The organism is Streptomyces sp. NPDC013457, assembly GCF_043089925.1.
Classification (GTDB): domain Bacteria; phylum Actinomycetota; class Actinomycetes; order Streptomycetales; family Streptomycetaceae; genus Streptomyces.
This window is the reverse complement of record NZ_JBICBL010000002.1, coordinates 594,608-651,683: the sequence shown is the minus strand read 5'-3', so window position 1 is coordinate 651,683 and position 57,076 is coordinate 594,608. Positions and strand designations below refer to the sequence as shown.

Annotated in this window: 49 protein-coding genes and 1 pseudogene (2 of these 50 cut by a window edge); 28 read left to right on the top strand and 22 right to left on the bottom strand. The window is 72.7% G+C overall.

Features of this window, described 5'->3' with window-relative positions:
• The 3 genes from ACF1G2_RS08440 to ACF1G2_RS08430 form a co-directional block, all read right to left on the bottom strand.
• Window positions 1-342 carry the 5' portion of a TerD family protein gene (locus ACF1G2_RS08440; RefSeq protein ID WP_352192241.1) on the bottom strand. The gene continues 234 nt to the left of window position 1, outside the view, so only the first 342 of its 576 coding nucleotides appear in the window; it begins with the start codon at window positions 340-342; its stop codon lies beyond the left edge, outside the window.
• A gap of 113 nt (window positions 343-455) precedes the next feature.
• Entirely contained in the window at window positions 456-914 is a 459-nt protein-coding gene (locus ACF1G2_RS08435) for a peroxiredoxin (protein ID WP_260226461.1), read from the bottom strand.
• A gap of 129 nt (window positions 915-1,043) precedes the next feature.
• Window positions 1,044-1,466, bottom strand: a complete 423-nt coding sequence (locus ACF1G2_RS08430; protein WP_352192242.1) for a DUF3052 domain-containing protein — start codon at window positions 1,464-1,466, stop codon at window positions 1,044-1,046.
• A 410-nt stretch (window positions 1,467-1,876) separates the two neighbouring features.
• On the opposite strand from ACF1G2_RS08430, the gene aceE reads away from it, so the two are divergent.
• Complete coding sequence (gene aceE, locus ACF1G2_RS08425) at window positions 1,877-4,609, top strand: pyruvate dehydrogenase (acetyl-transferring), homodimeric type (RefSeq protein ID WP_391797491.1); 2,733 nt, start codon at window positions 1,877-1,879, stop codon at window positions 4,607-4,609.
• Window positions 4,610-4,677: 68 nt separating this feature from the next.
• A complete protein-coding gene (locus tag ACF1G2_RS08420; RefSeq protein ID WP_391797598.1) occupies window positions 4,678-5,556 on the top strand; it encodes a potassium channel family protein in 879 nt (292 codons plus the stop codon).
• Here ACF1G2_RS08420 and ACF1G2_RS08415 read toward each other — a convergent pair.
• On the bottom strand, window positions 5,537-6,013 hold the full coding sequence (locus ACF1G2_RS08415; RefSeq protein WP_391797490.1) for a peptidase inhibitor family I36 protein: 477 nt from the start codon (window positions 6,011-6,013) through the stop codon (window positions 5,537-5,539). The genes ACF1G2_RS08420 and ACF1G2_RS08415 overlap by 20 nt on opposite strands.
• A gap of 179 nt (window positions 6,014-6,192) precedes the next feature.
• On the bottom strand, window positions 6,193-7,686 hold the full coding sequence (locus ACF1G2_RS08410; protein ID WP_391797597.1) for an MFS transporter: 1,494 nt from the start codon (window positions 7,684-7,686) through the stop codon (window positions 6,193-6,195).
• Between the two features lie 255 nt (window positions 7,687-7,941).
• On the opposite strand from ACF1G2_RS08410, the gene ACF1G2_RS08405 reads away from it, so the two are divergent.
• The 7 genes from ACF1G2_RS08405 (at window position 7,942) to ACF1G2_RS08375 (ending at window position 15,661) form a co-directional block, all read left to right on the top strand.
• Window positions 7,942-8,571, top strand: coding sequence for a TetR family transcriptional regulator (locus ACF1G2_RS08405; RefSeq protein ID WP_391797489.1), 630 nt, complete (start codon window positions 7,942-7,944; stop codon window positions 8,569-8,571).
• Between the two features lie 240 nt (window positions 8,572-8,811).
• Window positions 8,812-10,023 (top strand): alpha/beta hydrolase, encoded by a 1,212-nt coding sequence (locus ACF1G2_RS08400; RefSeq protein ID WP_391797488.1) that lies wholly within the window; start codon window positions 8,812-8,814, stop codon window positions 10,021-10,023.
• A gap of 65 nt (window positions 10,024-10,088) precedes the next feature.
• Complete coding sequence (locus tag ACF1G2_RS08395; protein WP_391797487.1) at window positions 10,089-11,120, top strand: DUF4429 domain-containing protein; 1,032 nt, start codon at window positions 10,089-10,091, stop codon at window positions 11,118-11,120.
• Between the two features lie 118 nt (window positions 11,121-11,238).
• Window positions 11,239-12,534, top strand: a complete 1,296-nt coding sequence (locus tag ACF1G2_RS08390) for a sensor histidine kinase (protein WP_391797486.1) — start codon at window positions 11,239-11,241, stop codon at window positions 12,532-12,534.
• Window positions 12,531-13,220, top strand: a complete 690-nt coding sequence (locus ACF1G2_RS08385; protein WP_391797485.1) for a response regulator — start codon at window positions 12,531-12,533, stop codon at window positions 13,218-13,220. Before ACF1G2_RS08390 ends, ACF1G2_RS08385 begins: the two co-directional genes overlap by 4 nt.
• A gap of 267 nt (window positions 13,221-13,487) precedes the next feature.
• Window positions 13,488-14,468: an alpha/beta hydrolase gene (locus tag ACF1G2_RS08380; RefSeq protein WP_391797484.1), complete on the top strand. Its 981-nt coding sequence runs from the start codon at window positions 13,488-13,490 to the stop codon at window positions 14,466-14,468.
• Window positions 14,465-15,661, top strand: coding sequence for an acyltransferase (locus ACF1G2_RS08375; protein WP_391797483.1), 1,197 nt, complete (start codon window positions 14,465-14,467; stop codon window positions 15,659-15,661). Before ACF1G2_RS08380 ends, ACF1G2_RS08375 begins: the two co-directional genes overlap by 4 nt.
• Before the next feature lie 306 nt (window positions 15,662-15,967).
• Here ACF1G2_RS08375 and ACF1G2_RS08370 read toward each other — a convergent pair whose 3' ends face one another.
• Window positions 15,968-16,984 carry an aldo/keto reductase gene (locus ACF1G2_RS08370; protein WP_391797482.1) on the bottom strand — a complete coding sequence of 339 codons (1,017 nt, stop codon included), beginning with the start codon at window positions 16,982-16,984 and terminating at the stop codon, window positions 15,968-15,970.
• Window positions 16,981-17,376, bottom strand: a complete 396-nt coding sequence (locus ACF1G2_RS08365) for a MerR family transcriptional regulator (RefSeq protein ID WP_391797481.1) — start codon at window positions 17,374-17,376, stop codon at window positions 16,981-16,983. The genes ACF1G2_RS08370 and ACF1G2_RS08365 overlap by 4 nt, the downstream gene beginning before the upstream one ends.
• A gap of 52 nt (window positions 17,377-17,428) precedes the next feature.
• Between ACF1G2_RS08365 and ACF1G2_RS08360 the strand changes: the two genes are divergently transcribed.
• Window positions 17,429-18,250 carry a serine hydrolase domain-containing protein gene (locus ACF1G2_RS08360; RefSeq protein WP_391797480.1) on the top strand — a complete coding sequence of 274 codons (822 nt, stop codon included), beginning with the start codon at window positions 17,429-17,431 and terminating at the stop codon, window positions 18,248-18,250.
• Window positions 18,251-18,346: 96 nt separating this feature from the next.
• Here ACF1G2_RS08360 and ACF1G2_RS08355 read toward each other — a convergent pair whose 3' ends face one another.
• From ACF1G2_RS08355 to ACF1G2_RS08335, 5 genes are all read right to left on the bottom strand, one after another.
• Window positions 18,347-19,090: a hypothetical protein gene (locus ACF1G2_RS08355; protein ID WP_391797479.1), complete on the bottom strand. Its 744-nt coding sequence runs from the start codon at window positions 19,088-19,090 to the stop codon at window positions 18,347-18,349.
• Window positions 19,087-20,535 carry a sensor histidine kinase gene (locus tag ACF1G2_RS08350; protein WP_391797478.1) on the bottom strand — a complete coding sequence of 483 codons (1,449 nt, stop codon included), beginning with the start codon at window positions 20,533-20,535 and terminating at the stop codon, window positions 19,087-19,089. The genes ACF1G2_RS08355 and ACF1G2_RS08350 overlap by 4 nt, the downstream gene beginning before the upstream one ends.
• Complete coding sequence (locus ACF1G2_RS08345; protein ID WP_391797477.1) at window positions 20,532-21,215, bottom strand: response regulator; 684 nt, start codon at window positions 21,213-21,215, stop codon at window positions 20,532-20,534. The genes ACF1G2_RS08350 and ACF1G2_RS08345 overlap by 4 nt, the downstream gene beginning before the upstream one ends.
• Window positions 21,216-21,279: 64 nt before the next feature.
• A complete protein-coding gene (gene murJ / locus ACF1G2_RS08340; protein ID WP_391797476.1) occupies window positions 21,280-22,983 on the bottom strand; it encodes a murein biosynthesis integral membrane protein MurJ in 1,704 nt (567 codons plus the stop codon).
• Window positions 22,980-24,152: a lipid II:glycine glycyltransferase FemX gene (locus ACF1G2_RS08335; protein ID WP_391797475.1), complete on the bottom strand. Its 1,173-nt coding sequence runs from the start codon at window positions 24,150-24,152 to the stop codon at window positions 22,980-22,982. The genes murJ and ACF1G2_RS08335 overlap by 4 nt, the downstream gene beginning before the upstream one ends.
• A gap of 190 nt (window positions 24,153-24,342) precedes the next feature.
• Between ACF1G2_RS08335 and ACF1G2_RS08330 the strand changes: the two genes are divergently transcribed.
• Entirely contained in the window at window positions 24,343-25,530 is a 1,188-nt protein-coding gene (locus ACF1G2_RS08330) for an Ig-like domain-containing protein (protein WP_391797474.1), read from the top strand.
• 69 nt (window positions 25,531-25,599) lie between these two features.
• Here the strand turns inward: ACF1G2_RS08330 and ACF1G2_RS08325 are convergent, their stop codons facing one another.
• Window positions 25,600-26,259, bottom strand: coding sequence for a pirin family protein (locus ACF1G2_RS08325; RefSeq protein WP_391797596.1), 660 nt, complete (start codon window positions 26,257-26,259; stop codon window positions 25,600-25,602).
• A gap of 120 nt (window positions 26,260-26,379) precedes the next feature.
• Between ACF1G2_RS08325 and fasR the strand changes: the two genes are divergently transcribed.
• The 5 genes from fasR (at window position 26,380) to fabF (ending at window position 31,293) form a co-directional block, all read left to right on the top strand.
• Window positions 26,380-27,549 (top strand): fatty acid biosynthesis transcriptional regulator FasR, encoded by a 1,170-nt coding sequence (gene fasR, locus ACF1G2_RS08320; protein ID WP_391797595.1) that lies wholly within the window; start codon window positions 26,380-26,382, stop codon window positions 27,547-27,549.
• Window positions 27,550-27,638: 89 nt separating this feature from the next.
• Window positions 27,639-28,556 (top strand): ACP S-malonyltransferase, encoded by a 918-nt coding sequence (locus ACF1G2_RS08315; RefSeq protein ID WP_352189290.1) that lies wholly within the window; start codon window positions 27,639-27,641, stop codon window positions 28,554-28,556.
• 17 nt (window positions 28,557-28,573) lie between these two features.
• Complete coding sequence (locus ACF1G2_RS08310; RefSeq protein WP_391797473.1) at window positions 28,574-29,644, top strand: ketoacyl-ACP synthase III; 1,071 nt, start codon at window positions 28,574-28,576, stop codon at window positions 29,642-29,644.
• A gap of 58 nt (window positions 29,645-29,702) precedes the next feature.
• Entirely contained in the window at window positions 29,703-29,951 is a 249-nt protein-coding gene (locus ACF1G2_RS08305) for an acyl carrier protein (protein ID WP_352189292.1), read from the top strand.
• 79 nt (window positions 29,952-30,030) lie between these two features.
• Entirely contained in the window at window positions 30,031-31,293 is a 1,263-nt protein-coding gene (fabF, locus tag ACF1G2_RS08300) for a beta-ketoacyl-ACP synthase II (protein ID WP_383169047.1), read from the top strand.
• A gap of 180 nt (window positions 31,294-31,473) precedes the next feature.
• On the opposite strand, the gene ACF1G2_RS08295 is transcribed toward fabF, so the two are convergent.
• The gene (locus tag ACF1G2_RS08295) at window positions 31,474-31,968 is read right to left on the bottom strand and encodes a DUF3145 domain-containing protein (protein WP_391797472.1); all 495 of its coding nucleotides are present in this window, start codon (window positions 31,966-31,968) and stop codon (window positions 31,474-31,476) included.
• A gap of 269 nt (window positions 31,969-32,237) precedes the next feature.
• Here ACF1G2_RS08295 and ACF1G2_RS08290 point away from each other — a divergent pair, with 269 nt between their 5' ends.
• A complete protein-coding gene (locus tag ACF1G2_RS08290; RefSeq protein WP_391797471.1) occupies window positions 32,238-33,128 on the top strand; it encodes an SGNH/GDSL hydrolase family protein in 891 nt (296 codons plus the stop codon).
• 11 nt (window positions 33,129-33,139) lie between these two features.
• Entirely contained in the window at window positions 33,140-34,075 is a 936-nt protein-coding gene (locus ACF1G2_RS08285) for an aldose epimerase family protein (RefSeq protein ID WP_391797470.1), read from the top strand.
• 73 nt (window positions 34,076-34,148) lie between these two features.
• On the opposite strand, the gene ACF1G2_RS08280 is transcribed toward ACF1G2_RS08285, so the two are convergent.
• Window positions 34,149-36,593 (bottom strand): glycoside hydrolase family 3 protein, encoded by a 2,445-nt coding sequence (locus ACF1G2_RS08280; protein ID WP_391797469.1) that lies wholly within the window; start codon window positions 36,591-36,593, stop codon window positions 34,149-34,151.
• Between the two features lie 159 nt (window positions 36,594-36,752).
• On the opposite strand from ACF1G2_RS08280, the gene ACF1G2_RS08275 reads away from it, so the two are divergent.
• From ACF1G2_RS08275 to ACF1G2_RS08265, 3 genes are all read left to right on the top strand, one after another.
• Window positions 36,753-37,322: a TetR/AcrR family transcriptional regulator gene (locus ACF1G2_RS08275; RefSeq protein WP_391797468.1), complete on the top strand. Its 570-nt coding sequence runs from the start codon at window positions 36,753-36,755 to the stop codon at window positions 37,320-37,322.
• Between the two features lie 104 nt (window positions 37,323-37,426).
• On the top strand, window positions 37,427-38,671 hold the full coding sequence (locus ACF1G2_RS08270; RefSeq protein WP_391797594.1) for a pyroglutamyl peptidase: 1,245 nt from the start codon (window positions 37,427-37,429) through the stop codon (window positions 38,669-38,671).
• 52 nt (window positions 38,672-38,723) lie between these two features.
• On the top strand, window positions 38,724-39,440 hold the full coding sequence (locus ACF1G2_RS08265) for a carbon-nitrogen hydrolase family protein (protein WP_391797467.1): 717 nt from the start codon (window positions 38,724-38,726) through the stop codon (window positions 39,438-39,440).
• Window positions 39,441-39,623: 183 nt separating this feature from the next.
• Here the strand turns inward: ACF1G2_RS08265 and ACF1G2_RS08260 are convergent, their stop codons facing one another.
• The 3 genes from ACF1G2_RS08260 to ACF1G2_RS08250 all read right to left on the bottom strand — a co-directional run bounded on the left by ACF1G2_RS08260 (window position 39,624) and on the right by ACF1G2_RS08250 (window position 42,034).
• Window positions 39,624-40,433: an EI24 domain-containing protein gene (locus ACF1G2_RS08260; RefSeq protein WP_391797466.1), complete on the bottom strand. Its 810-nt coding sequence runs from the start codon at window positions 40,431-40,433 to the stop codon at window positions 39,624-39,626.
• Window positions 40,434-40,528: 95 nt separating this feature from the next.
• On the bottom strand, window positions 40,529-40,951 hold the full coding sequence (locus tag ACF1G2_RS08255) for an organic hydroperoxide resistance protein (protein WP_352189301.1): 423 nt from the start codon (window positions 40,949-40,951) through the stop codon (window positions 40,529-40,531).
• Window positions 40,952-41,014: 63 nt separating this feature from the next.
• Window positions 41,015-42,034, bottom strand: coding sequence for an NADP-dependent oxidoreductase (locus ACF1G2_RS08250; RefSeq protein ID WP_391797465.1), 1,020 nt, complete (start codon window positions 42,032-42,034; stop codon window positions 41,015-41,017).
• Window positions 42,035-42,131: 97 nt separating this feature from the next.
• Here ACF1G2_RS08250 and ACF1G2_RS08245 point away from each other — a divergent pair, with 97 nt between their 5' ends.
• A complete protein-coding gene (locus ACF1G2_RS08245; protein ID WP_391797464.1) occupies window positions 42,132-42,563 on the top strand; it encodes a MarR family winged helix-turn-helix transcriptional regulator in 432 nt (143 codons plus the stop codon).
• Between the two features lie 104 nt (window positions 42,564-42,667).
• On the opposite strand, the gene ACF1G2_RS08240 is transcribed toward ACF1G2_RS08245, so the two are convergent.
• Window positions 42,668-43,510 carry a hypothetical protein gene (locus ACF1G2_RS08240; protein ID WP_391797463.1) on the bottom strand — a complete coding sequence of 281 codons (843 nt, stop codon included), beginning with the start codon at window positions 43,508-43,510 and terminating at the stop codon, window positions 42,668-42,670.
• A 122-nt stretch (window positions 43,511-43,632) separates the two neighbouring features.
• On the opposite strand from ACF1G2_RS08240, the gene ACF1G2_RS08235 reads away from it, so the two are divergent.
• From ACF1G2_RS08235 to ACF1G2_RS08210, 6 genes are all read left to right on the top strand, one after another.
• Window positions 43,633-44,184 (top strand): hypothetical protein, encoded by a 552-nt coding sequence (locus ACF1G2_RS08235; protein ID WP_391797462.1) that lies wholly within the window; start codon window positions 43,633-43,635, stop codon window positions 44,182-44,184.
• Between the two features lie 440 nt (window positions 44,185-44,624).
• Window positions 44,625-45,668: a rod shape-determining protein gene (locus ACF1G2_RS08230; protein ID WP_391797461.1), complete on the top strand. Its 1,044-nt coding sequence runs from the start codon at window positions 44,625-44,627 to the stop codon at window positions 45,666-45,668.
• A 36-nt stretch (window positions 45,669-45,704) separates the two neighbouring features.
• The gene (locus tag ACF1G2_RS08225; protein WP_391797460.1) at window positions 45,705-47,243 is read left to right on the top strand and encodes a GAF domain-containing protein; all 1,539 of its coding nucleotides are present in this window, start codon (window positions 45,705-45,707) and stop codon (window positions 47,241-47,243) included.
• Between the two features lie 146 nt (window positions 47,244-47,389).
• Window positions 47,390-48,577, top strand: coding sequence for an MFS transporter (locus ACF1G2_RS08220; protein ID WP_391797593.1), 1,188 nt, complete (start codon window positions 47,390-47,392; stop codon window positions 48,575-48,577).
• A gap of 49 nt (window positions 48,578-48,626) precedes the next feature.
• The gene (locus tag ACF1G2_RS08215) at window positions 48,627-50,192 is read left to right on the top strand and encodes an acyl-CoA synthetase (protein ID WP_391797459.1); all 1,566 of its coding nucleotides are present in this window, start codon (window positions 48,627-48,629) and stop codon (window positions 50,190-50,192) included.
• Window positions 50,185-51,582, top strand: a complete 1,398-nt coding sequence (locus ACF1G2_RS08210) for a carboxyl transferase domain-containing protein (RefSeq protein WP_391797458.1) — start codon at window positions 50,185-50,187, stop codon at window positions 51,580-51,582. Before ACF1G2_RS08215 ends, ACF1G2_RS08210 begins: the two co-directional genes overlap by 8 nt.
• Before the next feature lie 66 nt (window positions 51,583-51,648).
• On the opposite strand, the pseudogene ACF1G2_RS08205 reads toward ACF1G2_RS08210, so the two are convergent.
• From ACF1G2_RS08205 to ACF1G2_RS08195, 3 genes and pseudogenes are all read right to left on the bottom strand, one after another.
• Window positions 51,649-55,316, bottom strand: a pseudogene (locus ACF1G2_RS08205) (S8 family serine peptidase).
• A gap of 124 nt (window positions 55,317-55,440) precedes the next feature.
• A complete protein-coding gene (locus tag ACF1G2_RS08200; protein WP_391797457.1) occupies window positions 55,441-56,700 on the bottom strand; it encodes an MFS transporter in 1,260 nt (419 codons plus the stop codon).
• Window positions 56,697-57,076: the 3' portion of a GNAT family N-acetyltransferase gene (locus tag ACF1G2_RS08195; RefSeq protein WP_391797456.1), read on the bottom strand. Its footprint extends 67 nt past the window's final position; only the last 380 of its 447 coding nucleotides appear in the window; its start codon lies beyond the right edge, outside the window; its stop codon occupies window positions 56,697-56,699. Before ACF1G2_RS08195 ends, ACF1G2_RS08200 begins: the two co-directional genes overlap by 4 nt.

Genomic DNA, 57,076 nt, shown 5'->3' with positions numbered 1-57,076 from the left:
GGCGTCGTAGATCGACACCGGGAAGACGATCTTGGCGACATCGGCGGGCACCGTGGCCAGGCTGACCTTGACCTGCTCGTCGTCACCCTCGCCCTCACCGGTGAGGTTGTCACCGGTGTGCTCGACCGAGCCGTCGGCGCTCTTCAGGTTGTTGAAGAACACGAAGTCCTGGTCGTTGCGGACCTTGCCCTCCGCGCTGACCAGAATGGCGCTGGCGTCGAGGTCGAAGTCCGTCCCGGTGGTGGTACGGACGTCCCAGCCCAGACCGACGGTGACGGCGGTCAGGCCAGGGGCCTCCTTGGTCAGCGAGACGTTGCCGCCCTTGCTGAGGCTGACTCCCACGAGTCCCTCCATGTGGTTTCCAGGGGCAGCGCCCCCGTCGTGCGTTGGCATCGGATCAACGTCTGGATCCTAGTGAGGGGTTCCCGGCCTGGACAGACGATTCGCCCCGATGGTCAGAGAGTGTCGAGCGCCTTGAGGTAGTCGTTGAGGTCGCGGGCGTCCGGGAGGGCGTTGACGACGGTCCAGCGGACGACGCCCTCCTTGTCGATGATGAACGTGCCGCGCACCGCGCAGCCCTTGTCCTCGTCGAAGACCCCGTAGGCGCGGGAGGCCTCGCCGTGCTTCCAGAAGTCGGAGAGGAGCGGGTACTCCAGTCCCTCCTGGTCGGCGAAGACGCGCAGGGTGTGGATCGAGTCGTTGGAGACGGCGAGGAGCTGGGTGTCGTCGTTGACGAACTTCGGCAGGTTGTCGCGCAGCTCGCACAGCTCGCCGGTGCAGACGCCGGTGAAGGCGAAGGGGTAGAAGAGCAGGACCACGTTCTTCTCGCCCCGGTAGTCGGAGAGCCTCACGGTGCGGCCGTGGTTGTCCTTGAGCTCGAACTCCGGCGCCTTCGTGCCGACCTCGATCGCCATGGCGTACGTGTCCCTTCACTGGACCGAACAGGTGAAGGCCCAGCTTAGAACCCCGGCGGTCCCCGCGGTCCCCCCACGCACAGAGCCCCCGCCGGACGGGTCCGGCGGGGGCTCCTGCTGCTTGGGGGATCAGCGCTTGGGAGCGACGAGGCGGCTGCCCGCCCAGTCCTTCGCCACGCTGATGCTCTTGGTCTGGGAGAAGCCGGCGGTCTGCGCGGCATCGCTGATGTCGCTCGGCTCGACGTAGCCGTCACGGCCCGTCTTGGGCGTCAGCAGCCATACGACTCCGCCGTCCTCCAGCAGGCCAATGGCATCGACCAGGGAGTCCGTCAGATCTCCGTCCTCGTCGCGGAACCAGAGCACGACGGCGTCGGCGACGTCGTCGTAGTCCTCGTCAGCGAGGTCCGACCCGATGATGGACTCGATGCCTTCGCGGAGATCGAAATCGACGTCGTCGTCGTAACCGATCTCCTGGACCACCTGTCCGGGCTCGAACCCCAGCCTCGCTGCCGGGTTGGTCCGCTCCTCCGCGTGGTCCGCGGTCGCGCTCACGGCTTGCCTCCTGATCATGTATCGGAAAATGCTTCGGCCACGCGCGTACGCGCGGCGCTGGCCGTAGTCCACACGGGCTGGGCGGATCGCGCAAGTACCCGGCCGCCGAGACCGCCGAAACGGTGACGTTTGGGGCCGTCTCGCCGCATCTCCCGGGCCGCATCCACTCCATTCCGTGACGATCGGCACACGCTTCGTCCTGCTTTGCAAGGTTCCGCGGCTTCAGTCTGCCGAACGTGCTGACGAAACGCATGCGCGGGTTGGGCGTAAGGTTGCGATTTGACCCAACCAGGCGCCCAGCGGGGGTTACCCCTCGGTAGAGATGACGTTTGACACCGACGGGGTACACGATGGACATCCCGGCCGGCGTCCCGGCCTCCGTGGGCTCCACCGAACAGCGAAGGAACAGCGTGGCTTCCGGATCCGATCGCAACCCGATCATCATTGGCGGCCTTCCCAGCCAGGTCCCGGATTTCGATCCCGAAGAGACCCAGGAATGGCTCGACTCCCTCGACGCGGCGGTCGACGAGCGAGGGCGCGAGCGGGCCCGCTACCTGATGCTCCGCCTGATCGAGCGCGCCCGCGAGAAGCGCGTCGCGGTGCCCGAGATGCGCAGCACGGACTACGTGAACACGATCGCGACCAGGGACGAGCCGTTCTTCCCCGGTAACGAGGAGATCGAGCGCAAGGTCCTCAACGCGACCCGCTGGAACGCGGCCGTGATGGTCTCGCGCGCGCAGCGCCCGGGCATCGGGGTCGGCGGCCACATCGCCACCTTCGCCTCCTCGGCCTCGCTGTACGACGTCGGCTTCAACCACTTCTTCCGTGGCAAGGACGAGGGCGACGGCGGCGACCAGATCTTCTTCCAGGGTCACGCCTCGCCCGGCATCTACGCGCGGGCCTATCTGCTCGACCGGCTGTCCGAGACCCAGCTGGACGCGTTCCGCCAGGAGAAGTCCAAGTTCCCGAACGGGCTCTCCTCGTACCCGCACCCCCGGCTGATGCCGGACTTCTGGGAGTTCCCGACCGTGTCGATGGGCCTCGGCCCGCTCGGCGCGATCTACCAGGCCCGGATGAACCGCTACATGGAGGCGCGCGGCATCGCCGACACCTCCAAGTCGCACGTCTGGGCGTTCCTCGGCGACGGCGAGATGGACGAGCCGGAGTCGCTCGGCCAGCTCTCCATCGCCGCCCGCGAGGGCCTGGACAACCTGACCTTCGTCGTCAACTGCAACCTGCAGCGCCTCGACGGCCCGGTGCGCGGCAACGGCAAGATCATCCAGGAGCTGGAGTCGCAGTTCCGCGGCGCCGGCTGGAACGTGATCAAGCTCATCTGGGACCGCTCCTGGGACCCGCTGCTCGCCCAGGACCGCGACGGCATCCTGGTCAACAAGCTGAACACCACGCCCGACGGTCAGTTCCAGACGTACGCCACGGAGACCGGCGCGTACATCCGCGACCACTTCTTCGGCGACGACCAGCGGCTGCGCTCGATGGTCGAGGGCATGTCGGACCACCAGATCCTGCACCTGGGCCGCGGTGGTCACGACCACAAGAAGATCTTCGCGGCCTTCGAGGCGGCCAAGGCCCACAAGGGCCAGCCGACCGTGGTGCTCGCGCAGACCGTCAAGGGCTGGACGCTCGGCCCGAACTTCGAGGGCCGCAACGCGACCCACCAGATGAAGAAGCTGACGGTCGACGACCTCAAGCGCTTCCGCGACCGGCTGCACATCCCGATCACGGACGGTCAGCTGGAGGGCGGCCTGCCGCCGTACTACCACCCGGGCCGGGACTCCGAGGAGATCCAGTACATGCACGACCGCCGCAAGGCGCTCGGCGGGTACGTCCCGACGCGTGTCGTGCGGTCGAAGCCGCTGGCACTCCCCGAGGAGAAGACCTACGCCGCGGTGAAGAAGGGCTCCGGCCAGCAGTCGATCGCCACCACGATGGCCTTCGTCCGGCTGCTCAAGGACCTCATGCGGGACAAGGAGATCGGCAAGCGGTTCGTGCTGATCGCCCCCGACGAGTACCGCACCTTCGGCATGGACTCGTTCTTCCCGAGCGCCAAGATCTACAACCCGCTGGGCCAGCAGTACGAGGCCGTGGACCGCGAACTCCTGCTCGCCTACAAGGAGTCCCCGACCGGTCAGATGCTGCACGACGGCATCTCGGAGGCCGGCTGCACCGCTTCACTGATCGCGGCCGGCTCGGCGTACGCCACGCACGGCGAACCGCTCATCCCGGTCTACGTCTTCTACTCGATGTTCGGCTTCCAGCGGACCGGTGACCAGTTCTGGCAGATGGCCGACCAGCTGGCGCGCGGCTTCGTGCTCGGCGCCACCGCCGGCCGGACGACGCTCACCGGTGAGGGCCTCCAGCACGCGGACGGCCACTCGCATCTGCTCGCCTCGACGAACCCCGGCTGTGTCGCGTACGACCCGGCCTTCGGATTCGAGATCGCGCACATCGTCCAGGACGGCCTGAAGAGGATGTACGGCCCCGACGCCGAGGACGTCTTCTACTACCTGACCGTCTACAACGAGCCGATCCAGCACCCGGCCGAGCCCGAGAACGTGGACGCCGAGGGCATCCTCAAGGGCATCTACCGCTACAAGGCGGGCGAGGCCGGAGCGATCCCCGCGCAGATCATGGCCTCCGGTGTCGCCGTGCCGTGGGCGGTGGAGGCTCAGCGGATCCTCGCCGAGGAGTGGAACGTCCGGGCCGACGTCTGGTCGGCGACGTCCTGGAACGAGCTGCGCCGCGAGGCCGTCGAGGTCGACCGGCACAACCTGCTCCACCCGGAGGAGGAGCAGCGCGTCCCGTACGTGACGCGCAAGCTGTCCTCCGCCCAGGGCCCGTTCGTCGCCGTCTCCGACTGGATGCGCTCGGTCCCGGACCAGATCTCCCGCTGGGTGCCGGGCACCTACACCTCGCTCGGCGCGGACGGCTTCGGCTTCGCCGACACGCGGGGCGCCGCGCGCCGCTACTTCAACATCGACGCCGAGTCGATCGTGCTCGCGGTCCTCACCGAGCTCGCCCGCGAGGGCAAGGTCGACCGGTCGGCGCTGAAGCAGGCCGTGGACCGCTACCAGCTGCTCGACGTCGCCGCCGCCGACCCCGGCCCGGCAGGCGGAGACGCGTAACGGCGCACAGGTGTGGTGCGGGTGCGGGGCCGACGCGCCCCCGCACCCCCCATACGATTCCCGGCATGATGGAACGCTGGGAGAAGCGCACCCAGACGCCACTGCTGATCCTGGCAGTGGCGTTCGGCGTCGCCTACGCCGTACCGATCGTGGCGCCGGATGCCGACCGCTGGATCCATGAGCTGTGCCTGATCGTGGAATGGGTGGTCTGGGGGGCCTTCGCGGCCGATTACGCCGTCCGGCTCGCGCTGTCCCCGGCCAAGTGGCAGTTCGTGCGAGGCCATCCGCTCGATCTGCTCGCCGTCCTGCTCCCGCTCGTGCAGCCGCTGCGGCTGCTACGTCTCGTCTCGACACTCCTCCTGGTGGGCCGGCGGGCCCGCATGGCCCCGCAGATAACGCTCACCACCTATGTGGCGGGCGCGGTGGTCGGACTGATGATGTTCGGCTCGCTCGCCGTGCTCCATGTGGAGCGGAACGCCCCGAACGGCAACATCAAGTCGCTCGGCGACGCGGTCTGGTGGTCGTTCACGACGATGACGACCGTGGGGTACGGCGATCACGCACCGACCACGGGACTCGGCCGCGTCCTCGCGGTGGGCCTGATGCTCTCGGGCATCGCCCTGCTCGGTGTGGTCACCGCCAACATCGCCGCCTGGTTCATCTCCCGCTTCGAGCGGGACGACGCTGTGGAGCGCCGCCAGACCGAGCTTCTGGAGGCCCTGACCCGGGAGGTCCGGGAGCTGCGCGCCGAGGTGTCCCGGCTCACGGCCCCGACAGCGGCCCCGACGGCGGCCCCGACGGCGGCCTCTGTGGGTGCCTCGACCCCGACCCCGACCCCGACCGCGGCCCCGGCTCCGGCTCCGGCTCCGGCTCCGGCTCCGGCCACCCTCTCGCCGGCCGACCCCGTGCCGTCGCAGGGGACGGCCCCTAGCGCTCCCAGAGCTTGAAGGCTCTGACCTCGTACGGACTCTGCGGAACCCAGGTCCCGCGCCCCGGATAGGTCTCGAACTCCCCCGTCTCCGCGCACTCCGCCGACTGGTACGTCGTGACCGGCCGCCCGGTCCTGTTCGCCAGGGCCTGGGCGCTCGCGCCCGGCGGCAGCGCCACACAGCTCTCGATGTCGGTGCCGGCCAGCTCGTGCTTCCACGCCGCGCCCTTGAAGTCCGCCCTGGGCCACAGGCACAGCTGACCGGGGCCGCAGGCTCCGAGCTTGGTGCCCGGTGGAGCGACGGCGGTCACGGCGGCCGGCACGGCGGCGGCCGGCCAGGCCGCCGGCAGAGCGGCGAGCAGAGCGGCCGCGGCCGCCAGGGCGGCCAGGAGCCGCCGCTTCGGCCCTGCGTGCTGCGCGTGCTGCGCGTGCTGCGCGTGCTGCGCGTGCTTCGGCTCTGCGTGCTTCTCGTACATGTCGATCAACCCCCGCTTCGTCACTCTCTGTAATCAGAACTCTGACGGATGTCACTGCCCGTTGGGAAGAGGCCAAGGCTCGATTCACCCGGACAGGTGACGGAAGACGACGAACAGCAGAAAGCCCCACCGGGCCGCGCGAGCGGTCCGGCGGGGCGTTGGGCTTCCCGCGGCGTACGTCAGATGTGGGCGGCGCCCGCACCCGCCTCCGCGTTTGCGCCGCGCTTGGTCAGCATGGCGACCAGGGCCGCGACGACTGCCACGACACCGGCGACGGTGAACGCCAGGCCCATGCCGTCCAGGAAGGTGTCGTGGATGACGCCACCGATCGTGTCGAGCACGTCCGGGGTCATGTTCGGCGCCTGGGCCAGCTGCGGCGGGACCGTGCCGAACTCGGCGGCCTCCTCGAGCCCGGGAGCGGGCTCGCCCGGGAGCCCGGCGGCCGTCCAGTTCTCGCCGAAGGCGCTGGAGACCTTCGACGACATGACCGCACCGAGCACCGCCGTACCGAGCGCGCCACCGACCTGCATCGCGGCCTGCTGCAGACCGCCCGCGACACCGGAGAGCTCCAGCGGGGCGTTGCCGACGATGACCTCGGTGGCGCCCACCATGACCGGGGCGAGGCCCAGGCCGAGCAGCGCGAACCAGAGCGACATCGTGAACGTGCCGGTCCCCGCGGAGAGGGACATCATCCCGAACATCGCGACGGCGGTGCAGACCATGCCGCCCACCAGCGGGATGCGCGGGCCGAACTTGGTGATCAGCGCGCCGGCCAGCGGCGACGAGACGATCATCATCGCCGTCAGCGGCAGCAGGTGCAGACCGCTGTCGATCGGGCTGAGGCCCTGGACGCCCTGGAGGTAGAAGGTCACGAAGAACAGGCCGCCCATGAAGGCGAAGGCCATCAGGACCATCAGCACCACGCCCGCCGTGAGCGGGACGGAGCGGAACATGCCCAGCGGGATGAGCGGCTCCTTGACCTTCGTCTGCCAGAAGCCGAAGACGACGAAGAGCAGGACGGCGGCGGCGAGGCAGCCCACGGTGTTGCCGCTCGCCCAGCCCCACTTGGCGCCGGCGTTGATGAGGCCCCAGACGAGGGAGCCCATGGCGCCGGAGAGCAGCAGGATGCCGAGGATGTCGAAGGAGCGCGGGGCGTTCTCGGCGCGGTGGTCCTTGAGGATCACCAGGCCGAGCACGAGGGCGAGGACGCCGACCGGCACGTTGATGAAGAAGACGGACTGCCAGCTGACGTGCTCGACGAGGAAGCCGCCGAGGATCGGGCCGCCGGCCGTCGAGGCACCGATGACCATGCCCCAGATGCCGATGGCCATGTTCAGCTTCTCGGCGGGGAAGGTGGCGCGCAGCAGGCCGAGCGCGGCCGGCATCAGCAGGGCGCCGAAGAGGCCCTGGAGGACACGGAAGCCGATCACGAGCCCGATCGAGTCCGAGAGGCCGATCGCTCCGGAGGCCGCGGCGAAGCCGGCGATGCCGATGAGGAAGGTCTGGCGGTGGCCGAAGCGGTCACCGAGCTTGCCGGCCGTGATCAGTGCGATGGCCAGCGCGAGCAGGTAGCCGTTGGTGATCCATTGGAGCTGGTCGAGGGTGGCGCCGAGGTCGGCCTGGATGGCCGGGTTGGCTATCGCGACGATCGTGCCGTCGAGCGCGACCATCATCACGCCGGCGGCGACTGCGAACAGAGTCAGCCAGGGGTGGCCGCGCAGGCCTTTCGACGGAGCCGGAACGGGGCTCCGGTCGCCCCCCTGGCCCTGCGGGGCCTTTTCCACGGTGGTCTGACTAGTCATGGGAAGGAGGCTAATGTCAGTCACTGACAATTGACAAAGCAATTCACACGCCGGTAACTGTCACTTGTCTCACAGGTACGCTGAGCAGCACGAAGCGTCGGAAAGTGGCGGAGAGAAGGCCATACGGTGACGGTTTCCGGCCTACGGGAACGCAAGAAGCAGCGCACACGGAACGCGCTCCTCCGGGTGGCCCTGGAGCTGTTCACGACACAGGGGTACGAGCAGACCACCGTGGACGAGATCGCCGACGCGGTCGAGGTCTCCCAGCGCACGTTCTTCCGCTACTTCGCCTCCAAGGAGGAAGTGGCCTTCGCCGTACAGCAGATGGTCGAGGAGCGCTTCGTCCAGGCGCTGGTGGAGCGCCCCGCGGAAGAGGGCCCGCTCGACGCGATGCGGAACGCCGTGCTCGCCTCCTGGGACACGATCGGCGAGGCGATCATGGAGGTCGTGCCCGTCGACATGTACCTGCGGACCTTCCAGATGATCGAGTCGACGCCGGCACTGCTCGCCACGCATCTGCGCCGCACGACCGAGATGGAGGACACGATCGCCCGGGTCGTCGCCGAGCGCGAGGGCGTCGACGTGGACGAGGACCCCCGCCCCCGGATCGTTGTCGCGGCGTTCAGCGGTGTGATGCGCGTGACGGGGCAGCTCTGGGGCCGGGGCACGGACCTCAGCCTGGAGGGCATCCGCGCGCTGACCGAGGACCACCTCGACCACCTGGCGCCCGCGCTGGCCCGGGACTGGCGGAGCTGACGGCGCCCGGCCGACGGCGCCTAGGGGGCCCGTACCGTGCGGAAGATCTCGTACGGGTGACCGCCGTAGAGGCCCGGCCGTACAGGCCCGTCGCGCAGGCCCGTCGTACGACCGGTCCTGCCGGCCTCAACTCGTGGTGTACGCCCGCACATACGGACCGTCACCGGAAGCCCTCGCCCCTCGTGATCCATGTCACCTGGCGCCCCGGGCCCCCTCGCCCGTCTCCTAGGGTGTGGCGCAGTGACTTCCTTCGACTCCTCCCCCACGCTCTCCCTCTGGCGCCTGCTGCTCGCGCTGGCCGTCGTGTTCGTGCTCCTCGCGACCACCGGCTGGACGACGATCAGCCATCAGCGCGGGCCAGGCGAGTCCCGCGAGGCCGCACTCGCGTCCTGGGCGCACAGCCGGATCGGCCACCGGGCGCTGCCCGACCCGTCCGCCCCCGCCCGTACGATCGCCGCGTTCTTCGCCTCCGTCGGACCGACGCAGGGTGCCTTCCTCGCCGAGGCGCACCCGTTCGTCGTCGGCAACCTCGACGGCGCTCCGGTCACGCTCCGCTACCGCGCCAACCGGATCTCCCTCGACCGCGCCCTCGCAGCCGAGCGCCACAGGATCGACCACGCCAAGCTCACCGCCGACGGCCGGCGTGAGGCCGTGCGCCGGGCGCACCGCTTCACCTCGCTGATGCGGTCCGACCGGCAGATCCTCGCCTTCGACCCGACCGGCGGCGGCCGGATGGCCGAAGTGCTCGGCGATCTGGACCGGGCCGAGCGGGTCTCGGTGATCGTGCCGGGCGTCGACACCAATCTGCTCACCTTCCAGAAGACGAACCGCAGGTACTCGGCCCCGGTAGGGATGGCGCAGTCGCTGTACGCCGCCGAGCGGCGGGCCGCGCCCCGGAGCCGTACCGCGGTCATCGCCTGGGCCGACTACACCGCGCCCGTCGGGGTCGGCATCGACGCCGCGACGGGTCGTCTCGCCACGGCGGGTGCGGTCCGGCTCGTCGGCATGACGGACGCCCTGCCCGGCGACTCTCGCGTCAGCCTGTTCTGCCACAGCTACGGCTCCGTGCTCTGCGGGGTGGCCGCGAACGGCCTGCCCTCGCGGGTGACGGACGTCGTCGTGGCCGGGAGCCCCGGCATGCGGGTGCAGAGAGCGGCGGAACTGTCGACCCGGGCCCGGGTCTGGGCGATGCGCGACGCGGACGACTGGATCGCGGACGTACCGCATCTCGCGGTGGGCGGGGTCGGGCACGGGGCGGACCCGGTGGAGCCGGAGTTCGGTGCGCGGCTGCTCTCGGCGGAGGGCGCGAAGGGCCACACCGGCTATTTCGAGCCGGGCACCGGCAGCCTGGACAACTTCGCGGCCATAGGCGTCGGTTCGTACGGGGACTTGTCGTGTGCGAGCGCCGACGGCGCTTGCCGCAGGGGAATTTCCGGCGTGGAAGGCGTCTGACGCGCGTAGAGCAAGGCGTTTCGGCCCCTCGCGCAGGGGCGACGCGCGGGCGCACGCCGCCTACGATGAGGCACATGGGTGATGTGCTGGCCGGAAATCATGCCACCTGGGAGTTCGAGAGCGACGCCCTCGTCATCCGCTTCGAACGGGGGATCCGCACGCCGAAACTCTTCCAGGCGCTGGGCGAACGACGTATCCCGCACGAGGCGTTGGCGTCCGTGACGCTCGTCCCGGGCAAGCGGGGCACGGTGGTGCTGCACGCGGTGCCGAGACGGGGCGCCGATCCGCTGATGGAGGCGGCCGGGGGACAGCTGAAGGAGGGGTACGACCCCTATCGGCTGGTGCTGCCGGCGGAACGGGAGACGCTGGCCGAGTACTACCGGGACGAACTGCGGGAACGGCTCGGTCAGGTGGGTCAGGTGGGTCGCACGGCCGGCAGGGCGTACCTCTCACTGAGCGGCGCGCTGGACGGCGGGCTCGGCGGCGCGCTCGACCGCGCCCCGGACGGCTCGGCGGGCGGCTCGTCCGCCGCCTTACCGGACGGTACGGCGGCCGCCGCCGCGGACGAGCCGACCGACGGCTTTCTGGTGGCGGCTCCCCAGGGACCGCAGTCCTTCAAGGCGTACGACGGCAAGGCGAGCTTCGACGGCGCGTCGAAGGTCACGTTCCGCTGGTTCTGGACGGGCGCGTCCTCCGAGAAGTGGAAGGCCGGCGACCAGACGTTCTCGGTACGGGAGCTCAGCGGGGTCGAGTGGCGCTCGCCGGACGTCTTCGACGGATACCTGCGCCTGCTGCCCCGGTCAGGGGAGCCTCGGTCGGCGCAGGTGGACCATGACCCGGCGGCCGTGGTCTTCGGTCTCGGCTACGGCCCGGTCCACGAGTCGCTGCCGTTCGCCGCGGCGGTCCTGGCGGCGATCCGCGGCACGGGGCGCGCAGCGGCGACCGAACCCGCGGACGCGCTGCCGCCACCGCCGGAGTCCCGGGACCCGGCGGGCGTCGCGGAGAGGATCCGGCACCTGGGGGAACTGCACCGGGCGGGGCTCGTGACGGACGAGGAGTTCGCGGTGAAGAAGGCGGAGCTGCTGGCGGAGCTGTGAGACGGCCGCCGGGGACGTCGGCGGCCGGACCTCCTCGGGTGATACCCAGGTATCACCCGAGGACCGGGCCCTCGGTATGACGTTCGGCGCGGGCGCGCCTGCCTAACCTGGGCGGGCGATGAAGAAGACACTCCCCTCCCCCGGCCTCGCCTCGCGGCTCGCGCCCGCGCGCCTGGCGCTGCGGTCCTTCGGGGTCGCCCTCGCGACCCCGACCGAGCCGGGCGCCCCCCTCTTCGCCGATGTGCGCAACCGGTGGGTGCGGATGCTCCCGTACGCCGTCGCGTTCGGCTTCGTCTGTTCGCTGCTCCCCGTCACCGTCACCGTCCTCGTGCAGGACTACGGCGTGAACGGCGCCGTCGCAGGCGCTCTCGCCACCGCGCAGACCGCGCCGCTGCTGCTCGCCGTCACCCGCCCCCTCCAGGCCTGGTGGATCATCGGCGTCGCCGACGTCCTCGGGGCGGTCGTGCTGCTCGGCGCGGACGGTCTGGACGGCCGGTCCTGGCCGTGGACGCCGATGATCGTCGTCGGGTACCTCGCCCTGATGCTCGCCCTCGGCCTCCGTGAGTCCCGCAAGGCGCTGCTCGGTGTGTGGCTCGTGACCGGGGCGGCCGGGTTCGTGCTGACGGCGGTCGGGCCTCGGCACGACGACGGCGTCCACGTCCTGCTCTTCGTCCTGAGCGGGGTCGTCCTGCTCGTCACGGCGACGCTGCGGGAGCGCGGGGACGCGGAGCGGCGCACCCAGGAGGAGCGGGCGCGCACGACGCTCCTGGAGGAGCGCGCCCGGATCGCGCGCGAGCTGCACGACGTCGTCGCCCACCACATGTCCGTGATCACCGTGCAGGCGGACTCGGCGCCGTACCGGATCCCGGATCTGCCGCAGGCGGCGCGCGAGGAGTTCACCTCGATCGCGGCGAGCGCGCGGGAGTCGCTCGCCGAGATGCGGCGGCTGCTCGTGGTGCTGCGCAGCGACGGCACGGAGGGCGAACGGACCCCGCAGCCGGGCCTGGACCGGGTGCAGCAGCTGATCGAGGCGACGGTACGGGCGGGGGTTCCGGCGGAGCTGTCCATGTCGGCAGACCTCCAGGACCGCAGCGACGTACCGCAGGCGGTGGACCTGTCGGCGTACCGGATCGTGCAGGAGGCGCTCGCGAACGTGGTCCGGCACGCGCCGGGTGCGCGGACCCGTGTGTCGGTACGGTCCGAGGACGGCGGGCTCGTCGTGGTGGTCGTCAACGGGGCGCCTCCCAGGCCTGCTTCGCCCCTGGAGGGCGGGGACGGGACGGGTCACGGGCTGGTCGGCATGCGGGAACGCGTACGGTTGACCGGCGGCACGCTGGACACCGGGCCGCTGCCGGACGGCGGCTTCCGGGTCGCGGCCAGGCTCCCGCTGCGCACGAAGGACGGACTTCCGTGACCCCCATCCGCGTGATCATCGTCGACGACCAGGCCATGGTGCGGGCGGGGTTCGCCGCACTGTTGTCGGCGCAGGCCGACATCGACGTGGTGGGCGAGGCGCCGGACGGGCGGCAGGGCGTGGACGTCGCGCGTGCGACGCACCCGGACGTGGTGCTGATGGACGTCCGGATGCCGGAGATGGACGGGCTGGCGGCGGCGCGGGAGATCCTGGACCCGCCGGTGGGGCTGGTGCACCGTCCGAAGGTGCTGATGCTGACCACGTTCGACGTGGACGACTACGTGTACGAGGCGCTGCGGGCCGGCGCGTCGGGCTTCCTGCTGAAGGACGCGCCGCCGGCGGATCTCATCGCGGCGGTACGGGTGGTGGCGGCGGGCGAGGCGCTGCTGGCGCCCTCGGTGACGCGGCGGCTGATCGCCGACTTCGCGGCGTCCCGGCCGGCGCCGCGGGCGGACCGGGCGGCGCTGCGGCTGAACGGTCTGACGCCGCGTGAGACGGAGGTCCTGGAGCTGATCGCCCGGGGCCTGTCGAACCAGGAGATCGCGGACCGTCTGGTGCTCGCGGAGCAGACGGTGAAGACGCACATCGGCCGGGTCCTGGCGAAGCTGGACCTGCGGGACAGGGCGCAGGCGGTCATCTTCGCGTACGAGTCGGGCCTGGTCACCCCGGGCGGCGCCGGGCGCTAGGCGTATTGATCCGCCGGCTTCCGGCACGCGCGCCGGCCCTGGCACGCCCGCCGGAGTCCCGGCTGGCACGCTCGCCGGAGTCCGGCACGCCCCCGATGACCCTCGCAGGGGGGAGAACCCCACCCCCTTGCGGGGGTCGGCGCCTCCTCCGACCCCTACCCCGGTATCAGACCGGACTTGGCCCTCCGGTGTGACGTCGCGTCAGGCGTCCTCTTCCTACCTTCCTCTCGCCATCGCAACGAGAGATGAAGAGAGGGAGGGCGCCGCATGCGCCGATACACGAGGACCCTGGTCGCGTCCGCGCTCGCCGTCACCGTCGTCGCCGGGACCGCCGGGTGGGCGTCCGGGAGCGCGCAGCGGGCCGTGACCGGGCCGCCCGTCGGGGCGGAGGCCTGGATCGCCGACGGGCTGCCCGACCCCGAGCGGACCAGCCCCTCCGACATCGCCGCGTTCTTCCGCGACATGGAGCCCGCCCGGCAGCGGGAGCTCCTCCGCACCCATCCCTCCGTCGTCGGCAACCTCGACGGCGTTCCGCCCGAGCTGAGGTACGAGGCCAACGCCCGTACCCTCGGCGGCCGGTACGCCGGTCAGCAGGTCCTGGCCGTCGACCCGCGCGGACGCGGCCAGATCGCCCTCGTCTCCGGCGACCTCACCTCCGCCGAGCACGTCGCCGTCGTCGTTCCCGGCTCCGACATCGACGCCGGCAACCTCCGGCCCCTCACCGACATGGCCGACGCCCTGCGGCGCGCCACCGACGGCCGTACCGCCGTCATCGCCTGGGCCGGCTACACCACCCCCGTCGGCGCCGGGGTCGACGCCGCCACCGGCTACCTGGCCGAGGCCGGGGCCGGCCGGCTGACCCGGCTGACCGACGGCCTGGCCGCCGTCGGAGCGCCCGCGCCCTCCCTGTTCTGTCACAGCTACGGCTCCGTCGTCTGCGGCCTCGCCGCCCACGGCCTCAAGGCCAAGGACCTCGTCGTCTTCGGCTCCCCCGGCATGCGCGCCGCGAACGTCGGCGCACTGGGCACCTCGGCCCGCGTCTGGGCCGCCAAGGACCCCTCGGACTGGATCGACAGGGTCCCGAACGTCTCGTTCGCCGGCCTCGGGCACGGCGAGGACCCCACCGACGCCGCGTTCGGCGCGCGCCGTGTCCCCGCCGACGACGCCCGGGGCCACGACGGCTACTTCGCGCCCGGCACGCAGTCCCTCCGTACCTTCGCCGCCATCGCCCAGGGGGATGTCCGATGAACACGCTCGCCGAACGCATCGAGGCCCGAACCCCCGCCCACCGCGACCGCGCGATCGACGGCCTGCGTGCCCTCGCCCTCCTGGCCGTGCCGACCGGCCACTGGCTGCTCGGCGGGTTCACGCTCTCCGCCGACGGCGCGATCCACAACGCCAGCCCGCTCGGCACCTTCGGCGGACTCGCTCCCGTCAGCTGGATCCTGCAGCTGCTGGGGATCTTCTTCCTCGTCGGCGGCTACGCGTCCGTCCTGTCGTACCGTCGCCACGAGGGTTCCGCCGCGAGCTGGCTGGGGGGCCGCCTCGCCCGCCTCGGCCGGCCCGTCCTCGGCGTGACCGCGGTCTGGGCGGTCCTGCTGCCGCTGCTCCACTACGGGTTCGGGGTGCCGGGTGACACGCTGCGGACGGCGTCCACGCTGGTGATCCAGCCGCTGTGGTTCGTCGGGGTGTACACGGTCGTCACCGCCCTCACCCCGCTGTGCGTGCGCGCCGCCCGCCGGGCGGGCGTGTGGGCGGCGGCGCCCCTGCTCGTGTCGGTCGCCGTCGTGGACCTCCTGCGCTACGGACCGTACGCCGACGCGATGCCGTCCTGGCTGAGCGTCCTGAACATCCTTCCCGGCTGGCTCTTCGCCTACCAGCTCGGCGTCTCCTGGGGCGAGGGCCGGGTCACCCGGCGGCACGCCTGGGGCCTGCTGCTCGGCGGCGCGGCGCTGTTCGCCGCGCTGCTCCTCGCCTTCGGCTACCCGGCCTCGATGGTCGGCGTGCCGGGCGAGGCCCGCACCAACTCCCACCCGCCGTCGCTGCTCGTCCTCGCCCTCGCGGCCGGGCAGAGCGGCGCGGCGATCCTGCTCCGCGAGCGGCTCGGGAAGCTGCTGCGGCGGCCGGCGCTGTGGGCGCCGGTCGTGGTCGTCAACCTGTCCGCGATGACGATCCTGTGCTGGCACCAGACGGCGATGCTCGCCGCCGCGATCCCGGCGTCGTACGGGGGTGAGGTCCCGGGCCTGGTCGGCGCGCCGGACTCGGTCGGCTGGATCCTCGCCCGGCTCGCCTGGATGCCGCTCTTCGCCGGGCTGCTGGTCCTGATCGGGCGGTTCACCCGCGGCTTCGAGGCCCCCTGGACCCGCACCGGCCCCGCCCGCCGCACCGCGGCAGGCCTCCTCGCCACCGGCTTCGCCGCCTTCGCCCTGGGATTGGCGTGAGGGGGTGGAGTGGGGGCGGGGTGACTGGGAAGCGGGGCCCGGCCCCCAGCCCCGGGCCGGCGTGAGGCCCGGCGGGCGCCCCGGAGCCGACGCGAGGCCGAGGGCCGGCGTGAGGCCCGGCGGGCCCCCCGGAGCCGACGCGAGGCCGAGGGCCGGCGTGAGGCCCGGCGGGCCCCCCGGAGCCGACGCGAGGCCGAGGGCCGGCGACGGCCCGAGACGCGGCGTTCAGGCCCGAGACGCGGCGTCAGGCCCGAGAGGCCGCGCGCGGCCGGGGCGGTCGGCGCCTTGGGGAGCCCCGGACCGCTGTTACTCCCGCGCAGCCGACGTCGAGCTCATGTCCGGGTAGCGGTCGCCCGCGACCTGGGAGGCGATCGGTTCCAGTTCCGCCAGTTCCGGGGCCGTCAGCTTCAGGCGCGTCGCCGCCGCGTTCTCCTCCAGGCGGGAACGCTTGCGGGTGCCCGGGATCGGGACCACGGTCAGGCCGTGGACCTCGGCGCGCTGCTGTACCCAGGCCAGGGCCACCTGCGCCGCCGTCGCTCCGTGGTCGGCCGCGATCTTGTGCACCGGGGCGAGCAGCGCGCTGTTCCGTACCGCGTTCTCGCCCGAGAAGCGTGGCTGGTACGCGCGGTAGTCGCCGCCCGACAGCTCCTTCGACGCGTCCGCGAACGCCCCGGTCAGGAAGCCCCGGCCCAGCGGGGAGTACGGCACGAACGTCACCCCGAGCTCCGCCGCCGCGCCCACCGCGCTGCGCTCCACGTCGCGCGAGAAGAGCGACCACTCCGACTGCAGCGCCGTGATCGGGTGCACCGCGTGCGCCTCGCGCAGCTCCGCACCGGTCACCTCGCTCAGCCCCAGGTACCTGACCTTGCCCTCCTGCACGAGCTCCGCCATCGCACCGACCGACTCCTCGAAGGGGACCTCCGGGTCCCGCCGGTGCATGTAGTAGAGGTCGATCGTCTCGATCCCGAGGCGGCGCAGGCTCGCCTCCACGGCCTGGCGGATGTACGCCCGGTCGTTGCGGATGCCCCGGTGATGCGGATCGTCCGCGCGCCGCTCGACGGCGAACTTGGTGGCCAGCGTGACCTCGTCCCGGTGCCGAGCGAGGAACGGCGCCAGGAACTCCTCGTTGGCACCGCTGCCGTAGATGTCCGCGGTGTCGATCAGGGTGACGCCCGCCTCCAGCGCGGCGTCGAGGGTGTCGCGGGCGGCGGCCTCGTCCGTGTCGCCGTAGAACTCGCTGATGCCCATGGCTCCGAAGCCCTGGACGCCGATCTCCGGCCCGTCCTGGCCGCCGAGCCGTACCGTGTCGATCCTGGTGGTCATGAGGTCGTGCCTCCGCAGATGGTTCCGTAGTGCCCGATCTTGATGTCGAGCACGGCGAGCGCGTCCTGGAGTTCGCCGATGCGGGCGAGGACGTCCCGGCGGGTGCTCTCCAGCAGCTCGCGCCGTTCGTCCCGGGTGTGATCGCCTTCCCGCACCAGTTCCGCGTACCGCACCATCCCGGCGACCGGCATCCCGGTCAGCCTGAGCTTGCCGACGAACGCGAGCCAGTCCAGATCGCGCTGGGAGAAGCGGCGCTGGCCGGTGTGCGAACGGTCGACGTGCGGCATCAGCCCGATCCGCTCGTACCAGCGCAGGGTGTGCGCGGACAGTCCGGTCAGGGCGGCCACCTCGCTGATGGTGAAGTGTGCGGCGCTGCTCTCGATCACGCTCATGGTCTCCACGCTAGAACCCTAGAGCGCACTCCAAGCAAGTAGGCTCGGCCCCATGTCCTTGCAGAGCCTGGCGTTGATCGAGAACTGGCCCGTCCCCACCGCGGCCGCCGCCGTCGTCCGTGCGGACGGCACCCTGGCCGGGGCGCACGGCCCCACCGGACAGCGGTTCCCGCTCGCCTCCGTCACCAAGCCGCTCGCGGCGTACGCCGTCCTCGTCGCGTACGAGGAGGGGGCGATCGACCTCGACGAGCCGGCCGGGCCCGAGGGCGCGACGGTCCGGCATCTGCTGGCGCACACCTCGGGGCTCGCCTTCGACGAGCCGCGGATCATGGCCGCGCCCGGCACGCGCCGCCTCTACTCCAACACCGGGTTCGAGGTGCTCGGCGACCACGTCGCCAAGGCGACGGAGATCCCGTTCGCCGACTACCTCCACCAGGCCGTCCTGGAGCCGCTGGGCATGACCTCGACGACGCTGGAGGGCTCGCCCGCCAAGGACGGCGTCTCGACGGTCGACGACCTGGTGCGGTTCGCGGCCGAGGTGCAGGCGCCCCGGCTGCTCGACGCGCGGACGGTGCTCGACGCGATGACGGTCTCGTACCCCGGTCTGACCGGCATCCTGCCCGGTTACGGCCATCAGCGGCCGAACGACTGGGGGCTCGGCTTCGAGATCCGGGACGGCAAGGCACCGCACTGGACGGGGGCCTCGTCCTCCCCGCGGACGTTCGGGCACTTCGGGCAGTCGGGCACGTTCCTGTGGATCGACCCGGACGCGCGCGCCGCGTGTGTGGCCCTGACGGACCGGGCCTTCGGTGCGTGGGCGGTGGAGGCGTGGCCGCCGTTCACGGACGCGGTCCTCGCGGAGCTGCGCGACTGAAACCCCAGGTCAGGGGCGGGGCGGCGGCTCGGCGGCGAAGGTGCGGCTCGGCGCGGCGGCGAAGGTGCGGGGCCCGCGCCGCGTACGCGGTCTGCGTCAGGGCGTGTTCGTGTGGGTCGGGGACGGCTGCGGGCCCGTCGTGCCCGTGGGCCCCGGGGCGGGCCGGCCGCCGCCCGTGCCGAAGAGGTCGGTCGGGGCGTTGGACGGACCGCCCTCCGTCGGGGCGTCCCGCTCCGCCGGGGTGCCCGTCTCCGCCGCGGCCGGGGTCACCTCGAACTCGTCGCAGCGCTCGGCGGGGCGCGCTCCGCCCGGACCCGACAGGACGACCGCGATCCGTCCGTCGGTCTCCTCCGCGTAGGCGGCCGTGCACACCAGCTGGCGGGCGGCCGCACCGTCCAGGTCTCCCAGCGGGAAGTCGAGACTGACCCGCAGCCGGCGCTCCCCGCGCTCGTCGATCTCGACGTTCACCAGGGGCCCCTCGCCTCCGGCCGTCCCCGCCCCTTCCGGCAGCCGGGTCGACAGGCCCGCGGCGCGCTCCGCGGCGTTCGTACCGCGGAGCAGCAGGGAGAGCGCCGGGGGCGAGGCGACCCCGAGTCCCCGTGGATATGTGGCCACGATCTGCTCCCGCAGCAGCTGGTCCGTGTCCAGCGCGCGGGCCGCCGGGGTCAGCCTGCCGTCCACGTCGACGAAGAACAACAGCACCCGGCCGACCTCGCCCGGGGCGACGGCGATCGTCGCCGGCCCGCCGGCCTCCACGACGTCGCTCTGTTGGATGCCGCAGCCGGTGAGCGCGAGAGCGCCCGTCAGGAGGGCCGCGCCGAGCCCGGTTCCGCGCCTCACCGGGGGATCCGCACGGTGAAGACGGCGCCGCCGTCGGGGTGGTTCGCGGCCGTGACGGTGCCCCCGTGCAGCCGGACGTTCTCCAGGGTGATGGCGAGTCCCAGTCCGCTGCCCGCAGAGCGGGTCCGGGCCTGGTCCGCCTTGAAGAAGCGGTCGAAGACGTGCGGCAGGACCTCGTCGGCGATGCCGGCGCCCCGGTCGGCGACCTCGGTGACGAGCCAGTCGCCGTCGGTACGCAGGCTCACCGTCACCGGCGCCTCACCGTGCCGCAGGGCGTTGCCGACGAGGTTGGCGACGACGAGGTCGAAGCGGCGCGGGTCGAGCCGGACGCGCACTCCGTCGGGCAGCTCGGTCCTGACGAGTTCCGGGTCGGTCCAGCGGCGCTGCTGAAGGGTCTTGCGGACGCAGTCGGCCACGTCGACCTCGTCCAGATGGAGTTCGGCGGCCCGCGCGTCGAAGCGGGAGATCTCCATCAGGTCCTCCACGAGCACCGCGAGCTTGCCGGTCTCGGCGCTGATGAGCCGGACCGCCCTGGCCGTGTCGTCGTCGAGCGTGTCCGCGTCCTCGTCGAGGACCTCGGTGACGGCGAGCATCCCGGCGAGGGGGGTGCGCAGCTCGTGGGAGACGTCGGAGGCGAAGCGCCGGGCGCGCGCCTCTGCGTGCCGCAGCTCGACGACGGAGCGTTCGAGCGCGGCGGCCGACTCGTTGAACGTCCGCGCGAGATCGGCGAGTTCGTCGCTGCCCTTGACCTGGATCCGGGCGTCGAGCTCGCCGCGCCCCATGGAGTCGGCCGCGCGTCGCAGCTCCCGTACGGGACGGAGCACGCTCCGGGCGGCGAGCAGGGCCGGGATCAGCGCCACGGCGAGCGCGGGCAGGGCGCCGTCGCGGGCGGCGAGGACCATGGCCTCGACGTTGGCCTCCTCGACGTCGAGTTCCATGACCGCGTACAGCACGAGGCCGGTGCGGTGGACGGCCTTGGCCGGGGTGTGCGCCCGGAAGACGGCGGGGACGGCGACGGTGAGGTAGGGCCGGCCGTTCTTGACCACCCGCTGGAAGCTGCCGTGGGCGGATTCCTTGGCACGGGAGCGGAGTTCGGGCGTGATGACGGTGGAGGTGGGGCGGTCGGCGGACGAGACGCGGAGGGAGCCGTACTCGGCGTAGACCCGCCAGGGCCGCGGCTTGCCCTGGCGGGCGATCTGCTGGAGATCGAAGCGCAGCGAGTCCTTCTCGACGGGCAGCGTCACGTTGAGGACCTGGACACGCTCGCGGAAGGCGGAGACGGCGGTGTCCTGGGCCTGTTCGAGGACGGCGTTGCGGGCGGCGCGGTAGGTCAGTGCGGCGGTGGTGCCGCAGCCGACGGCGGCGACGAGGAGGAAGGCGAGGACGAGCCGGGTGCGGAGCCCGAAGGGGCGGTGGCGGCGTCGCGGAGCGCGGCGTCCTTTCACAGCGGTCCGAAGCGGTAGCCGAAACCGCGGAGGGTCTGGATGTAGCGGGGGGCGCCGGCGGGGTCCTCGATCTTGGTACGCAGCCGGCGGACGCAGGCGTCCACGAGGCGGGCGTCGCCGTGGTAGCTGTGCTCCCAGACGTGTTCGAGGAGTTGCTGGCGGCTGAAGACCTGCTCGGGGTGGGCGGTCAGATGCAGCAGGAGCTTGAGTTCGGACGGGGCGAGGGCGATGCGCTCACCGGACTTGGCGACGGTCAGTCCGGCGCGGTCGATGGCTATCTCGCCGTGGAACTCGACGGCGGGGCGACCGGCGCCGGGCTCCTCGATGCGGCGCAGGACGGCGCGTATGCGGGCCTCGATGACTTCGGTACGGGCGGGTTTGACGATGTAGTCGTCGGCGCCGGCCTCCAGGCCGACGACGATGTCGAAGTCGTCGCCGCGCGCGGTGAGCATGATGATCGGCAGCTGGCTGGTCTCCCGGATCCGGCGGCAGACCTGGACGCCGTTGACACCGGGGAGCATCAGGTCGAGCAGGACGAGGTCGGGCCGGAACTCCGCGAGCTGCGCGAGCCCCGCCTCGCCGGTCGCGGCGCCGCGGACGTCGTGCCCGCGCCGGCGCAGCCCGAGTTCGACCCCTTCGCGGACGGAGGGGTCGTCTTCTATGAGAAGAACGCGAGGCATATCGGCAGTATCCCAAAGTGAGAAGAGGGGCAGGGGGGCCGGTCGGGGGTGCGGATGGCGAGGCTCAGGTGCGGCGGGTCAGGCCGCTCAGGCGGTGTCCCGCGCCCGCCATGAGGGCCTGTACCTCGGTGAGCCTGAGCGGCCGGGCGAGCAGGGCGAAGACGGCGAGGATGGTGAGGGTCCCCGCCGCCCCCGAGGCGAGCGCGCCGGCCGGGGCGGTCGTGTCGGCGACGAGCAGCCCGAACCCGGCCGCGGGCGCGGCGGCCACGAGCAGCCGAGCGAGCGCGGAGACGGACCCGGAAGCGCCGGCGCCGGGTGGGGAGGACGCGGTCGTCGTGGCGGTCGGGGGTTCCTCGCTCCTCGTAACCGGCCTCGGCCGGCTGAGGCGGCGTCGGAGTGCGTACGCCGTCAGGGCCCAGCCCGACCACAGCGCGAGCGAGTAGCCGGCCGCCATGCCCGCCACCGCCCAGGTCGGCGGGAGGAGCGCGTACGCGGTGAGGGACAGACCCGCGTTGACCGCCGCGATCACCAGGTTGAGGAGGAAGGGGGTCCTGGTGTCCCGCAGCGCGTAGAAGGCGCGGGTGCAGACGTACTGGCCCGAGAAGGCGATCAGTCCCGGCGCGAACGCCATCAGGATCCAGGCCATCGCCCGGATGTCGTCCGCGCCGGTCCTGCCGTACTGGAAGACCAGGCCCATCAGCGGCACCGCCAGAGCGAAGAGCGCGCAGGCCGCCGGAACGACGGCCGCGGTGCTCGTGCGGAGTCCGTACGAGACGTCCCGCCGCACTCCCGCCAGGTCGCCGTCCGCCGCCGCCCCGCTCATCCGCGGCAGCAGCGCCGTCACCAGTGAGACGGTGACGATGCCGTGCGGTACCGCCCACAGCAGATAGGCGTTGTTGTACGCGGCGAAGCCGAAGCCCCCGCCCCCGCCGAGCTCCTCCGCCCTCGTGCCCGCCGCCGTCGCCAGCTTCGTCGTCACCCAGTACGCGGCCTGGTTGGTGAGGACCAGCAGCACCAGCCATCCCGCCGACCGCAGGGGCGCCGTCAGCCCGCTGCCCCGCAGGTCGAGGCGCGGACGCCAGCGGAATCCGGCCGACCGCAGCGACGGCACGAGGGCCAGCGCCTGCAGCGCGATGCCCGCCGTCGTGCCCCAGCCGAGCAGCGCGGTCTCCCCCGCCGTCAGTCCGCCGCCCGCCGCGGTCGCCAGGTAGAGCGCGAACACCCCGATGACGACGAGGTTGTTGAGGACGGGCGTCCACATCATCGCGCCGAACCGGCCCCGGGCGTTCAGGACCTGCCCGAGGAGGGTGAAGAGTCCGAGGAAGAAGATCTGCGGCAGGCAGTAGCGGGCGAAGGCGACCGTCATCGACTCGCGTGCGCCGCTGTAGTCGGTGTACGCGTCGATGATCGCGGGTGCCGCGAGCACCGCGCCGGCCGTCAGCACGAGCAGCGCGCCGGCGCAGACCGTGAGGAGGCGGTCGGTGTAGGCGACACCGCCGTCCTCGTGCTCCTTGGCCGCCTTGACCAGCTCGGGCACGAAGACCGCGTTGAGGGCTCCTCCGAGGAGCAGCATGTAGACGATGGTGGGTATGGAGTTGGCGACCGCGTAGCCGTCGGCGATGCCCCCGACGCCCAGCGCCGCGGCGACGACCGCGGACCGTACGAAGCCGCTGGCGCGCGAGACGAGCGACCCGGCGGCCATCACGGCGCCGCTGCGCAGCACGGAGGGCGCGCGCCGCGCGGGCGCCTCCGCCACGGTCGCCGTCATCGACGGGCCAGGTAGGCCTGGAAGGCCCGGTACAGCGTGTGGTTGGTCGTGCCGTCCAACGGTTTCTCCCACTCCCCCAGCGTCTCGACGGCCTGCCCGCCCGTGCCGAGCTTCCAGCGCAGCAGACCGTGGGCGCGGTCGTCCGGATCAAGGGTGGAGGGTATCCCGCGCATGTCGTAGACATCCGCGCCGAGCGCGTGGGCGTCGGTGAGCATCCGCCACTGCAGGGCGTTGGAGGGCCGGACCTCGCGGCGGTGGTCGGCGGAGGCGCCGGTCTGGTACCAGACCCGCCTCCCCACCGTGATCATGGTGTGAGCGGCGAGCGTCTCGCCCTCGTGGCGGGCGAGGTAGAGCTTCATCCGGCCCGGTTCCTCGGCGTTGAGGACCGCGTACTGGCGTTCGTAGTACGCGAGGGAGCGGCCGAGCCGGAAGCCGTCGCGTTCCTCGGTGACGCGCAGGAGCCGGAAGAACTCGGGCAGGTCGGCCGCCGAGCCGATGACGATCTCGACACCCGACGTGCGGGCCTTGCGGACGTTGCGCCGCCACTCCTGGTTGAGGCCCTTCCACAGGTCGTCGGCGCTGCGGCCGGCGAGGGGGACCTGGTAGACGTGGCGGGGCTGGGCGTCGGCGCCGTCGGAGGCGCTGGTGGAGTCGCCTCCGCAGCGGCGCCAGCCGCGGGAGCGGAGCCGCTCGGCGACGGCGGTGCCGAGCGGGTCGACCTCGTCGGCGAGGACGTCGGCGAGGCGCCGGCCCGGTCCGGTGTGCGCCTTGAGGGTGGCGGCGTTCCAGCGGCGGAAGGCGGGCGAGGGCCCGATGCGTACGGCGAAGGCGCCGGAGGCGCGCAGGTGCCGGAGCAGCGGGGTGAGCCAGCCGTCGATGTCGGGGTCGGACCAGTCGGCGACGGGCCCTTCGGGGAGGTAGGCGAAGTACTTGCGGGTGCCGGGGAAGGCCCGCAGCAGGACGAGGGCGACGCCGGTGAGCCGGCCGTTCTCGGGTCCCCAGCCGAGCAGCTGGTGGCTCCAGCCGTCCTTCACCCCGGCCCAGGAGGGGAGCTGGAGAAAGCCGGCGCCGGCCCCGCCGCGGGCGAGGTGGGCGCGGTACTCCTCCGAGGTGAGGGGCTGCACGCGGGTGGCGTGCCGGGGTGCGGCCGTCACGAGCAGAGCTGACACAACGGGAGCCTCCTTGTTCCGCCCCTCGGTCGTGGGGCGCACAGGATGCTCACAGCCGTCCTTGACCGTGCCGCGCGTCGTGTGTGACCGGACGATGACCGTTCCTCACCAGCCCTTGTCACACAGCGCCGGAGGTGCTTGCCGCGGCCTACAGTCCGGGCATCCCACACCTTTTCCGGAGGCTTCCGTGATGTCCGTACGCACCCGAGCCCGCGCCCGAATACGCCCGGCGCTGGCGGCCCTCGCCCTCTGCGGCTCCCTCACCGCGTGTTCGTCGGGGGCGGTGGGCGCGCCCCGTGACGAGGGGAGCGCGGAGTCCATGGAGGCGCCGGCGAAGGTGACCGTCGCGAGCCCCGCGGCGGGTCGGCCCGTCACGGTCTCCGCGACGGGCGGGAAGCTGACGGAGGTGAAGGTCGTCGACGCGGACGGCGCGGCGCTGACGGGCCGTACCCGGGCGGGCGGGACGTCCTGGGTCTCGGACCGGAAGGCGGCGCCGGGCACCTCGTACCGGGTGGAGGCGACGACCCGTACGGAGGGCGGGAAGGAGGCGACGAGCCGCTCCGCCTTCACGACGGAGAAGGCGTCGCAGGTCAACAGACTGACGCTGGCGCCGGGGAAGAACACGACGGTCGGGGTGGGGCAGCCGCTGTCGATCGTCTTCGACCGGCCGGTGACCCAGAAGGCCGAGGTGGAGAAGCAGCTCAGGGTCACCACCTCGAACGGCACGGTCGGGTCGTGGGGCTGGCTGAAGGACTACTCGGGGAAGGACCGGGTGGACTGGCGGCCGAAGGAGTACTGGAAGCCGGGCACGAAGATCACGCTCGACGCGACGCTGAACGGTACGGACTCGGGCGGGGGCTGGTTCGTACGGGACTACCGGACGGGGTTCACGGTCGGCGGCACGGCGCAGGTGGTGAAGGTCGACCTGGACCGCAAGAAGCTCGTGCTGGAGCGGGACGGGCGCGCGGTGCGCACGATCCCCGTGTCGGGCGGTACGCCGGGCGGCGACAAGCGGTCGTGGCGGGGGACGGCGGTGCTGATGGCGAAGGAGGGCACGATCAACATGAACTCCGAGACGGTCGGGCTCGGCGACGCCTACGACAAGATGGTCGACTACTCGATGCGTCTGACCTGGTCGGGGATGTACGCGCACGCGGCGCCGTGGAACGCGGCGTACTTCGGGCGCGCCAACAAGAGCTCGGGCTGCATCGGCATGAGCGACGCGGACGCGGCCTGGTTCTACGGTCAGGTCCACGCGGGCGACCCCTTCGAGATCCGCGGCGCGGACACGAAGGGCACGGTCGCGGAGGGCAACGGCTACGGGGCGTGGAACCTGAGCTGGGAGCAGTGGCAGGCGAAGAGCGCGGTGGGTCGCTGACACGGGCCGAGGGGTGCCGCCCCCGGCGGCACCGGACGAGGCGGTCCGGTCGGCCACGGCTGGCCCCGCTCAGACGCGGCGCATCTCCCAGAGGAGGACTTCCGCGTCGGCGGTGGCGAGGAGCGCGAGGTCCCGCGCGTCGGTGACGCGGGCCGCGTCACCGGAGGCGAGCTCCTCGCCGTCCAGGCGGACCGCGCCCCGCACCACATGGGCGTAGACGAAGTCCGCGTCCGGGACCGCCGTGCGCTCGCCCGCCTCCAGTCGGCGGACGTGGAGCATCGCGGCCGCCTCGGGGAGGGCGTACGGCGTCGAGTCGGCGATGCCGCGGACGATCTCGTACGCGGGGGCGCCGCCCGGCTCGGTCGGGGCGAGCCACATCTGGACGAAGACGAGGGGCACGTCGGCGTCGTTGCGCTCCTCGTGCCGCACCCCGCCCGCGGAGCTGAGCCGCTGGACGTCGCCGGGCCGGACGACCGTGCGGTGCCCGGCTGCCGTGTCGTGGTGGGTCAGCTCGCCCTCGACGACCCAGGTGACGATCTCGGTGTGGCTGTGCGGGTGCTCGTCGAACCCGGCGCCGGGCGCGAGCCGTTCCTCGTTGCAGGCGAGGATCGCGCCGAAGCGGAGGTTGTCGGGGTCGTAGTGGGCGCCGAAGGAGAGGGCGTGGCGGGTCTCGATCCCGGCCTCCGGGTCACCCCCGGGGTAGCGGTCGCCGGCGCGCTGGATGTGCATCACGGAGCCACGGTATCCCCGGCCCGCGCCGATCGCGGGGGCCGCGCGGAGGGAAGGCCCGCGGCACCCCGGCCACATATCCGTGGCCCGATGAGGCACCCTTAGTCCGTGTCTGAACCGATGAACGCCTCCCATCCGCACTCCGCGACCCTGAAGCGCCTCGAACAGGCCTCCGGGCGGCTGGCCGCCAACGCCATCGCCCGCATGGACGAGACGCTGCCGTGGTACCGGGCGATGCCGCCCGAGAACCGGTCGTGGATCGGTCTGGTCGCCCAGGCCGGTATCGCCGCGTTCACCGAGTGGTTCCGGCACCCCGAGACACCGCAGGCCATCTCCACCGACGTCTTCGGCACCGCGCCCCGCGAGCTGACCCGCGCCATCACCCTGCGGCAGACCGTCGAGATGGTGCGCACGACGATCGAGGTCATGGAGACGGCGATCGAGGAGGTCGCGGCCCCCGGTGACGAGTCGATCCTGCGCGAGGCGCTCCTCGTCTACGCCCGGGAGATCGCCTTCGCGACCGCCCAGGTCTACGCCCAGGCCGCCGAGGCCCGCGGCGCCTGGGACGCGCGTCTCGAATCGCTCGTCGTCAACGCGGTCCTCTCCGGGGAGGCCGACGAGGGCGCCGTCTCCCGGGCCGCCGCCCTCGGCTGGAACTCCCCCGAGCACGTCTGCGTCGTTCTCGGCACCGCCCCCGACGGCGACAGCGAGCTGACCGTGGAGGCCATCCGCCGCGCCGCACGGCACGCCAAGCTCCAGGTCCTGACCGGCGTTCTCGGCAACCGGCTCGTCGTGATCGCCGGTGGCAACGACAACCCGCTCGCCGTGGCGAAGGCGCTGATCGGGCCGTATGCCGCCGGGCCCGTCGTCGCGGGCCCCGTCGTCCCCGACCTGCTCGCCGCGACCCGGTCCGCGCAGGCCGCTGCCGCCGGGCTCAAGGCGTGTTCGGCGTGGCAGGACGCCCCGCGGCCGGTTCTCGCGGACGATCTGCTGCCGGAGCGCGCGATCGCCTCCGACCCTTCGGCCCGTGAGCAGCTGGTGGAGGAGATCTACAGACCGCTGGAGGAAGCGGGCTCGGCGCTGCTGGAAACACTGAGTGTCTATCTGGAGCAGGCGAGCAGCCTCGAAGGCGCGGCGCGCATGCTCTTCGTCCACCCCAACACCGTGCGCTACCGGCTTCGACGTGTGACAGACGTCACCGGATGGTCACCCTCCGATGTGCGTTCCGCCTTTACGCTGCGGATCGCGCTCATTCTGGGGCGCTTGGCCGACGGCGATTCACAGCCCTAGACTTTTGTCGAATACCAACAATTCCCCCGACGGTTCTTCGTCCTAGTCCCCACGGGCGCTTGGAGCCGTCCCCAAGAGAGAGTGTGAGGGTGCTCGTACTCGTCGCTCCCGGCCAAGGCGCCCAGACGCCCGGCTTCCTGACCCCCTGGCTCGAACTCCCCGGTGCCGCCGACCGCTTGGCGGCCTGGTCCGAGGCCATCGGGCTCGATCTCGTCCACTACGGCACGAACGCGGACGCGGACGAGATCCGCGACACCGCCGTCGCCCAGCCCCTGCTCGTCGCAGCCGGCCTGCTCTCCGCGGCCGCGCTCGGTGACGTCTCCCCCGGTGCCGTCGCGGGCCACAGCGTCGGTGAGATCACCGCCGCCGCGTTCGCCGGCGTCCTCGACGACACCGCCGCCCTGCGTCTCGTACGGACGCGTGGTCTGGCGATGGCCGAGGCCGCCGCGATCACCGAGACCGGCATGTCCGCGCTGCTGGGCGGCGAACCTGATGTGACGGTTCAGCACCTGGAGAAGCTCGGTCTGACCCCGGCCAACGTCAACGGCGCCGGGCAGATCGTGGCCGCCGGCACCCTGGAGCAGCTGGCCGCCCTGGAGGCGGACAAGCCCGAGGGTGTCCGCCGCGTCGTTCCGCTGAAGGTGGCCGGCGCGTTCCACACGCACCACATGGCACCGGCGGTGGCACAGCTGGAGGCCGCCGCCAAGGAGCTGACGGTCGCCGCCCCGCGCGTGCGCTACGTCTCGAACAAGGACGGCCAGGTCGTCACCGAGGGCGCGGACGTCATCGCGCGCCTGGTCGGCCAGGTCGCCAACCCGGTCCGCTGGGACCTGTGCATGGACACCTTCAAGGCCCTGGGCGCGACGGCGCTGATCGAGGTGTGCCCCGGCGGCACGCTGACCGGTCTGGCCAAGCGCGCGCTTCCGGGCGTGGCGACCGTCGCCCTGAAGACCCCCGACGACCTCGACGCGGCCCGCACGCTCGTCGCCGAGCACACTGCAGCCTGAGTAAGGAGCCGTAGAGCATGTCGAAGATCAAGCCCAGCAAGGGCGCCCCGTACGCGCGGATCCTGGGTGTCGGCGGTTACCGCCCCACCCGGGTCGTGCCGAACGAGGTGATCCTCGAGAAGATCGACTCGTCCGACGAGTGGATCCGCTCGCGCTCCGGCATCGCCACCCGCCACTGGGCCTCCCCGGAGGAGACCGTGACCGCGATGTCGGTCGAGGCCTCCGGGAAGGCCATCGCCGACGCCGGGATCACCCCGGAGCAGATCGGCGCCGTGATCGTCTCCACGGTCTCGCACTTCAAGCAGACCCCGGCCGTCGCCACCGAGATCGCCGACAAGATCGGCGCCGGCAAGCCGGCCGCCTTCGACATCTCCGCCGGCTGCGCGGGCTTCGGCTACGGCCTGACGCTCGCCAAGGGCATGATCGTCGAGGGTTCGGCCGAGTACGTGCTGGTGATCGGGGTCGAGCGGCTGAGCGACCTGACCGACCTGGAGGACCGCGCGACGGCCTTCCTGTTCGGCGACGGCGCCGGCGCGGTCGTGGTCGGCCCGTCGGACGTGCCGCACATCGGCCCCACCGTGTGGGGTTCGGAGGGCGACAAGTCCGAGACGATCAAGCAGACGGTGCCGTGGGACGAGTTCCTCCCCCAGGCTCTCGACTTCGCTCGGGCAGGGGGGACCCCCACCGGCGACGTCACGAAGCTCCCCCTCAACGAGCAGGGCGAGATCAAGTTCCCCGCCATCACGCAGGAGGGCCAGGCGGTCTTCCGCTGGGCCGTCTTCGAGATGGCGAAGGTCGCCCAGCAGGCGCTGGACGCCGCCGGAATCTCGGCGGACGACCTTGACGTCTTCATCCCGCACCAGGCGAACATGCGGATCATCGACTCGATGGTGAAGACACTGAAGCTGCCGGAGCACGTCACGGTCGCGCGTGACGTCGAGACCACCGGCAACACCTCGGCCGCCTCGATCCCGCTCGCGATGGAGCGGCTCCTGGCGACCGGAAAGGCGAAGAGCGGCGACACGGCGCTCATCATCGGCTTCGGGGCGGGTCTCGTCTTCGCCGCGACGGTCGTTACTCTCCCCTAGGCACTCCGGGATATTCCGGAAGCCCTTTTCCACAGCACATCACAGAAGGAGCGCCACCATGGCCGCCACCCAGGAAGAGATCGTCGCCGGTCTCGCCGACATCGTCAACGAGATCGCCGGCATCCCGGTCGAGGACGTCCAGCTGGACAAGTCCTTCACCGACGACCTGGACGTCGACTCGCTGTCCATGGTCGAGGTCGTCGTCGCCGCCGAAGAGCGCTTCGACGTCAAGATCCCGGACGAGGACGTCAAGAACCTCAAGACGGTTGGCGACGCTGCCGACTACATCCTGAAGCACCAGGCCTGATTCGGCCTCTGCTGACTCGGTCCGCCACCCGGCGGTGGCGCCGTACTTCGACCAACACACACGTGGAGAAAGAATTCCTGTGAGCTCGACCAATCGCACCGTGGTCGTCACCGGTCTCGGCGCAACCACACCGCTGGGTGGCGACTCCGCATCGACCTGGGAAGGTCTGATGGCGGGACGCTCCGGCGTCAGGCCCCTCGAGGGCGAACGATTCGCCGAACTGCCCGTCCAGATCGCGGCGCTCGCCGCGGTCGACCCGGGTGACGTTCTGCCCCGCCCGCTCGCCCGCAAGCTGGACCGCTCGGCGCAGTTCGCGCTGATCGCGGCCCGTGAGGCGTGGGCCGACGCGGGCTACACCGCCCCGGCCGGTGAGGACGAGAGCATCGCGCCCGAGCGGCTCGGCTCCGTGATCGCCTCCGGCATCGGCGGTGTCACGACTCTGCTCGACCAGTACGACGTGCTGAAGGACAAGGGCGTACGCCGTGTCTCCCCGCACACCGTGCCCATGCTCATGCCGAACAGCCCCTCCGCCAACGTCGGTCTGGAGGTGAACGCCCGGGCGGGCGTGCACACCCCGGTCTCGGCGTGTGCGTCGGGCGCGGAGGCGATCGGTTACGCCGTCGAGATGATCCGTACCGGCCGGGCCGACGTGGTCGTCGCCGGCGGCACGGAGGCGGCGATCCACCCGCTGCCGATCGCGGCCTTCGCCAACATGATGGCGATGTCCAAGAACAACGACGAGCCGACGAAGGCCTCGCGTCCGTACGACATGGGCCGTGACGGCTTCGTGCTCGGCGAGGGCGCGGGCGTGGTGATCCTCGAGTCCGAGGAGCATGCGAAGGCCCGTGGCGCGCGGATCTACTGCGAGGTGCTGGGGCAGGGCCTGTCGGCCGACAGCCACCACATCGCGCAGCCCGAGCCGACCGGCCGGGGCATCGCCGCGGCGATGCAGAACCTGCTGGACTCGACCGACCTGAAGCCGTCGGAGGTCGTCCACCTCAACGCGCACGCGACGTCGACGCCGCAGGGTGACGTGGCGGAGATCAAGGCGCTGCGCAAGGTGCTGGGCGACGACCTGGACCATGTCGCGATCTCGGCGACGAAGTCGATGACGGGTCACCTGCTGGGCGGTGCGGGCGGCATCGAGACCGTCGCGACGGTCCTGGCGCTGCACCACCGTGTCGCCCCGCCGACGATCAACGTCGACGAGCTGGACCCGGCGGTCGACGCGGACATCGTCCGCGACGAGCCCCGCGAGCTCCCGCAGGGCACGATCGCCGCGATCAACAACTCGTTCGGCTTCGGCGGCCACAACGTGGTGCTGGCCTTCCGCACCGTGTGACGCGAAGCCACCAGCGAGGCCCACTCCGTGCTCGGGGTGGGCCTCCGCCACGTCCGCCGGACGGAGTCCGGCACAGCGCTCCGAAGCCCGTTCCGCACGGTCTGACTCACCCCGACACGCCGAAGGCCCACCCCGCCGTGGGGTGGGCCTTCGGCGGTGTCGGGTTCCGGGGGGCGAGGGTCAGACGACCTGGTGGAGCCAGCGGACCGGGGCGCCTTCACCGGCGTAGCGGAAGGGTTCCAGTTCGTCGTCCCAGGGCTTGCCCAGGAGCTTGGCGATCTCCGACTCCAGCTCCGTCTCGCCGCGCACCGAGCGGGCCAGCGCGGCCCGCAGGCGGTCCTCCGGGATCAGGATGTCGCCGTGCATGCCGGTGACGGCGTGGAAGATGCCCAGATCGGGCGTGGCGCTGTAGCGCTCGCCCTCGGCGGTCGGGCAGGGTTCCGCGGTGACTTCGAAGCGGAGCATCTGCCATCCGCGCAGCGCGGACGCGAGCTTGGAGGCGGTGCCGGTCTGGCCCTGCCAGGAGAACTCGGCTCTCCAGGTGCCGGGGGACGCCGGCTGGCGGATCCAGTCGAGCTGGACCCTCGCACCGAGGACGCCCGCCACCGCCCATTCGACGTGCGGGCACAGCGCGCGCGGTGCGGAGTGTACGTACAGGACTCCACGTGTCGTCACCGGGACCTCCAGTGTGGGACGAGGTTCGCCTTTCCCAGCGGCCTCAGTAAACAGCATCGGGAGTGAAACTCCGTAAACCCCCGAAAAGGGGACAGCATGTGACGTGATGTAATTTACCGGAGCCGATTGGCAAAGGTGCCTCTGGTTCGACGGGGGAAAAGCTACCGTGCCGCACCGCCCTTGGGGTGACGTACGGTCGGTCCGGGGTGGGGTGGACACCAAGCTTTCACCCGCCAGGACGCCGAACGGACGCCGAGGAGGGGTCGAGAGTGCGCGGCAGAGGCCGTTTCCGTACCCACGTCGCCGCCGCCGGTGCCGCCCTGCTGCTGTGCGCGGGCGCCCTGACGGGGTGTGAGACGGCCGGGCCGGCCGCGACGAGGCCGAAGCCGACCCCGCCACCCACACCCGTCTGGGACCGCACGCCCGCCTCCGTCGCCGCCGTCGGCGACTCCATCACCCGCGCGTTCGACGCCTGCTCGGTCCTGGCGGACTGCCCCGAGGTGTCCTGGGCGACCGGCACGGACACCACCGTCAACAGCCTGGCCCTGCGGCTCCTCGGCGCCGAGGGAGTCGCCGACCGCAGCTGGAACCTGGCGCGGACCGGCGCTCGGATGGCGGAGCTGCCCGGCCAGATGACGCGGGCGGCCGCGCGGAAGCCGGAGCTGGTGACGGTGATGATGGGCGCCAACGACGCCTGCCGTGACCGGGTCGAGCTGATGACACCGGTCGAGGAGTTCCGCGCGGACTTCGAGGCGTCCCTGACCGCGCTGCGCAGGACCGCGCCCAAGGCGCAGGTGTACGTGACGAGCGTGCCGGACCTGAAGCGGCTCTGGTCGCAGGGCAAGGACAGCCCGATGGGCCGCCAGGTGTGGAAGCTGGGGATCTGCGCCTCGATGCTGGCCGACGCCGAGGACCTGAGCGCGTCGGCCGAGCGGCGCCGGTCCCTCGTGCGGGACCGGGTGGTGGCGTACAACACGGTCCTGGAGGAGGTCTGCGCGAAGGACCGGCGCTGCCGGTACGACGGCGGCGCCGTGTTCGGCTTCCGCTTCGACGGCCGGCAGCTCAGCCCGTGGGACTGGTTCCACCCCAGCAGGAACGGACAGGCGCGGCTCGCGGAGATCGCCCACCGGCAGGTGACGGCGCCGGAGCCGCCCGCGTAGGGTTCCGGATCATGAGGATCACGGGTGAACCCTTCGGTTCGGTCGACGGTGCGGACGTCTCGCGCTGGACGCTCCAGCACGGCGCTGTGCGGGTACGGGTGCTGACGTACGGCGGCATCGTGCAGTCGGTCGAGACCCCGGACCGGGACGGTGTCCCGGACGACGTGGTCCTCGGCTTCCCCGGTCTGGAGGGGTACCTGAAGCACCCGGAGCCGTACTTCGGCGCTCTGGTGGGCCGTTACGCGAACCGGATCGCGGGCGGGGCGTTCACCCTGGACGGCACGGCGTACCGCCTCGCCCGCAACGGCGGTCCGAACTCGCTGCACGGCGGGGAGCGGGGCTTCGACAAGCGGGTGTGGGACGCGCAGGAGGTCGAGGGCGGGGTACGGCTCTCCCGGGTGAGCCCGGACGGCGAGGAGGGCTTCCCGGGGCGCCTGGAGGTCTCGGCGACGTACACGCTCGACGACGAGGGGGCGCTGCGGATCGCCTACCGGGCGGAGACCGACGCGCCGACGGTGGTGGCGCTGACCAACCACGCGTACTGGAGCCTGGGCGGCGGGGCGCACGAGCTGCGGATCGCCGCCGGGCGGTACACACCGACCGATGCGACGGGCGTGCCGACCGGGGAGTTCGCCGAGGTCGCGGGGACGGAGCTGGACTTCCGTGCCGGCAGGCCGCTCGCGATCCCGCTGGACCACAACTTCGTGCTGGACGGCGGCGGCCCTGCGGCGGCCGCGGAGCTGTACGCGCCGGCGACCGGCCGGACGGTGACGGTGGAGACCACCGAGCCGGGGCTCCAGGTGTACGCCGACAGGAACATCGGCGGGGTCGCCCTGGAGACCCAGCACTTCCCGGACTCGCCGAACCGGCCGGAGTTCCCGTCGACGGTGCTGCGGCCGGGCGATGTGTACGCCTCGGCCACCGTCTTCCGCTTCGGTACGCGCTGAAGGATCCCGGGGACGACCGGGTGGAGCCCCGGGGCGGTTGTCAGGTTCCGCCCCGGGGCCGGTCATGAGGAGGTCAGACCTCCAGTTCCAGCGCGGCCGTGAGGCGCGTGTCGCCGAGCGAGTGTGCGGCCCTGACCTCGTAGGCGCCGGGGACGAAGGTCCAGTCGTTCTTCTCCTCGTCCCAGATCTCGAAGGCCCGGCGCGGCAGCGGGATCTCGACGTCGACGGACTCGCCGGCGCCCGCCTCGACGGAGGCGAAGCCCGCCAGCCAGCGCGCCGGGCGCTCCACGCCGTCCGCGGTCGGCGCCAGGTAGATCTGGACGACCTCACGGCCGGTGCGGGTGCCGGTGTTGGTGACGCGGACCTTCGCCGCCGTCGGGGTGGCTTCGAGGGAGTCGTACCCCCAGGTGGTGTAGCCGAGGCCGTGGCCGAAGGGGTACGCGGGGGTGGCACCGGCCTTGTCCCAGGCGCGGTAGCCGATGAACACGCCCTCGGTGTAGACGAGTTCGCCGCCCTTCGGGGTGACGTCGGTGACGGGGACGTCGGCGAGGGCGACGGGCCAGGTGGTGGGGAGCCGGCCGCCGGGCTCGACGGCGCCGGTGAGGACGTCGGCGAGGGCGGCGCCGCCCTCCTGGCCGGGGAACCAGCCGAGGAGCACCGCGGCGACGTCCTCGCGCCAGGGCGTCTCGACCGGGGAGCCGGCGTTGACGACGACCACGGTGTTCGGGTTGACGGCGGCCACGGCCCGTACGAGGTCGTCCTGACGGCCCGGCAGGGCGAGGTCCTTGCGGTCGAAGCCCTCGGACTCGACGCGCTCGGTGGTGGCGACGACCACGACGGCGGCGTCGGCGGCGCGGGCGGCCTCGACGGCTTCGGCGATCAGTTCGTCGGGGTCGCGGCGCGGCCCGAGGTGGACGAACGAGAACATGACCGCCGGGAGCGGGGCCGCGAACTCCTTGTCGAGCGGGTGGAGCAGCGACACCTCGACGGTCTCACCCGCGGTGAGGGCGACCTTGGCGCGTTCGACGGGGGCGCCGAAGAAGGCCTCGAAGGGGTCGCTCTCGGCGCCCATCGCCTGGACGCCGTCGAAGACGGTCTCGCCCGCGACGCGGAGCGTGAAGGCGCCGAGGCCGCGGGTGCCGAAGGAGTGCTCGCCGGACTCGCGCGGGGTGAACGTGCCGGTGACCTCGATGGAGTGCAGGGTCTCGTGGGTGACGCCGGCCGGGAGGTCGTCGCCGATCCACTGGACCTGGCCGTTGGGCAGGGTGCCCTCGCCGAGGACGGTGCCGTCGGCGCCGCGGCAGACCGCGCGGAGGGTGAAGCCCTGATCGGCCGGGGTGAGTTCGTCGCTGGGGTCGGCGCCGACGGAGAAGGTGAGCGCGCCGTCGGGCAGGGCGGCGGTGAGTCCTGCGAGCGGGGAGACCGTGTGGTCGGGGAAGACCTGGGCGGAGCCGCCGCCGAGGATGCGGGCGTCGCGGGCGGCGGCGCCGGAGAGGGCGACGGTGCCGCTCGCGGCCAGCGGAAGGGCGGCGTTCTCGTTCCGTACGAGGACGAAGCCGCGGTGGGCGATCTCGCGGGCGAGCGCGTCGCCGTCGATGGTCTCCGGAACTTCGGTGACGACCGGCGGGGCGCCTTCGAGCGCGCCGACGCGGGCGGCGAGCCGCAGCACGTTCCGTACGGCCGCGTCGACGGCCGACTCCTCGACCTCCCCGGCGCGGACGGCGGCGGCGAGCGCCTCGCCGTAGACGGTCTGCGGGCCGGGCATGACGATGTCGAGGCCGCCCTCGATGCCGCCCTTGGTGGAGCGGGCGGCCATCCAGTCGGAGACGTTGGCGCCGTCGAAGCCCCACTCGCCGCGCAGGACCTCGTTGACGAGTTCGTGGTGCTCGCTCATGGTCACGCCGTTGACCTGGTTGTAGGCGGTCATGATGCCCCAGGGGTGGGCGTTCTTGACGATGGCCTCGAAGGGGGCGAGGTAGAGCTCGCGCAGCGGGCGCGGGGCGACCCTGTTGTCGACGGTGAAGCGGTCGGTCTCGGCGTCGTTGGCGACGAAGTGCTTGACGGTCGTGCCGACTCCCCCGTCCTGGACGCCCTGGACGTAGCCGGTGCCGATGGCGCCGGTGAGGTACGGGTCCTCGCTGTAGGCCTCGAAGTGGCGGCCCCCGAGCGGTGAGCGGTGCAGGTTGACGGTGGGCGCGAGGAGGACGTGGACGCCCTTGCGGCGGGCCTCCTGGGCGAGGAGCCGGCCCGCGCGGCGGGCGAGGGCGGGGTCCCAGGCGGCGGCGAGCGCGGTCGGGGACGGCAGGGCGACCGAGGGGTCGTCGGCGGTCCAGCGGACGCCGCGGACGCCGATCGGGCCGTCCGACATCACGACCGACCGCAGCCCGATCTCCGGCACGGCCGGCAGCGACCACATGTCCTGGCCGGCGAGGAGCCGCGCCTTGGTGTCCAGGTCGAGCTTGGCGAGCGCCGTCTCGACGGCCTGCTCCCGGACGGACTCCGCGCTGATCTCCGACACGGCCGTACCTCCTTGTTGACGTCGTTGTGGCGCCCATGGTGGACCGGATACTTGTAGAGCGGTAGGTTATGTTACCGCTTCGTGACCTTGAGATGTCGTACGGTCTCCCCCGGGACGGATCGTTCCGGCGGACGGCGGCAAGGAGAGGGGGCCACGGCGATGGTCCGGGCCAGGAGCGAGGAGCGGCGCTCGGACATCGTGCGCGCGGCTCTCGAGGTGATCGCCGAGCGCGGCTACCGGGGCGCGTCGCTCGGCGCCGTCGCCGAGCGCGTCGGACTGACGCAGCAGGGGCTGCTGCACTACTTCCCCACCAAGGAGGCCCTGCTCGTGGCGGTCCTCGCGGAGCGCGACAAGTGGGACACCAGCGGGGCGGGCTCGCGCGAGGGCTGGCGGCTCGACCTGATCGACTCGCTCGTCGAGTACAACGCGATGCGGCCGGGGATCGTACAGACCTTCTCCGCCCTGCTCGGCGAGAGCGTGACCGACGACCATCCGGCCCGGGCCTTCTTCACCGAGCGCTACACCCAGGTCCGCGCCGAGATGGCGAACGTGCTGCGCCTGGAGTTCGGCGAGCGGCTGCCGAGCGGGCTGACCCCGGAGCGGGCGGCGCCGATCCTGACGGCCGTGATGGACGGGCTGCAGTACCAGTGGCTGCTCGACCCGTCGGCGGTGGACATGCCGCAGGCGTTCCGGGACTTTCTGCGCCTCCTGCACGGAAGCGACAAGTGAGGGCACCGTAGCGGGAGTTGCGGATGAGTCGGGATACTGCGCGGGCCGGTTGCCGACCTGTGCTCCCGGCCCGTGTTCCCGACCCGACGGAGGGCTCGCCCGTGCTGTCCCGGATACGCCATGCCTCGCTCGGTCTCGCCCTGATCACCGCGACGCTGGTCGCGGCCGCACCACCCGCCTCTGCCGACGACGTCACGGAGATCGTCTCCGGGACCGTCGAGGAGGCGCGGCTCGACCGGGCTGCGCCGCAGGAGATCCTGCGCCGCGGCGGGTTCGCGTCCGTGGCACCGGAGTTCGCCCGCGCGCTCGCGGGCGCCAGGTCGTACGGGGAGGCCGAGCGGGCGGTCGTACGGCACGGGGCGGGGCTCTGGCGGGACGCCGTGGACCGGGCGCAGGGGCGTCGCGTGCGCGGCGACCTGAGCCGGGACGACGACCGGCCGCTCTACTGGGCGCGGCTCTCCATGACCCGTGAACTGCGCTCTTGGGAACCGGGGTTCGGCCTCTCCCCGGAGGCCCGGGTCCGGCTGGTCGACCGGCTGGAACGCTCGTCGCGCGGCCAGGACGCGATCCGGTTCCCGCTCGGCAGGGGTGTGAAGCGGATTCTGATGACCGGCTTCGATCCGTTCACGCTCGACCGGGACGCCCGGATCTCCAACCCGTCGGGAGCCACCGCGCTGGCCCTGGACGGCACATGGATCCGGACGGCCGACGGCGGCCTCGCCCGGATCGAGACGGCCGTCTTCCCCGTCCGCTGGCAGGACTTCGCCGACGGCACGGTCGAGCGGACGCTGCGGGCGCAGTTGCCGCAGGTGGACCTCTTCACCACGGTCAGCCAGGGCCGTATCGGCCGCTTCGACGTCGAGCGGTTCAACGGGGCCTGGCGAGGCGGGTTCCCCGACAACGAGAACCTCTCGCGCACCGAGACCGTCCCGGTGGCCGACCCGGCCACGCAGCCCCAGTGGACGACGACGACCCTCCCCTACGCCTCGATCGTGGCGGCGGACACCGGGCGCTTCCCGGTCCGCGACAACACGGCCGTCACGGAGATCCCGGCGGGCGGGACCGGTCCCGTGGTCAGCCCTCAGGGGCCGACGGCGGGCTCGACGGCCCGCGCGGGCGGCGGCGGGGACTACCTCTCCAACGAGATCGCCTACCGAGCGACCCTGCTGCGCGACCGGCTCGGCCTGCGGGAGCTGCCGGGCGGCCACGTCCACACCCCGGTGCTGCAGTTCGGGGCGGGGAACACGGACCCGGCGACGGGCGCGGTCACCGACCCCGAGTTCGTACGCAACCGGCTGGACATCATCGGCCAGGTGCGGGCGATCATCGCGGTGGCGGCGGCCTCATGACCGGGACCCCGCCGGGGTTCCCGCGCCGGTCGCCGGACGGGAGGATGGGGCCATGATCGTCGCAGCAGCGCAGTTCGCCCCGGTCGCCGGGGACATCGACGCCAATGTCCGTACGACGGCCGGACTGGTCCGGCGGGCCGGCGCGGAGGGCGCGCGGGTCGTCGTCCTCCCCGAGCTCGCCCTCACCGGCTACGAGCCGAGCCTCATCCACCGGAACCCCGCCCTGCATCTCACCGAGGACGACGGACGGCTCGATCCGGTACGGGAGGCCTGCCGGGCGGTGGGCGCGGCGGCAGTGGTCAACGGAGCGGTGCGCACGGCCGGGGACCGGCCGCCGGGCCTCACCTCTCTCGTCCTCGGCCCGGACGGCGGGCTTCTCACCCGCTACGACAAGACGCGTCTGCACGGCTTCGAGAACGAGGTCTTCACGGCGGGCACCGCCGACGGCCGCTTCACGCTCGACGGCACCCGGTTCGCGCTCGCCACCTGCTACGACAACCGGTTCCCCGAGTTCGCGGAACGGGCGGCGGCCGACGGCTGCACGGTCTATCTGGCGAGCTCGGTGCTCACGGCCGGCAACGACTCGTTCGAGACGGTCTATCCGGCCCGGGCCAGGGACTTCGGGCTGTACGTCGCGATGGCCAACGTCTTCGGCGAGAGCGAGGAGGGCACGTGCGAGGGCCGCAGCGGTGTCTGGGGCCCGGACGGCGAACTGATCGCCGACGCGGGTGCCGACGTCGAGGGCTTCGCCCTCGCCAAGGTGGGCTGAGCGGCCGCGGGAGCTGGAGCGGGCACACGGGCCCCGGCCCGGGCACGCGGGGGCCGGGCACGGGCGCGCGGGCACCGGCCCGGGCACGCGGAGGCCGGCCCGGGCGCGCGAGGGCCTGGCGCGCGGAGGCCGGGCACGCGGGGGCCGGGCGCCCAGGGGCTTGGCCCGAGGAGCCGGGCCGGGTCAGGCGCCGGGGCGGTAGGGGTGCGGGGCGCCCGAGGGGACGGGGGCGGGCTTGGCGTCCTCGGCGGCTGCCGACTCGCCGTTCAGGTCGCGGGCCATCAGCGTGGCGCCGGCGACCGCGCCCGGCATCAGGAACACGGCGACGAACGGGACCAGGAAGGAGAGGGTCAGCGGGACGCCGAAGCCCAGGGTGAGCATCCGGCGGCCGCGGAGCATGCCGAGGCGTTCCTTCAGCTCGATGCCGCGGCGCTGGAGGGCGACGGCCGTCAGCTCCTCGGCGAGGAAGAAGCCGGAGACGCAGAAGCCCACGACCGGGGCGACCGTCTGGCCGACGACCGGGATGAAGCCGCAGGCGAAGAGCAGGATGCCGAACAGCACGACCCGCAGCAGGACGCGCAGGCTGTCGCGCGCCGAGATCCACAGCTCGCGCCAGAGCGGAAGGCCGGACTCGGGGACGTCGCCGCCCTCGGTGCGGTCGACCTGCTCGGAGAGCGACTCGTAGAACGGCTGGCCGACCAGCAGCGTCACGGCGGTGAAGGTGATGACGGCGAGGAAGAGCCCGAAGGCGAAGACGAGACCGGTGAGGAAGCCTCGGAGGATCCCTTGCCAGGGAGAGGTCCAGTCGTCGGCGAACGGTGTCGCCCAGGCGGTCAGCTCGTCGGCGCCGTAGCCGAGACCGATGATCGCGCCGACGTACAGCAGGAGGGTCACGAGGCCGGGCAGCAGCCCGAAACCGAACCACCGGCCGTGCCGGGCCACCCACTTCTGTCCCTGTACCAGATAACCGAACCCGGACCCGAAATCGCGCATGTCGATCACCCTATCGGGCGCTCCGCGCGGGCCGGGACGCAGAAGACCGCACCCCGGTCGGTCGGGGTGCGGTCCTCTTCAGCCTACGCGCAAAATCAGACGGCCAGTTCGACCGTGATGTTTCCGCGGGTCGCCTTGGAGTACGGGCAGACCTGGTGGGCCTTCTCGATCAGGCTCTTCGCGGTCTCCACGTCCACGTTCGGAATGGTCGCCGAGATCTTGACGATGATGCCGAAGCCGTCGTCGTTCTTGCCGATGCCGACCTCGGCGGTGACCGTCGAGCCGGAGATGTCGGCGTTCTCGTTGCGGGCGACGACGCCCAGCGCACCCTGGAAGCAGGCGCTGTACCCGGCGGCGAAGAGCTGCTCGGGGTTGGTGCCCGCGCCGGAGCCGCCCATGGCCTTCGGCGGGTTCACGACGACATCGAGCTGACCGTCGTCGGTCGCCACACGGCCGTCACGCCCGTTCTCGGCGGTCGCGACGGCGGTGTACAGGACGTCAGACTGCTGGATGGACATCTGGGTCTTCCTTCTGCTGGTTCGCCGCGACTCGCGCCCACGATCGCGACGGCTGAGGGAAGACTAACGGGTCATCGAAACGATCATCTTTCCGGTGTTCTCGCCGCGGAGCAGTCCGAGGAAGGCGTCCACGCCGTTCTCGATGCCCTCGACGACGGTCTCGCCGTACTTCAGCTCGCCGGAGCGCAGCCAGCCGCCGACCTCCTGGACGAACTGCTGCTGCATGCCGTAGTGGTCGCCGACGAGGACGCCCTGGAGGCGCAGCCGCTTGCCGATGATCATGGCCATGTTGCGCGGACCGGGCACCGGCTCGGTGTCGTTGTACTGCGCGATCATGCCGCAGATGGTGGCGCGGCCGTGCACGTTGAGCGAGGAGATCGCGGCTTCGAGGTGGTCACCGCCGACGTTGTCGAAGTAGACGTCGATGCCGTCCGGGGCGGCCTCGCGCAGCTGGTCCTTGACCGGGCCGTTCTTGTAGTTGAACGCGGCGTCGAAGCCGTACTCCTCGACGAGGAGCTTGACCTTCTCGTCGGAGCCGGCGGAGCCGATGACCCGCGAGGCGCCCTTGAGCTTCGCCATCTGGCCGACCTGGCTGCCGACGGCGCCTGCCGCGCCGGAGACGAAGACCGCGTCGCCCTCCTTGAAGGAGGCGACCTCGAAGAGTCCGGCGTAGGCCGTCAGGCCCGTCATGCCGAGGACGCCGAGGTACGTGGAGAGGGGGGCGAGGTCGGGGTCGACCTTGGTGGCGTGCTGGGCGGGGACGTCGGCGTACTCACGCCAGCCGAGACCGTGCAGGACGTGGTCGCCGACGGCGAAGCCCTCGGCGTTCGAGGCGATGACCTCACCGACCGCGCCGCCGTCCATGGGGTGGTCCAGCTTGAACGGGGGGACGTACGACTTCACGTCGTTCATCCGGCCGCGCATGTACGGGTCGACGGAGAAGTGCAGGTTCTTGACCAGGATCCGGCCCTCGGCGGGCTCGGTGACGGGGGTCTCACGGAGCGCGAAGTCCGCGGGGGTGGGCCAGCCGTGCGGACGGGCGACGAGGTGCCACTCACGGTTGGACGCGGGAAGAACGGACATCAGCACTGCCTCCTGAAACGGAAAATTACTTCACTACCTGAAACAACCATGCTCCTGGATATTTCATGTTGTCAAGTATCTGGGTACGATGAACCCCATGGCCACCTCACGCACAGACCCCCTGACCCTCGAAGTCGTCGAGCTGATCGGCGCGGTCGTGGCGCGGTACCACCAGGAGTACGAGCAGGCGGCCTCGGAGCACTCGCTCACCGGCGCCCAGGCCCGTGTCCTCGGGCTTCTCTCCCTGGAGCCGGTCCCGATGCGCAAGATCGCCCAGAAGCTCCAGTGCGAGCCGTCGAACGTCACCGGGATCGTCGACCGCCTCGAATCGCGCGGCCTGGTGGAGCGGCGCCCCGACCCGGCCGACCGCCGCGTCAAGCTGGCCGCGCCGACTCCGGAGGGGGTGGACACCGCCCGCCGGCTCGGGGAGTCGCTGGACTTCGCCCGCGAGCCGCTGGGACAGCTCACGGACGTCGAGCGGACGCTGCTGCGGGACCTGCTGAGGCGGATGCTGGGCGAGGACGTCTAGGGGCGGCCGCGGAGGCGGCCGGCTTCGGCGACCGCCGGCCCTGGCAGTCGCCCGCCCCGGGAGTCGTCGGCCCTGGCAGTCCCCCGCCCCGGCAGCCGTCGGCCCTAGAAGCAGAAGATGAACCAGCAGCTCTTCTCGGGGCTGGGTGTGGCGGTCGGGGTCGTCGGCGCCGGCGGTTCACCGGGCGGCGTCGCCGTGGCACTGCCACTGCCGGTGGGGGTCGGCGTGGTGCCGGGCTGCGGCTCCGACGCGGTGGGCGAGGTGCTCGGCTCGGCGGTCCCGCCCTGGCCTCCGTCGCTTCCGGCGCCGCTGCCGCCGACCGCGCCCCCGCCGCCGCTTCCACTTCCGGAGCCGGATCCGCCGGACCCGGCGCCGGGTATGCCGGTGTGGCCGGGCGCGGGCGTGTCCGTGTCCCGGGGCTCGGCGGACTTCGTGACGTGGACCGGAGTCGTACCGCCCGTCGGCGGGGCGGTCTGGGAGGGCAGCGGCGGGAGCGAGGTCTCGACGGCCTCCTCCTCCTGTACGGCGGTGGCGGCGCCGCCCTCGCCCGGGGGTTCGAGCGCCATCTTGGCCATGCTCAGCGCGCCCGCCGCGAGAACGATGCCGAGGGTGCCCACCACGACGTTGCGCCCCTTGCGGCTGCGCGCACGGCGGCTGCGGCGGGCGCCGGCCCGCCCCGACGGCACGGCGCCACGGCGGGCTGCGGCCCGGCCGCCTTGCGAGGTCACGCGGGGCGGTTCGAGCGGGTCCAGTTCGTAGACGTGCTCGGCCCGGCCCTCGCGCTCCGCACGCGCACCGTGCTCGACGTGTTCGACACGCTCGGCCGCGACCGCGCGGGGCGCGGCCGCTTGCGGGGTCTCGTACCGCAGCTCCTCGACGGGGGTCCCGCATCCGGCGCAGGCGAGTGCGCCGTTGAGGTGCCGTCGGCACTGGTGGCAGTAGTCCATGGCTGCCGCAGAGTATGTGTCGACGGGACAGCAGAGGTAGGCGAGTACGTGAGGATCCTGTGAGGAAACCCCAGGTCGGCGGCGTGTCGTCGTGAATCTCCCGCTTCGGGCAGGATGGGCTCATGACACCGTCCGAGCCTTTCGGGCCACGCGAGTTCCAGCTCGTCCTGCTGCGCCGTATGGCCGACCACCAGCCGGACCTGGTCGAGGACGCGCTCCGGGAGCTGGGGGCGACCAGGGCCGAGTCGCGTGAGGCGAACCGCCGCTGGCAGGCGTGGGCGCACGGCCGCCGGGGCCCGGGCGAACTGTCCCGCTACCGGTCCGTCCTGGGTGAGCCCGTGGCGCGGCGCCCGGTCCCCGACCTGGCGGCGGAGCTGCTGGAGTGGGAGCTGCCGCTCTGGCCGGCGCTGCGGTGGCAGGTGATCGTGGGGGCGCGGGCGGCGGTCTGGGGCAGCGGCCTGGTCCGCGCGCCGGGCGCGCCGGTACCGGAGCTGCGCGACGAGGCCGACCTGCGGCCGTGGAGCTGCACCCTCGCCGAGGTCGGCAACGCCTTCCCGCCGTCCCGGGCCCGGGACGGCAGCGCGCCCACGCGCCTCCGCCTGGACTTCACCCTCCCGGACGGCACGCCCCGCGCGGCGGAGTTCACCTGGGGCCTGCTCCAACGCCTCCTCTGACCCGAGGCGACGCGCCCCGGGGCAGGGCGCACCGGAGGCCGCCGCCGCGAGCACGCAGCCAGCCGCCCGGGGCAGGGAGCCGCCCTGGGCAGGGAGCCGCCCTGGGCACCTGCCGCCGCGGTCACCCGTCGCCATGAGCACCCGCCTCGACAGCGCCCGTCGCCATGAGCACCCGCCTCGACAGCGCCCGTCGCCACGAGAACCCGCCTCGACAGCGCCCGTCGCCACGAGCACCCGCAGTCGCCCCCGCGCCCCACTCGGCGTGCCCACCCGGGACACCCCTCCCCCGCGCCACCGCTGAGCCGCCGTCAGGCGGAGGCGCACCCCCGGGCGGCTCAGCCCAGCGCGCGCCGGGGGTGCCTCGGTCGCACGATGCGAACAGGAGCGCCTCAGCGCTCATGCCTCGCTCCGTGCCAGCACCGCACTCCGGAGGATCTGCCGTGACCGTCAGCCTTGAGCAGCTGCGCCGTTGCCATGTCGCCGTCGACCTGGGGGCCGCCCGGACCCGGGTCTTCGTCAAGGGCGCCGGGCTCGTCGTGGACGAACCCAGTGTCGCCGCCGTGAACACCCGTACCGGCGCCCTGATCGCCGTCGGCGCCCTCGCCGAGAAGATGACCGGCCGCACCCCCGACTACATCCGCGTCGTGCGGCCCGTCTCCGGCGGCACCGTCGTCGACATCGAGATGGCCCAGCGGATGCTCCGTCACCTCCTCGGCGAGAAGCTCCGCCGCCAGCTGCGCCGCAAGCCCCGGCTGCGCGCCGCCGCCAGCACCCCGCACGACAGCGACCCGCTCGCCCAGCGCGCCACCGTGGAGACCCTCGTCGGGCTCGGCGCCCGGCGGGTCGAGCTGGTGGACACTCTGATCGCGGCGGCCGTGGGCTGCGGGCTCCCCGTCGAGCAGCCCACCGCGACCATGATCATGGTCTGCGGGGCGGCGACCACCCAGGTCGCCGTGCTCTCGCTCGGCTCCATCGTGACCGCCGAGCGGATCCCGGTGGGCGGTGACGCCATCGACCACGCCGTCATCCAGCACCTGCGCCACCAGCACGAGCTGATGCTGCCCAGCCAGTCGGTCCGCCCCCTGCAACTCGCCCTCAGCGGCAACGGCCTGACGCTCCAGGGCCCGAGCTACACCGAGATCCACGGCCGCGACGTGGCCACCGGGCTCGCCCGGTCGGTGACCGTCGACACCGCCGCCGTGCGGCAGGCGATCCACACCCCGCTGACCGCCGTCCTCGACGGCATCGGCAAGATCCTGCGCGACTGCCCGCCCGACCTCGTCGCCGACCTGGCCGAGCGCGGCGTGATGATGGTGGGCGGCAGCGCGCTGCTCCCCGGCCTCGACCAGATGCTGCGCGAGGCGACCGGCATGCCCGTGCACATCGCCGAACGCCCCGACGTGTGCGCGATCCTCGGGCTCGGCGCGATGCTGGAAGCCAAGATCCAGCCGATGGTCCTCGACCCGCTGGCCGAGGCCGACTGACGGTCGGTATCTGCCGGTCTGCTGGACAATGACCCCATGTCACTCATGGACAAGGACGACGAACCGGCTCCCCGGCTGCCCCTCCTCCTCCAGGCTGTCCTGAGTGTCGGCACCGAACTCGAACTGCGAGCCACACTCCAGCACATCGTGGACTCGGCGATCGAACTCATCGGAGCGCGCTACGGAGCGCTCGGGGTCGTCGACCCCGAGCGCGGCCGGCTCACCGAGCTGTTCACCGCCGGGATGACGGAGGCGGAGCGGCAGCGGATCCCGCGGCTGCCCGACGGGCACAGCGGGCTCATCGGCGCGCTCATCCAGGACCCCCGGCCGCTGCGGCTCGACGACCTGACGACCGACCCGCGCTCCGGCGGGGTACCCGAGGGGCATCCCCAGATGCATTCCTTCCTCGGTGTCCCCATCCGCGTCCACACCGAGGTCTTCGGCAACCTCTACCTCGCCGAGAAGCACGTCGGCCGCTTCACCGACGAGGACCTGGCCATGCTGCGCGTCCTCGCCTCGCAGGCCGGGATCGCCATCGGCAACGCCCGGCTGTACGAGACGGTGCGCCAGCGCGAGCGGTGGATCGAGGGCGCGGCGGCGGTGACGACGGCGCTGCTCACCGGGGAGACGGCTGCGGACGCGCTGATGACGGTCGCCGAGCGGGCGCGGCTGCTCGCCGACGCCTCGGCGGGGGTCGTCCTCCAGCCCACCGAGGAGGGCGGGATGGAGATCGTGGCGGCGTCGACGGTGGACGACCCGGACGACCTGGTGGGTACGACGATCGCGGCGGGCTCGCCCGTCCTGGAGCAACTGCTGGGCGGGGAACCGGTCTTCGTCGACGACTCGGCGACCGACGCGCGGATGACGACGCACGTACGGTCGCGGTTCGGGCCGTCGATGATGCTGCCGCTGCAGAGCGGCGGCCGGCTCATCGGCACCCTCGCCCTGCCCCGGCGGCGCGGCGGGCGCCCGTACACGGCGGTGGAGCGGCTGCTCGCCTCGCAGTTCGCCTCCCAGGCGGCGCTCGCGCTGGTCCTGGCGGACGCGCAGCACAACCGGGAGCAGCTCGCGGTCTACGAGGACCGCGACCGGATCGCCCGTGACCTGCACGATCTCGTGGTCCAGCGGCTCTTCGCGACCGAGATGATGCTGGAGTCGACCCGGCGGCGCGCGGCGGACGGCCCGGCCGGCCCGGACGAGGAGGGCGTCCTGCTCGCTCGGGCCGTGGACGAGCTCGACTCCACCATCCAGGAGGTACGGACGGCCATCTTCGCGCTCCAGCAGCCGCCGGCCGACGCGCCGGCGACGTTCCGGGGGCGGGTCCTGCGCGAGACGGGCGGCGCGGCGGCGCTGCTCGGCTTCCAGCCCTCGGTGCACTTCTCCGGCGCGGTCGACACCCTCGTCGGGCCCGTCGACGCCGACCGGCTCCTGTCCACCCTGCGCGGCGCGCTCGCGGCCGCCCACCGCCGGCCGGGCGTCACGGCGATCACGGTCGAGGTGGCGGCGACCCGGGAGGGCCCGCGCCTGGTGGTGGCGGACGACGGCCGCCCGCCGACGACGGTCGCCTGGCCGTAACGGAGCCGTCAGGGGTCCCGGCCCCGCCCCCGTACGGCCCAGTCCGGCGCGCCCCGCCCGGGCCCGCGAACTTGACTGATCACGTGGACACCCTCGAGAAGCCCTCCGGTGAGCAGCCCTCCGGAGCCGCCTACCGGAACCTGGTCATGGCCACGATCGGGTTCGCGCTCACCTTCTGGGCGTGGGACCTGATCGCGCCGCTGGCCGCCGACTACGGGGACCGGCTGAACCTCAGCTCGTTCCAGCAGTCGCTGCTGGTCGCCATCCCGGTCCTGGTGGGCTCGCTGGGCCGGATCCCGGCCGGGGCCCTCACCGACCGCTACGGCGCCAAGGTGATGTTCCCCCTGGTGTCGGCGCTCACGATCGTGCCCGTGCTGCTGCTCATCCCGGCGAGGAACTCGTACGGCGCGATGCTCGCCGTCGGTTTCCTCCTCGGCCTCGGCGGAACGACCTTCGCCATCGGCATCCCCCTGGTCAACTCCTGGTTCCCGCCCGCGAAGAGGGGCCTGGCGCTCGGTGTCTTCGGCATGGGCATGGGCGGTGTGGCGCTCTCCGGGTACTTCACCCCGCGCATCGCCAGGCACGGTGACAACCTGCCGTTCCTCGTCGTCGCCGTCGCCCTCGCCGCGTACGCCGTCCTCGCCGCGATCCTGATCACCGACCGCCCCGACCGGCCGGTCCCCACGGCGTCCCTCGCGACCCGGCTCGGCAAGGCGGGCCGGCTGCGGGTGACGTGGGAGCTGTCCGCGCTGTACGCGATCGGCTTCGGCGGCATCGTCGCGTTCGGGGTGTACCTGCCGACGTATCTGAAGACCTGGTACGACCTCGACGCGACCGACGCCGGCACCAAGGCCGCCGGTTTCGCCCTGGTGACGGTCGTCTTCCGGCCGTTCGGCGGCTGGCTCTCGGACCGGGTCCACCCCGCCGTCGTCACCGCCGCCGCGCTCGGCTTCGTCGCGCTCCTCGCCATCGTCCAGGCCTTCGACCCGCCCCTGAACCCCGGCGGCACGATCGCCCTGCTCTGCATGGCCGCTGGGCTCGGCACGGCGAGCGGCTCGGTCTTCGCGCTGGTCTCGCAGGTCACCCCGCAGCCGCAGGTGGGCAGCGTCACCGGCATCGTGGGCGCGATGGGCGGACTCGGCGGGTTCGTCCCGCCGCTGGTGATGGGGGCGATCTACAGCGCCAAGGACTCCTACTCGATCGGCTTCATGCTCCTCTCCGACCTGGCGCTCGCGGGCTGCGTGTACGCGTACGGGCGGATGCGGACGCTCCGGCCGACCGGGGACGGCGGCGACAGTCCTGAGGTGAGCAAGGTCGCAGCGCGCTGCCCCTGAGGCGGGGGAAGAATGCCTCTCGCATCCCGCTACGCGAGGAGGACGACCGTTGAGCTCGCTCTTCCCGGCCCTGGTGGCCGGCTCGGACCGGCCCGCACTGCGCTTCGGCGCGGACGCCCTGACGTACGAGGAACTGGCCGAGGCCGCCGGGGCCCTGGCCGCCCGGATCGGGGGCGCGGGACGGGTCGCCGTCTGGGCCACGCCGACCGCCCGGACGGCGGTCGCGGTGGTGGCCGCGCTCCTGTCCGGCGTTCCGGCGGTCCCGCTCAACCCGCGCACCGGGGAGCGGGAACTGGCCCACATCCTCGCCGACAGCGCTCCGAGCGTGGTGCTGGCGGGTGCGGAGGACGAACTGCCGTCAGGGTTGGCGGGGGTGCGGCGCATCGACGTGGACGTGCGTGGGGGGCGTGAGGCAGGGCGGCCCGGCGGGCCCGGCGCCGGGGCGGCAGGGGGCCCGGACGCGGGGCGGCCGGGCGGGCACGGCCCCCACGCGGACCGGCGGCCGGGCGGGCGGGTCCCGGAGGCCGCCGCGGGCGGCGCCGTCGGGCCCGAGTCGCCCGCCCTCGTCGTCTACACCTCCGGCACCACCGGGCCGCCCAAGGGCGTCGTCCTCTCCCACCGGGCGATCGCCGCCTCCCTCGACGCGCTGGAGGAGGCGTGGGCGTGGACCGAGGACGACGTGCTCGTGCACGCGCTGCCCCTCTTCCACGTCCACGGGCTGGTCCTGGGGATCCTCGGGCCGCTGCGGCGCGGCGGATCGGTACGGCACCTCGGCGCGTTCTCCGTGGAGGGCGTGGCGCGGGAACTCGGCGCGGGCGGCGGCACGATGCTGTTCGGCGTACCGACGATGTACCACCGGATCGCGGACGCGCTCGGGGACGATCCGGGACTGGTACGGGCGCTGGCCGGCGCGCGGCTGCTGGTCTCGGGCTCGGCGGCGCTGCCGGTCCACGACCACGAGCGGATCACCGCGGCGACGGGCCGGACGGTGATCGAGCGGTACGGCATGACCGAGACCCTGATGAACACCGGTGTCCCTGTGGGCTCCCGCCCGCGCCCCGGCTCCGTCGGGCTCCCCCTCAGGGGCGTGGAGCTGCGGCTCGTGGAGGAGGACGGCACGGAGCTGGAGGCGTACGACGGGGAGAGCGTCGGCGAGATACAGGTCAGGGGCCCGAACCTGTTCACCGCGTACCTGAACCGGCCGGACGCGACGGCCGCAGCCTTCGACGGGGACTGGTTCCGCACCGGCGACATGGCGGTCCGGGAACACGACGGGTACGTACGGATCGTGGGGCGCAAGGCCACGGACCTGATCAAGAGCGGCGGATACAAGATAGGCGCCGGCGAGATCGAGAACGCGCTCCTGGACCATCCGGGGGTCCTGGAGGCCGCGGTGACCGGTGCGCCGGACCCCGATCTCGGCGAGCGGATCGTGGCCTGGGTGGTGCCGGTCGACGCGGAGAGGCCGCCGACGGCCGGGGAGCTGGCGGACCATGTCGCGGGGCTCCTCGCCCCGCACAAGCGCCCGCGCACGGTCCACTTCCTGCGGGCACTGCCCCGCAACGACATGGGCAAGCTGCTGAAGAAGGCGCTCCCGGAGGCCCTCCGTGGCTGAGCGGCTCACGGCCCGCGAGGTCGTCGCGCTGGTCACCGGCGACTTCACCGCACTGCGGCCCCCGGCGTCCGCGGCACCGCCGCCCGAGGGTCCGATCGGCTGGTCCGGGTACGCCGCCGCACGCGCGCGTGCGGCGGCGAGGACCGGCGAGGAGGAGTCCGTCCTGTACGGCAGGGCGACGGTCGGCGGTCGCCCGGTGGTCCTGGTCGCCTTCGAGTTCGGCTTCCTCGGCGGCTCGCTCGGGCAGGCGGCCGGGGACCGGCTCGTCGCCGCGTACCGGACCGCGCGCACGGACCGGGTCCCGCTGGTGTCGCTGGTGGCGACGGGCGGGAGCCGGATGCAGGAGGGCATGATCGCCCTCGCCCAGCTGCAGCGTGTGGCCGAGGCGACGGTACGGCTGCGGGAGGCCGGGGTTCCCCACGTCACGGTGTTGCGGGACCCGTCCACGGGCGGTGGCTGGGCGACCGTCGGCGCGGGCGCGGACGTGGTCCTCGCCCTCCCCTCGGCGCAGGTGGCCTTCGCCGGTTCCCGGGTCCGTCCGAGGGACGCCGACCCGGAGGCGTACACGGCCGAGAGCCAGTGGGAGCACGGCCATGTGGACGCGCTCGTCGCACCGGAGGACCTGCGGACGACACTCGGGCTCTGGCTGCGCCTGCTGACGCCCGCCGAGCCCCACGCCGAGTCCGAGGCGGGGCCCGGCGAGCCGTCCGGCGGCGCCACCCGCACGGCCTCCGCACCCGCTCCCCCGCCGCGGGCGCTCGCCGAGGCCGCGCCGCCCGGGAGCGGGTGGGAGGCCGTCGTGCGGGCCCGGGACGCCGGCCGGCCTCGTGCCGGGGCCTATCTGGACGCCTACTTCACGGCGCGGGCCTCCCTGCGCGGGGACCGGGCGGGCGGGGTGGACCCCGGGGTGGAGTGCGGCTTCGGGCTGCACGAGGGGCGGCCGGTCGCGTACGCCGCGCAGGACGGCTCGGCGACGCGCCCCGCGGGCTTCCGGACCGCCGCACGGCTCATCCGGCTCGCGGACCGGCTCGGGATCCCCGTGCTGACGCTGATCGACACGCCGGGCGCCGCCAACGACGCCGAGGCCGAGCGGGCCGGAGCGGGACCGGCCATCGCGGAGGCGTTCACCGCCGTCGCCGAGGCGCGGGTCCCGGTGACCTCGCTCCTGGTCGGCGAGGGCGGCTCGGGCGGGGCGCTGGCGCTGGCCGCGCCGGGCAACACCTGGGCCACGCCCGACAGTTACTTCTCCGTCATCGCCCCCGAGCTCGCCTCGGCCATCCTCAAGAGGCCGGAGGACCAGGCCCCGGCCACCGCCGACCAGCTCGGCCTGCGGCCCCAGGACCTGGTGGAGCTGGGCATCGTGCGCGGGATCGTCACGCGCGAGGAATGAGACGAAGGGAGTCCCGGCACGGCTCGGCGCCGTGCCGGGACTCCTCCACGTCCGGTGATTCCGGGACTACTTCACCCCGACCGCCCGGATGATCTCCTGCTTGACCGAGCCGCCCCGGTCGTCGGACGCGCCCGCCCGGAAGGAGACGAACCGCGCGCCGTCCGGCACCCGCAGCTCACCCGTCCAGGTCGCGCCGCTCCACGACTTCTTCAGCGTGACGTTCTGCCAGGTGGCGCCGTCGTCGTACGAGACCTCCAGCGTGCCGCCGCCGATCCTGCCCGTGCCGGCCGCTCCCTTCACGTACTCGGCGTAGATCCCGACCGGCACCCGGCTTCCGCCGCGCACGTCGCCCTTGAGGTCGGTGTCGACGTCGAAGCCGAGGTTGATCAGGGGGAGGTAGGTGAGACGGTCGGACGGGGTCTCCTTGGAGCGGAAGGTCCACTCGGCGTGGCCCTTGGTCGACAGCCGCCAGCGCGCCGGGTCCATCGTGGTGTCGGTGACGACCTTGTAGGTCGCCTCCTCCGCCGGGGCGTCCCAGGCGTAGGCACCGGAGCTCATCTTGCGGTCGACCCGGGTCCCGTTGACGTACACCTCGGTGAACTGGGTCTGCGTGTCGTCGCTCCACACGTTGCCGAAGCCGGTGTGGTCGGGGCCGGAGTCGCCCCAGCCGGGGGTGTTGAACCTCAGGTCGTTCCCGATCCGCTCCTGGCCCCAGCCGAGGCCGGTGCCGAGCCAGGGGTGCCAGACCGGCTCGAACCAGTCGAGCGACCGGGTGGTGCCGCCCCGGTAGGAGTTGATGCCGCCGCGCTGCTCCAGGGAGTCGGCGAGGTCGACCGACTCGTGCCAGCCCTGGCCGGTGCCGGTGGAGACGTACTCGGTGCGCTCGGCCGGGAAGGCGATGTACTCCTTGAAGCCGAAACCGATGGGGAAGGTGTCGGTGATCGAGTAGCGGAACTCGCCGCCCAGCTCCTTCCTGCCGGTGGGCATGTGGAACGCCGAGCGGATGGTGGCCAGTTCGTCCCGGTCGGGCCGGAAGACGAGGTCCTTGCCGATCGCGCCCGGGTGGCCCTCGGAGAGGTCGTAGGTGTACGGGGTGAAGCGGGTGCCGGTCAGGTCGATCCGCTTGCCGCGCTTCGCCGCCTGGGAGAGCCGTGCAGCGTCGGCGGCGTTGACGGTGGCGACGGCGAGCGGCCGGGCCTCGTACTCGGCGGTGCCGAACCAGGACATCAGCCGTCCGGGCCGGTCGTCGGTGACGAACAGCGCCGTGGCGCCGGCGTCCTGGGCGTTCTGGGCCAGCTCCGTGTCGGGGACCGCGCCCGCCCGGACGAGGACGGCCTTGCCCTTGACGTTCCTGCCCGCGTACTCGGCGGCCGTGCCGGTGCCCGCGTCGACGACGTCGAGCCGGTGGCGGCCTTCGAGCATGGTGGTGCCGGCCTGCACGGTGGCGCCGGACAGCCAGTCGCCGTCGGCGCTCGCCTCCAGGAGCGGCTTGCCGAGCCGCCAGACCGTGCGGTACTCGAAGGTGCCGTGGGCGGGCTTGCGGGTGGGGGCGGCGAAGATCGAGTCGTACGTCAGCGGCACCTGCACCGCGCCGCCGTAGGAGGCGCCGTGGGCGTCACGGTCGAACTCCATGAGGAGCTGGCGGGTCTCCGTCCGCTGCTCGACCTCGGCCCGGATCTCCCTCAGCTGCCGTCCGTCGAGGGTGATCTCACGGTCGCGGTCGAGGACGATCTCCGGGTCGGTGAGGAAGCCGAGACCGAGAGAGTCCTCGCCCTTGGAACCGCGCACGTCGAGGAAGGTGTCGACGGTGTACGTGTCGGGCTTCAGCCGCAGCTGCACGGTGCCCGAGTCGCCGACGGCGACCGGGAACGGGTCGTACCGGCCCTCGGCGAGCTGCTTGACGATCACGGTGGCGGGGGCGGGGGCGCCGTCACGGTCCTTGACGTGGATCGTGAGGTTGTAGCGCTCCTCCTCCTTCACCAGGCCGAGCGCGGTGTGCGCGACGGGCGTGCCGGCGGCCGAGGCGACGATCCGTCCGGAGGCGTTGCCGACGGGGGCCTTGGCGCCGTCGCCGGTGACCGTGGTCCGCGCGGTGCCGTGGGCCGGGACGGTGAGGGTGGTGTCGGCGAGGGTCGCGACGCCCGCGGGCATCCCCTCGACGGTGAGGTTCAACTCGACGGCGGAGTCCGAGTGGTTGGTGTACGTGACGGTCCTCGTGACCGGCTTGTTCCCCTCGTACGGCCAGGCGAAGAAGCCGAGGTCGGCGGAGCCGGTGGCGGTGACGTTCGCGGCGATGGCGGCGGCCACGTCGACCCGGCCGGCGCCGAGCGCGTAGGCGGAGTCCGTGAGCGTCTTCGACGAGGACATCAGGGCGTTCTTGAGCTGCGCGCCGGTCCAGTCGGGGTGCTTCTCGGCGAGCAGGGCGGCGACGCCGGCGACGTGCGGGGTGGCCATCGACGTGCCGCTCATCGTCGTGTAGAGCCCGGTGCCGGGGGCCAGCTGGGAGCGGGCGGCGAGGATGTCCACGCCGGGCGCGGAGAGGTCGGGCTTGAGGGCCTGGTCGCCGAAGCGCGGTCCCTGGCTGGTGAAGTAGGCGGCCTGGTCGGCCGCGTCGACGGCGCCGATGGTGAGCGCGGAGTCGGCGGCGCCGGGAGAGCCGATGGAGCCGGGGGCGCCGCTGTTTCCGGCGGCGATGACGAAGAGGGCGCCGGTCTCGGCACTCAGGGTGTTCACTGCCTGGGCCATCGGGTCGGTGCCGTCACTGGCCTCGCGCGAACCGAGGCTCATCGAGACGATCTTGGCGTCGATGTCCTTGGCGGCCCACTCCATGCCGGCGATGATCTGCGACTCGGTGCCGGAGCCCTCGTCGCTGAGCACCTTGCCGACGGCGAGGGTCGCGCCCGGCGCGACGCCCTTCTCCAGGCCGTCCGAACCGGCGCCGCTGCCACCGACGGTGGAGGCGACGTGGGTGCCGTGGCCGTCGCGGTCGGCTACCTCCTGGCCTTCGATGAAGGACTTGGACTCGGCGACCCGGCCGGCCAGGTCGGGGTGGCCGAGGTCGGCGCCGGTGTCGAGGACGGCGACCTTCACGCCCTTGCCGGTGAGCCCGGCCTCCCAGGCCTTCGGCGTGCCTATCTGGGCGTTGGACTCGGCCATCGCGGCCTCGACCTTGCCGTCCAGCCAGACCTTGCCGCCCGCGGAGCGGGTGGCGGGCGAGGTGAACGACCGCCAGAACGCCGCCGGATCGGTCGCCTCCACCGCGGCGCCGCCGATGCTGGGCAGGGCGCGAACGGTCTCGGTGCCGCGCGGCGCGGCGGCGCGCGCACCCTGCCGTGGGTGACGATCAGGGGCAGCTCGTCGGTGACGCCCTGCGCGATGAGGCCGCTGACGTCGAAGAGCCGGCGGTCGAGGACGCCCGAGGCCAGGTAGGGACGGGCCTCGTCGGGGACGACGGTGATCCGGCCGTCGGAGATCTCGCTGCGTACGGCGCCGGTGGCGCCCTCGGCCCGGTCGACCGTAACGGTCTTCCGGCCGCCGCCCAGTTCGGTGACGGTGACCCGGTCGCCGGTGATGAGTGTGACGGTCGCGCTCGCGTCGGTCGCGCCCTTGAAGGTGGCGGGTACGGCGGTGGCGGTGGTTCCCCCGGCAGCGGCGGTCTGCCCTGCCGTGAGCAGCACCAGGGAGATGCCGGCGGCGAGCAGCCCGGCCCTTCCTCCTGCGGAAGGTCTGATCATCGACGCACTCCTCGGCACCCGGGGGAAGGGGTGGTTCCGGGCGCCGCGAGGAGTCTGTTCCGGTCGGAGGCCGTTGAATACGGTACGGCCTGGCGGCTATGTGCCGTGGCGGCCAACCGCCAGCTCAGGCCGTGGGACGACGTGCGTCGTACCGGCGGAATTCCCTCCCGTACAGGGCGAGGAGACCGATGGCGAGCACACAGGCGATGCCGCCTCCGGTGACGGCGACGGCGGGCGAGGTGAGGTCGGCGACCGAGCCGGCGAGGAAGTCGCCGAGCCGGGGCCCGCCCGCGACGACCACGATGAAGACGCCCTGGAGCCGGCCGCGCATCTCGTCGGGGGCGGCGACCTGCATCATCGTGTTGCGGAAGATCATGGAAACGGTGTCGGAGTAGCCGGCGAGGGCGAGCAGGAGCAGCCCGAGCCAGAGGTTGCGGGTCAGGCCGAAGACGGCGATCGCCGTTCCCCAGCAGGCCACGGCGAGCAGGATCGCCTGTCCGTGGTGGTGGATGCGCCCCTGCCAGCCGCTGAGGACCCCGCCGAGGAGCGCCCCGGCGGCCGGGGCGGCGGCGAGGAGACCGGTGGTGGTGGCGTCGCCGTCGTACCAGAGGACGGCGACGACGGGGAACAGCGCGCGGGGGTGGGCGAGGATCATCGCGCAGAAGTCGGAGAAGAACGTCATGCGCAGATTGGGGCGGGTGGCGAGGAAGCGCAGGCCGTCCAGGACGGAGGCGCGCTTCGTCCCGGTCCGCTCGGGGAGCATGGCGGGCAGCCGCCACATCGCGTACAGGGCGGCGGAGAAGGCGACGGCGTCGATGAGGTAGGCGGTCTGGAAGCCGCCGACGCCGACGAGGAGGCCGCCGAGGCTCGGGCCGACGAGCGTGCCGAACGTCATCGTCATCGAGTTGAGCGCGTTGGCGGCGCGCAGCTGCTCGGCCGGCAGCAGGCGCGGGATCATCGAGGTCCGGGCGGGCGAGTTGAGTGCGGCGCAGACGGACTGCAGGGCCACGATCGCGTACAGGAACCAGACCTGGTGGAAGCCGGCGAACGCGGCCGTGGCGAGGGCGGCGGACAGCACGGCGGAGCCGGTGGCGCTGGCGAGACCGAGCCTGCGGCGGTCGACGGTGTCGGCGATGGCGCCGCCGTAGAGGCCGAAGACGATCAGCGGGACCAGGGAGAAGAGCCCGACGAGTCCGACGGAGAACGGCGAGCGGGTGATGTCGTACACCTGGAGCGAGACCGCGAGCGCGGTCATGCCCTCGCCGACCCAGGAGACGGTGTTGCCGAACCAGAGGCGGCGGTAGTGCACGGAGGTACGGAGCGGGGTGAGGTCGGCGAAGACGCGGCGGCGGTCGGCCTGTTCGGCCTTCTCGGCGGTGCTCACGCGACGTCGAACCGGAGCTCGGGCCTGGCCCAGTGGATCCGGCCCGCGGGCTCGACGGTGCCGGTGCGGCGGGCTCCGGTCCGCAGGTAGAACTCCTCGGCGGGCGGATGCGCCACGACCCGTACGGAGGTGAGCCCGGCGGCACGGGCCTGCGCGGTCATGTGTTCCATCAGGAGCCGCCCCGTGCCCCGTCCTTGCGCCTCGTCGGCGACGAAGGCGAGGTCGAGCTCGGCCTCGTCGAGGAGGAGGGCGTAGAACCCGAGGACGAGGTCGCGCTCGTCGACGGCGACGAAGACGGCGTGGTGCTCGATGTAGCTCCCTCCGACGACATAGCCGTCGACCATCGAGGCGTAGTCGCCGCGATAGGCGGCGGACT

What these genes read in the sequence shown, in the direction of transcription:
- ACF1G2_RS08435 (WP_260226461.1), bottom strand. Translation starts at nt 914, where the DNA reads ATGGCGATCGAGGTCGGCACGAAGGCGCCGGAGTTCGAGCTCAAGGAC.
- ACF1G2_RS08420 (WP_391797598.1), top strand. Translation starts at nt 4,678, where the DNA reads ATGGAACGCTGGGAGAAGCGCACCCAGACGCCACTGCTGATCCTGGCA.
- ACF1G2_RS08415 (WP_391797490.1), bottom strand. Translation starts at nt 6,013, where the DNA reads ATGTACGAGAAGCACGCAGAGCCGAAGCACGCGCAGCACGCGCAGCAC.
- ACF1G2_RS08410 (WP_391797597.1), bottom strand. Translation starts at nt 7,686, where the DNA reads ATGATGGTCGCGCTCGACGGCACGATCGTCGCGATAGCCAACCCGGCC.
- ACF1G2_RS08395 (WP_391797487.1), top strand. Translation starts at nt 10,089, where the DNA reads ATGAGGCACATGGGTGATGTGCTGGCCGGAAATCATGCCACCTGGGAG.
- ACF1G2_RS08390 (WP_391797486.1), top strand. Translation starts at nt 11,239, where the DNA reads ATGAAGAAGACACTCCCCTCCCCCGGCCTCGCCTCGCGGCTCGCGCCC.
- ACF1G2_RS08380 (WP_391797484.1), top strand. Translation starts at nt 13,488, where the DNA reads ATGCGCCGATACACGAGGACCCTGGTCGCGTCCGCGCTCGCCGTCACC.
- ACF1G2_RS08375 (WP_391797483.1), top strand. Translation starts at nt 14,465, where the DNA reads ATGAACACGCTCGCCGAACGCATCGAGGCCCGAACCCCCGCCCACCGC.
- ACF1G2_RS08370 (WP_391797482.1), bottom strand. Translation starts at nt 16,984, where the DNA reads ATGACCACCAGGATCGACACGGTACGGCTCGGCGGCCAGGACGGGCCG.
- ACF1G2_RS08365 (WP_391797481.1), bottom strand. Translation starts at nt 17,376, where the DNA reads ATGAGCGTGATCGAGAGCAGCGCCGCACACTTCACCATCAGCGAGGTG.
- ACF1G2_RS08360 (WP_391797480.1), top strand. Translation starts at nt 17,429, where the DNA reads ATGTCCTTGCAGAGCCTGGCGTTGATCGAGAACTGGCCCGTCCCCACC.
- ACF1G2_RS08345 (WP_391797477.1), bottom strand. Translation starts at nt 21,215, where the DNA reads ATGCCTCGCGTTCTTCTCATAGAAGACGACCCCTCCGTCCGCGAAGGG.
- murJ (WP_391797476.1), bottom strand. Translation starts at nt 22,983, where the DNA reads ATGACGGCGACCGTGGCGGAGGCGCCCGCGCGGCGCGCGCCCTCCGTG.
- ACF1G2_RS08330 (WP_391797474.1), top strand. Translation starts at nt 24,343, where the DNA reads ATGTCCGTACGCACCCGAGCCCGCGCCCGAATACGCCCGGCGCTGGCG.
- ACF1G2_RS08325 (WP_391797596.1), bottom strand. Translation starts at nt 26,259, where the DNA reads ATGCACATCCAGCGCGCCGGCGACCGCTACCCCGGGGGTGACCCGGAG.
- fasR (WP_391797595.1), top strand. Translation starts at nt 26,380, where the DNA reads ATGAACGCCTCCCATCCGCACTCCGCGACCCTGAAGCGCCTCGAACAG.
- ACF1G2_RS08310 (WP_391797473.1), top strand. Translation starts at nt 28,574, where the DNA reads ATGTCGAAGATCAAGCCCAGCAAGGGCGCCCCGTACGCGCGGATCCTG.
- ACF1G2_RS08305 (WP_352189292.1), top strand. Translation starts at nt 29,703, where the DNA reads ATGGCCGCCACCCAGGAAGAGATCGTCGCCGGTCTCGCCGACATCGTC.
- ACF1G2_RS08285 (WP_391797470.1), top strand. Translation starts at nt 33,140, where the DNA reads ATGAGGATCACGGGTGAACCCTTCGGTTCGGTCGACGGTGCGGACGTC.
- ACF1G2_RS08275 (WP_391797468.1), top strand. Translation starts at nt 36,753, where the DNA reads ATGGTCCGGGCCAGGAGCGAGGAGCGGCGCTCGGACATCGTGCGCGCG.
- ACF1G2_RS08265 (WP_391797467.1), top strand. Translation starts at nt 38,724, where the DNA reads ATGATCGTCGCAGCAGCGCAGTTCGCCCCGGTCGCCGGGGACATCGAC.
- ACF1G2_RS08260 (WP_391797466.1), bottom strand. Translation starts at nt 40,433, where the DNA reads ATGCGCGATTTCGGGTCCGGGTTCGGTTATCTGGTACAGGGACAGAAG.
- ACF1G2_RS08255 (WP_352189301.1), bottom strand. Translation starts at nt 40,951, where the DNA reads ATGTCCATCCAGCAGTCTGACGTCCTGTACACCGCCGTCGCGACCGCC.
- ACF1G2_RS08250 (WP_391797465.1), bottom strand. Translation starts at nt 42,034, where the DNA reads ATGTCCGTTCTTCCCGCGTCCAACCGTGAGTGGCACCTCGTCGCCCGT.
- ACF1G2_RS08245 (WP_391797464.1), top strand. Translation starts at nt 42,132, where the DNA reads ATGGCCACCTCACGCACAGACCCCCTGACCCTCGAAGTCGTCGAGCTG.
- ACF1G2_RS08240 (WP_391797463.1), bottom strand. Translation starts at nt 43,510, where the DNA reads ATGGACTACTGCCACCAGTGCCGACGGCACCTCAACGGCGCACTCGCC.
- ACF1G2_RS08235 (WP_391797462.1), top strand. Translation starts at nt 43,633, where the DNA reads ATGACACCGTCCGAGCCTTTCGGGCCACGCGAGTTCCAGCTCGTCCTG.
- ACF1G2_RS08225 (WP_391797460.1), top strand. Translation starts at nt 45,705, where the DNA reads ATGTCACTCATGGACAAGGACGACGAACCGGCTCCCCGGCTGCCCCTC.
- ACF1G2_RS08220 (WP_391797593.1), top strand. Translation starts at nt 47,390, where the DNA reads ATGGCCACGATCGGGTTCGCGCTCACCTTCTGGGCGTGGGACCTGATC.